This window comes from Sulfoacidibacillus thermotolerans (assembly GCF_003144315.1).
GTDB lineage: Bacteria > Bacillota > Bacilli > Alicyclobacillales > SLC66 > Sulfoacidibacillus > Sulfoacidibacillus thermotolerans.
This window is the reverse complement of record NZ_MPDK01000021.1, coordinates 1-44,465: the sequence shown is the minus strand read 5'-3', so window position 1 is coordinate 44,465 and position 44,465 is coordinate 1. Positions and strand designations below refer to the sequence as shown.

General features: G+C 46.3%; 39 protein-coding genes and 2 pseudogenes. 32 read left to right on the top strand and 9 right to left on the bottom strand.

The genetic code is table 11. The annotated features are described in order from the left end of the window. Nucleotides 1–124 precede the first annotated feature (124 nt). The 4 genes from BM613_RS15565 (at nt 125) to BM613_RS11065 (ending at nt 6,004) form a co-directional block, all read left to right on the top strand. Nucleotides 125–325: a hypothetical protein gene (locus tag BM613_RS15565; RefSeq protein WP_245926364.1), complete on the top strand. Its 201-nt coding sequence runs from the start codon at nt 125–127 to the stop codon at nt 323–325. Nucleotides 326–936: 611 nt separating this feature from the next. Further along, the gene (locus BM613_RS11075; RefSeq protein WP_109431247.1) at nt 937–5,124 is read left to right on the top strand and encodes an AAA domain-containing protein; all 4,188 of its coding nucleotides are present in this window, start codon (nt 937–939) and stop codon (nt 5,122–5,124) included. 200 nt (nt 5,125–5,324) lie between these two features. Next, complete coding sequence (locus BM613_RS11070) at nt 5,325–5,555, top strand: transposase (protein WP_181363077.1); 231 nt, start codon at nt 5,325–5,327, stop codon at nt 5,553–5,555. Nucleotides 5,556–5,704: 149 nt separating this feature from the next. Beyond that, nucleotides 5,705–6,004 carry an IS3 family transposase gene (locus BM613_RS11065; protein ID WP_181363076.1) on the top strand — a complete coding sequence of 100 codons (300 nt, stop codon included), beginning with the start codon at nt 5,705–5,707 and terminating at the stop codon, nt 6,002–6,004. A 451-nt stretch (nt 6,005–6,455) separates the two neighbouring features. On the opposite strand, the gene BM613_RS11060 is transcribed toward BM613_RS11065, so the two are convergent. From BM613_RS11060 to BM613_RS11050, 3 genes are all read right to left on the bottom strand, one after another. Further along, nucleotides 6,456–7,265, bottom strand: coding sequence for a glycoside hydrolase family 16 protein (locus BM613_RS11060; RefSeq protein WP_109431244.1), 810 nt, complete (start codon nt 7,263–7,265; stop codon nt 6,456–6,458). A 6-nt stretch (nt 7,266–7,271) separates the two neighbouring features. Beyond that, nucleotides 7,272–8,639 carry a glycosyltransferase family 2 protein gene (locus BM613_RS11055; protein WP_181363075.1) on the bottom strand — a complete coding sequence of 456 codons (1,368 nt, stop codon included), beginning with the start codon at nt 8,637–8,639 and terminating at the stop codon, nt 7,272–7,274. Between the two features lie 944 nt (nt 8,640–9,583). Continuing rightward, on the bottom strand, nt 9,584–10,300 hold the full coding sequence (locus BM613_RS11050) for a recombinase family protein (protein ID WP_109431242.1): 717 nt from the start codon (nt 10,298–10,300) through the stop codon (nt 9,584–9,586). Nucleotides 10,301–11,025: 725 nt separating this feature from the next. Here BM613_RS11050 and BM613_RS11035 point away from each other — a divergent pair. Continuing rightward, nucleotides 11,026–13,194 (top strand): annotated as a pseudogene (locus tag BM613_RS11035) (thioredoxin domain-containing protein). 61 nt (nt 13,195–13,255) lie between these two features. On the opposite strand, the gene BM613_RS11030 reads toward BM613_RS11035, so the two are convergent. Continuing rightward, on the bottom strand, nt 13,256–13,990 hold the full coding sequence (locus tag BM613_RS11030) for a DUF2103 domain-containing protein (protein WP_109431238.1): 735 nt from the start codon (nt 13,988–13,990) through the stop codon (nt 13,256–13,258). A 151-nt stretch (nt 13,991–14,141) separates the two neighbouring features. On the opposite strand from BM613_RS11030, the gene BM613_RS11025 reads away from it, so the two are divergent. The 5 genes from BM613_RS11025 to BM613_RS11005 all read left to right on the top strand — a co-directional run bounded on the left by BM613_RS11025 (nt 14,142) and on the right by BM613_RS11005 (nt 20,811). Beyond that, on the top strand, nt 14,142–14,636 hold the full coding sequence (locus BM613_RS11025; protein ID WP_109431237.1) for a hypothetical protein: 495 nt from the start codon (nt 14,142–14,144) through the stop codon (nt 14,634–14,636). A 35-nt stretch (nt 14,637–14,671) separates the two neighbouring features. Then, nucleotides 14,672–15,142 (top strand): hypothetical protein, encoded by a 471-nt coding sequence (locus tag BM613_RS11020; RefSeq protein WP_109431236.1) that lies wholly within the window; start codon nt 14,672–14,674, stop codon nt 15,140–15,142. A 73-nt stretch (nt 15,143–15,215) separates the two neighbouring features. After that, a complete protein-coding gene (locus tag BM613_RS11015) occupies nt 15,216–16,097 on the top strand; it encodes a LysR family transcriptional regulator (protein WP_181363074.1) in 882 nt (293 codons plus the stop codon). A gap of 116 nt (nt 16,098–16,213) precedes the next feature. Next, nucleotides 16,214–17,767, top strand: a complete 1,554-nt coding sequence (locus BM613_RS11010; protein ID WP_109431234.1) for a 4Fe-4S dicluster domain-containing protein — start codon at nt 16,214–16,216, stop codon at nt 17,765–17,767. An 11-nt stretch (nt 17,768–17,778) separates the two neighbouring features. Then, entirely contained in the window at nt 17,779–20,811 is a 3,033-nt protein-coding gene (locus tag BM613_RS11005) for a molybdopterin dinucleotide binding domain-containing protein (RefSeq protein ID WP_109431233.1), read from the top strand. Between the two features lie 284 nt (nt 20,812–21,095). Here BM613_RS11005 and BM613_RS11000 read toward each other — a convergent pair. From BM613_RS11000 to BM613_RS10990, 3 genes and pseudogenes are all read right to left on the bottom strand, one after another. Next, nucleotides 21,096–21,203, bottom strand: a pseudogene (locus tag BM613_RS11000) (MerR family DNA-binding transcriptional regulator); the annotation flags it as partial. A gap of 139 nt (nt 21,204–21,342) precedes the next feature. After that, a complete protein-coding gene (gene mdh / locus BM613_RS10995; RefSeq protein WP_109431232.1) occupies nt 21,343–22,266 on the bottom strand; it encodes a malate dehydrogenase in 924 nt (307 codons plus the stop codon). Between the two features lie 49 nt (nt 22,267–22,315). Then, on the bottom strand, nt 22,316–23,428 hold the full coding sequence (locus BM613_RS10990; protein WP_109431231.1) for a TDT family transporter: 1,113 nt from the start codon (nt 23,426–23,428) through the stop codon (nt 22,316–22,318). A gap of 131 nt (nt 23,429–23,559) precedes the next feature. Between BM613_RS10990 and BM613_RS10985 the strand changes: the two genes are divergently transcribed. Genes BM613_RS10985 through BM613_RS10965 form a run of 5 tightly spaced genes read left to right on the top strand, consistent with a single transcriptional unit; the run spans nt 23,560 to nt 29,718 of the window. Next, the gene (locus tag BM613_RS10985) at nt 23,560–24,468 is read left to right on the top strand and encodes a LysR family transcriptional regulator (RefSeq protein ID WP_109431230.1); all 909 of its coding nucleotides are present in this window, start codon (nt 23,560–23,562) and stop codon (nt 24,466–24,468) included. 49 nt (nt 24,469–24,517) lie between these two features. Beyond that, a complete protein-coding gene (locus BM613_RS10980) occupies nt 24,518–26,131 on the top strand; it encodes an acyl-CoA mutase large subunit family protein (protein ID WP_109431229.1) in 1,614 nt (537 codons plus the stop codon). Between the two features lie 25 nt (nt 26,132–26,156). After that, the gene (mce, locus tag BM613_RS10975; RefSeq protein ID WP_245926363.1) at nt 26,157–26,975 is read left to right on the top strand and encodes a methylmalonyl-CoA epimerase; all 819 of its coding nucleotides are present in this window, start codon (nt 26,157–26,159) and stop codon (nt 26,973–26,975) included. A 55-nt stretch (nt 26,976–27,030) separates the two neighbouring features. Further along, complete coding sequence (locus BM613_RS10970; protein WP_109431228.1) at nt 27,031–28,557, top strand: acyl-CoA carboxylase subunit beta; 1,527 nt, start codon at nt 27,031–27,033, stop codon at nt 28,555–28,557. 15 nt (nt 28,558–28,572) lie between these two features. Next, nucleotides 28,573–29,718: a M20/M25/M40 family metallo-hydrolase gene (locus tag BM613_RS10965; RefSeq protein WP_109431227.1), complete on the top strand. Its 1,146-nt coding sequence runs from the start codon at nt 28,573–28,575 to the stop codon at nt 29,716–29,718. A 110-nt stretch (nt 29,719–29,828) separates the two neighbouring features. Here the strand turns inward: BM613_RS10965 and BM613_RS15110 are convergent, their stop codons facing one another. Then, the gene (locus BM613_RS15110; RefSeq protein ID WP_181363073.1) at nt 29,829–30,005 is read right to left on the bottom strand and encodes a hypothetical protein; all 177 of its coding nucleotides are present in this window, start codon (nt 30,003–30,005) and stop codon (nt 29,829–29,831) included. Between the two features lie 73 nt (nt 30,006–30,078). Here BM613_RS15110 and BM613_RS10960 point away from each other — a divergent pair, with 73 nt between their 5' ends. The 10 genes from BM613_RS10960 (at nt 30,079) to BM613_RS10920 (ending at nt 39,033) form a co-directional block, all read left to right on the top strand. Further along, nucleotides 30,079–30,615, top strand: a complete 537-nt coding sequence (locus tag BM613_RS10960; protein ID WP_109431226.1) for an NUDIX hydrolase — start codon at nt 30,079–30,081, stop codon at nt 30,613–30,615. Beyond that, nucleotides 30,612–31,805 (top strand): endonuclease Q family protein, encoded by a 1,194-nt coding sequence (locus BM613_RS10955; RefSeq protein ID WP_109431225.1) that lies wholly within the window; start codon nt 30,612–30,614, stop codon nt 31,803–31,805. Before BM613_RS10960 ends, BM613_RS10955 begins: the two co-directional genes overlap by 4 nt. Before the next feature lie 65 nt (nt 31,806–31,870). Then, nucleotides 31,871–32,509: a stage II sporulation protein M gene (locus BM613_RS10950; protein ID WP_109431224.1), complete on the top strand. Its 639-nt coding sequence runs from the start codon at nt 31,871–31,873 to the stop codon at nt 32,507–32,509. 23 nt (nt 32,510–32,532) lie between these two features. Beyond that, complete coding sequence (locus tag BM613_RS10945) at nt 32,533–32,877, top strand: RNHCP domain-containing protein (protein ID WP_109431223.1); 345 nt, start codon at nt 32,533–32,535, stop codon at nt 32,875–32,877. Nucleotides 32,878–32,920: 43 nt separating this feature from the next. After that, on the top strand, nt 32,921–34,042 hold the full coding sequence (ald, locus tag BM613_RS10940; protein WP_109431222.1) for an alanine dehydrogenase: 1,122 nt from the start codon (nt 32,921–32,923) through the stop codon (nt 34,040–34,042). A gap of 58 nt (nt 34,043–34,100) precedes the next feature. Continuing rightward, complete coding sequence (locus BM613_RS15105; protein WP_181363072.1) at nt 34,101–34,262, top strand: hypothetical protein; 162 nt, start codon at nt 34,101–34,103, stop codon at nt 34,260–34,262. A 54-nt stretch (nt 34,263–34,316) separates the two neighbouring features. Next, complete coding sequence (xerD, locus tag BM613_RS10935) at nt 34,317–35,204, top strand: site-specific tyrosine recombinase XerD (protein ID WP_109431221.1); 888 nt, start codon at nt 34,317–34,319, stop codon at nt 35,202–35,204. 32 nt (nt 35,205–35,236) lie between these two features. Further along, nucleotides 35,237–36,406 carry a phosphopentomutase gene (locus BM613_RS10930; protein WP_109431220.1) on the top strand — a complete coding sequence of 390 codons (1,170 nt, stop codon included), beginning with the start codon at nt 35,237–35,239 and terminating at the stop codon, nt 36,404–36,406. Between the two features lie 2 nt (nt 36,407–36,408). After that, on the top strand, nt 36,409–37,764 hold the full coding sequence (locus tag BM613_RS10925) for a thymidine phosphorylase (protein ID WP_109431219.1): 1,356 nt from the start codon (nt 36,409–36,411) through the stop codon (nt 37,762–37,764). A 66-nt stretch (nt 37,765–37,830) separates the two neighbouring features. After that, complete coding sequence (locus tag BM613_RS10920) at nt 37,831–39,033, top strand: D-alanyl-D-alanine carboxypeptidase family protein (RefSeq protein WP_245926362.1); 1,203 nt, start codon at nt 37,831–37,833, stop codon at nt 39,031–39,033. Here BM613_RS10920 and BM613_RS10915 read toward each other — a convergent pair. Beyond that, on the bottom strand, nt 39,020–40,333 hold the full coding sequence (locus BM613_RS10915) for a tetratricopeptide repeat protein (RefSeq protein ID WP_181363071.1): 1,314 nt from the start codon (nt 40,331–40,333) through the stop codon (nt 39,020–39,022). The genes BM613_RS10920 and BM613_RS10915 overlap by 14 nt on opposite strands. A gap of 212 nt (nt 40,334–40,545) precedes the next feature. Here BM613_RS10915 and spoIIAA point away from each other — a divergent pair, with 212 nt between their 5' ends. The 7 genes from spoIIAA to BM613_RS10880 form a co-directional block, all read left to right on the top strand. Then, entirely contained in the window at nt 40,546–40,902 is a 357-nt protein-coding gene (spoIIAA, locus tag BM613_RS10910; RefSeq protein ID WP_109431217.1) for an anti-sigma F factor antagonist, read from the top strand. Between the two features lie 14 nt (nt 40,903–40,916). Next, nucleotides 40,917–41,351 carry an anti-sigma F factor gene (gene spoIIAB, locus BM613_RS10905; protein WP_109431250.1) on the top strand — a complete coding sequence of 145 codons (435 nt, stop codon included), beginning with the start codon at nt 40,917–40,919 and terminating at the stop codon, nt 41,349–41,351. 5 nt (nt 41,352–41,356) lie between these two features. Then, nucleotides 41,357–42,121: an RNA polymerase sporulation sigma factor SigF gene (sigF, locus tag BM613_RS10900; protein ID WP_109431216.1), complete on the top strand. Its 765-nt coding sequence runs from the start codon at nt 41,357–41,359 to the stop codon at nt 42,119–42,121. Nucleotides 42,122–42,221: 100 nt separating this feature from the next. Then, nucleotides 42,222–42,680, top strand: coding sequence for a stage V sporulation protein AC (gene spoVAC / locus BM613_RS10895; protein ID WP_109431215.1), 459 nt, complete (start codon nt 42,222–42,224; stop codon nt 42,678–42,680). Between the two features lie 38 nt (nt 42,681–42,718). Continuing rightward, the gene (gene spoVAD / locus BM613_RS10890) at nt 42,719–43,732 is read left to right on the top strand and encodes a stage V sporulation protein AD (protein ID WP_109431214.1); all 1,014 of its coding nucleotides are present in this window, start codon (nt 42,719–42,721) and stop codon (nt 43,730–43,732) included. Nucleotides 43,733–43,756: 24 nt separating this feature from the next. Continuing rightward, on the top strand, nt 43,757–44,107 hold the full coding sequence (gene spoVAE, locus BM613_RS10885; protein ID WP_109431249.1) for a stage V sporulation protein AE: 351 nt from the start codon (nt 43,757–43,759) through the stop codon (nt 44,105–44,107). Nucleotides 44,108–44,127: 20 nt separating this feature from the next. Next, nucleotides 44,128–44,465, top strand: a 338-nt coding sequence (locus tag BM613_RS10880; RefSeq protein ID WP_219930680.1) for a stage V sporulation protein AE, incomplete at its 3' end; no start/stop codon positions are given.

Genomic DNA, 44,465 nt, shown 5'->3' with positions numbered 1-44,465 from the left:
CTCTCACGCACTAAGTGGCTCACTTTTACCGTGATCGCTGTGGCTCAATTTATGCTTGACAAAAACAGTTGGCTCCGTGTGAGTTGAGTTCCCCCGTTCGAGGCATCAGGGAGGGCAGTTTTCCTTGACAATCAACATACCTTACTTCCAGTTGTTCAAGCAGATGCGCGCCGCTTTTTTAAGATGGCGTTCTCCTCTCGTAGTTCGCGAATCTCTCGCTCAAGGTCCCGCAGAGCCTTTGCGTCTGGCTAAGGTTCCCGCCGCCAACGAACGGAGTAGTTGGATCCTCTATGAACTTCGATATCCAGCCATACAACGTCTTTAAAGATACATCCAGTTCACGCGCGACCTGGCTTGCTGGCTTCACACTCTCCATAGCCAATTGAATTGCATGAAGTTTGAATTCCTTCCTAACACCAATGGCGGTGAACCAACTACTGACAAACACCGTGGGCGGCTACAGCATTGGTCATTTAACTAAAGTTGACCGCGTATATTTACGTGTTTGGCTAGATCAGAAATCTTATATCTGGAGTAGTAAATTAAGGATTTGGGGGAAAATGAGAAAAAGTCGAAAGCGGGTAAGTTCTTGTTTGGAATCGCTGGGGCTTGAATACACTGTAATTATGAACGTGATTTTATTTACCGTAAATCCAAAACACTCTCATCACTTCATTCTTGATGGAAAGCGCTATGATGACGTCCGCAAACATTGGAACAATCTCTTGAATCAGACTACACCTCCTCGATTGTTTTTTTGCCAAATGTTTCTCATGTCTCTTTGACTGAATTCTGGAACCTTTTCACAGGTTCTTCTGCTGGACCTTTACTGTGGTTCCCAATTGGTCGTCATGTCCCATTTTCGCCATACTCCTAATTAATTTAAAAATATACAAAATTTATGATAGTTTGTTTAGATCATAGAGGGGTGAGTTTGTGCAAGATCTTTTAGAACTGTATCGAGACCGGCTCACAGATTTAACAAAACGGAACACAAGCCTTCGCTTGTTAAAGCTGACTAATAAAAATCATGCTGACGTCTTCTCACTTGCAACTGAGGAGTCTAAAGATAATCCTATACGCGTCGCCGAAGAAGTGATTATGCAAAAATCACAAATCGTATTGATTTCAGCAGTTGGGCAGTCAAACGATGATTTCGTTGTGAACCAAAAATTCACAACGCTCAAACGCGAAATTGACTTAATTGAGCAGGAGACGGGGGCTAACACGTTCCATGTCGCCTATGCTTTTTTAGAAGGTACCGTCGGCGAAGATTTTTATCGAAGCCCTATCCTTCTGTATCCTGCACACATTGCGAAAAGGAAAGTTCAGGGTGTCCCGCATTGGGTTATTGAGCTGGATGCTGAAAATCCTCCATTCCTAAACCCTGTACTGGATTTGGCTTTGAATCGGTTCCTTGGGGTAAATCTGGGCGAAGCCGTTCAGTCTGTAGGTGAGGAAATACCGACAGCGGATGTTCTTGCTTGGGTTCAGTCGGTATTTTCTGCAGCAAAGCTGAAACTTTCCCCAAGTTCTTCTACACTGGCTCCGTTTAAATCCTTAAGTAGCAAAGATATTCCTACAGGTAAAGTGGCACTTCAACTTCAGCCCTATATGATCTTTGGAAAGTTCCGACAGTCTACAAGTAATTTGTTGGTTGATTATGAAGAACTTCTTAAAAATCCACCATCTGAAGGGTTGTTGTATCGACTCTTAAACGAAGAACCTGCAGAAGGTCAGCTTGCTGAAGTGAAGTCGGATATCCTCAATGAGCAGAAAGAGTATGGAACATATTTTGTTTTGGACACTGATGCGAGTCAGGAAGCTGCAGTTATTGCATCTCGTGAACGCGATGGCTTGATTGTGCACGGACCACCGGGAACTGGAAAGTCACAAGTTATTGTAAATTTGGTGGCTGATCATCTCGCTCGTGGGCAAAAGGTTCTTGTAGTGTGTCAAAAGCCCGTAGCGCTTGAAGTCGTCTACAATCGGTTGGCTTCCATTAACTTAAATCATCAAGTAACTCTCGTTCATGATGTACATAGAGATAAAGCTGCAGTGTATGGGAAAATTGGTTCGATCTTGCAACGAGAAATCTCAACCGGTATCACCGAACTAGAAAGACTGTCGAATGAAATGGATGTATTGGCTGACAAACTTAATTCGATCGCGAATTCTTTGCACGCCGATAGACCATTTGGGAAGACACTTCGGTATTTGTACGCAAACGCAAAGTGGGATCCAAACTTGATGATCGTGGTTTCGGATTTGGCCAATGGCATGACGTACGAAGAACTGCAAAAACGTCTTCTCGAAATCCGTTCAATACTGGCACTTATGCAAAAGTTCGACCACGCCAATTACGCTTGGGCGAGAAGAAAGTCGTTCGCAAAGTTTGGTAATCAACATCACATGGAGCTCGAAGAGGTAAGCAAAAGGCTCTGTGTAGCGGTTGAACGTGGCAACGAAATTCGGATACAATTCGAGTTGCCAAATACACCGCAGTACCTGGTTCAGAACCGAGAAACACTAATCGGGCTAAAACAAGCAGTTCAAATCTTAGGACGCAGTAACCTCTTCAAGCACGTTCATATGTTCTACTTCGATGAAGATAAGGAATTTGAGCACTCAGACCAAATTGCCCGCGTCAAACAAGTCTTTCAGATGATCACGCAACAGTTAAAACGTGCGCAAGAGCTCGGCGCGCCGATTACGCATATGTCAGAAACCGAAGCTAAGGATTGGGCAAAGAAGATTGATGATTTTCTTGCGCTTCAACAGAAGATCACTCGCTTTGTATCTTTCTCGTGGTACGTGCTAAAACGTGAAGTTCAAACGTACTGCACGAAAAGTGGTGTTCTTTTTGACAGTAAGTCGGTTTTGAAGTATCGCCAGTCGATCGAATCATATTTAATTTTCCAATCACTTCGTGAGCGCATCGCGAAATTACATTTTTACTCGGATGTACCGGTAGTGAATGACGTTGATACCTGGGAAGAGTGGAACCGTCAAAAGCAGCACGCAATGGAGTTCTTAGACAAATACGTTGAGGCGCAGGGCTGCTTTGACAAATGGTTACCTGATTTGGTTACAAAAGAGGATCTAGACAAGTTAGCGAATGGTCAATTTACGACGCTGGTCGAATCGCTCCTAGAAATAGTTGACCTTTCGGAACGAATCAGCCAGGATCTTCAGATCTTGAAACAGTACCTGTCCGACGATACAGTTTCAGAACTACGCGAAATGGTGGATCAGGGTATTTTTCATGTCTCTCGTTTTGCGGAACTTGCAGAGGGTGCGAGGAATTTTGACAGTCTACAGCGACTCGATCAGATGAAAGAAAACCTTGATGGAATAAACCAGAAGTTGATAGAACGTTGTCGGGAAAAGGCACCACTTGAATCTACGCCTAGCGCGTCTGAACTGTGGAACGAAATCATTGAAAACAGCTTCCTCCATACTTGGATTGACACCGTTGAAGCGACCGACAAACACATGTCAGATGTATCGACGGAACTATTTGAGCAATGGCGCAGTCGATACAGTTCGCTACTCAGGGAAAAACGCCGGTTGGTACCAGAGTGGATTGACCGTCAGCTGGCGTTAGAAGTTTCAAATGTGCGCGGACAGGTGAGAACCACGCTTAAACACGAAGCGAGTAAAAAACGCCAAATTAAGCCGCTTCGAAAGGTCTTAAGGGACTATACGTCAGACGTATTAAAGCTTGTGCCTTGCTGGCTATGTACACCCGAAGCTGTCAGTGCCATTTTTCCAGTGGAGAGCGGACTTTTTGATTTGGTCATTTTTGATGAAGCATCACAGTGTCCAGTTGAGAACGCTATTCCTGCGATTTATCGCGGAAAGCAAGTAGTTGTCGCTGGTGATGAAAAGCAGCTGCCACCCACAAATCTGTTTCGTATCTCTGACGATGATGAATCTGAGGACGAGGACGAAGAGTTTGTGCGAGATAATCACAGAAAGGCATCACATTTGCTGGACTGGAGTAAGTCGAATATGGCGGACCAATGGCTCACATGGCACTACCGCTCGGCAAATGATGCTCTGATTCATTTCTCTAATTACGCATTTTACGGCAAGCGGATGCAGACAGCTCCGATTGTTGGATTTGGCAAAGAAAAACCAATTGAGTTTATTCGCGTTAATGGTAAGTGGATCGGTCAGAGAAACCAGGAAGAAGCAGAACGTATCGCAGACCTTGTAGTCGATATTTTGCAACATGACGAATCTAATCCAACGCTAGGAATCATTACATTCAATAGTAACCAGGCGGAGCTCATTAATGATGTTTTAGATAACCGTGGACACGATGATCCAGCGCTTCATAATTTGATTGAGCAAGCACGGACACGCAAAGAAGGCGACCAGTTCGTCGGATTGTTCGTGAAAAACATTGAGAACGTACAGGGTGATGAACGTGATATTATCTTGTTCTCCGTGGCTTACGCGAAAGACCAAGACGGGAAGATGGTGAGTCAGTTCGGAACGTTGTCACAAGATATGGGGGAAAATCGATTAAACGTTGCAATTACACGTGCAAGACTGAAAGTGTATATTGTTTGTTCGTTTGAACCAAGTGAATGGACACGTGTCGAGACATATTCAAGGGGACCGAAGTTGCTTAAACGCTACCTTGAGTACGCTAAAGCAATATCCGATGGTGATGAGAGACGAGTGGATATGGTATTGGAAAAAATTCTGGACGCGACAGCTGTCCAATCAATCGAAAATGTCTCCATTTACGACAGCGCATTTGAAGAAGAAGTTGCTACGGCTCTTAGGAATTTGGGGTATACGGTACAGACCCAAGTTGGCTTTTCTGGGTATCGTATTGATTTGGCGATTGTCCACCCGGATGATCCCGAGTGTTTCATACTGGGTGTCGAATGTGACGGGGCGATGTATCACTCATCTCGCGTAGCTCGTGAACGCGATTTGTATCGGCAGCGGTTCCTAGAACAGCAGGGGTGGTCTATTTATCGAGTATGGAGCCGTAACTGGTGGAAAACGAGACAAGGGGAAATTGAGAAAATCCAACGTGAGGTAGAACGACTTCGAGGAGGCTCACGTGCACAGGTCAAGGAGTTTTTGAGAAACTCCATATAAATCAGAAAAATTCAGTATAATTACAAAGGGGCCATCCCTTAGTCATTCTCATAATCACTGATTCGGTTTCGGTATGTAAACACCTCAGCAGCAGACATTGATAAACACTTCACCGTCCAAAAGTCTAATTGTGATGTTAGGCTATAAAAGTAGACATGGCGAACTGAGAATGTAAAACAAAATCATTCGAGGGGATGATCGTGCCAAAACCCTTTGCTCGAGATTTCAAGTTAAACGCGGTCCAAATGGTGAAACAGCAAGGCAAGTCGGCGTCCCAAGTCGCGCGTGATTTAGGCATTTCGCCAAAGACGATGCATGGATGGGTTCAACATTACAAGGAAGATCCTGTCTCGCCATTTGTCGGAAGTGGGCATCTAAAACCTGATGCACAAGCGTTCCGTGAACTGGAGCGAGAAAACCATGATTTGTGAGAGGAGAATGCGATTTTAAAAAAGGCCATGCGCATCTTTATAAACGACCGGAGATAACGTATTGCTTTATCAAAGAAAACCGCTCCAAATTTCCGGTCGAGAAGATGTGCAACGTATTCAACGTGTCACGAAGCGGTTTCTATCCGTATTTGAAAAGATCCAAGAGCGAACGAATCAAGCGAAAAAAACGATTGACTCAACGTATTGTTCAAATCTTTGAATCGTCAAGAAAGTTTTATGGTAGCCCTAAAATCACGCGTCTTCTTAACCGTCAGGGTGAACGTGTTGCTCAGAAAACGGTCGCATCGATCATGCGAGAAAATCAACTGCGAAGCCGAATTGTACGCAAATACAAGGCGACGACAAATTCAAGCCATGATCATCCGGTACATGATAATCGGTTACATCAAACGTTTATTGCTGAGCGTCTCGGACAAGTGTACATGTAAGATATTACCTGCGTATCACCGCGTCACTATGAAATGATGTACGAAGCGCGGGCTCCCTAGTGAAGAACGTGGTGAGGATGCCAAGGTACGCTTTTTGCTCCTTGACATCTGAATCGGAAGATTTTTAAAAATGAATACTGTGTGAAACCACAGAAGGTGGGATCGACCTTAACCATCGATTTAAAATGAACGATTTTCTCTGTTTATCGTGTCTACTTTCTTGACTTAATATCAATTTCAACCTAATACCAGTATGGAGAGTAGGTGTCATTGAGAGAGGTTAACTGAATAGTGTAACTCAGAATTGCTCACAGTAAATTAATGGGAATTGTGGTCTGACTTCTCTGGAAACGTCATTATTGGTCTTAGCTCCGTGTAATGGGATGATGAGTTTTAGGTACACATAATCTTCAGACATTTTCTGCTGGCTGTGACCCACCTTGACCTAGTATCAAGTTGATTTCACCAACTTGTTTCCTACAATGGATGGACCTTTATCTGGATAAATAATGATGCGCCTAATTACAAACGCTTGAGGAAACTTTGTTTGATTGGTAGGGTTGTGAGGCCACGTTCCACCAATAGCCAGATTTATCGTAGCATACATCGGTTGATGGGGTATGTTTTTTGTAACCTTCAGAATGACATGTCCGTCAATTGACCACTCTAGTAGATGCGGTTGCCAGATCAGAGTATACGTGTGAAATTGATTTGGGTTTATTAGATAATAACGAGTGAATATGTCTCCCCCGGAGGTTTCATGATAGGCTGGAACAATCACGTTAGGATCACGACCAATGTTCTCCATGATATCTATTTCCGGAAGAATGCCACCGTTCGCGGGTCGAAGCCATAATGCAGGAAACATGCCTGTACCCGTGGGAAGCTTCATAATTGCAACAATATCACCATACTCAAATGGATGATCCTTTTCGTCAATCCTACCAGAGACAAAATTCTTCGCTCCCATTTTTTCCTTTGACGCTGTTATCGTTAGACCTTGCCCTTTGAATGTAACGGCCTCGGGCGTGTAGTATTCCAATTCGTCATTAAAAACATGTCCCGTATTCCATTCATTCCAAACATTGGGTGTTGTACTAGTACTATCTGTGCGAGATTTTCCGACGTTTATTTTTGTGTGTGGCTTTACAGATTGTGTCGAAGAATTTTCTAGAACAGATGTTTTAACTAGCATCATTGAAGCCAATAATCCGCTGCAAACGGTAACTAATAAGAGAGGCATCCAAGAAATGTGGCGCATGATTAACTACTCCCCTATGACTGCTTCGTTGTCCTTGTCCCGTGCTGTTGAATAGTATTTGCGACCGGTTCGCTGAACCTTGTTCCAAGAATTTCTATTGTAGAAATACCCCAACGTTCCAATGACGATAACATACAGGTTCCAAAGACGATACAGAATTTCTAATAGACACATAACAAATATTCGTGCTGCGTCTTTGGTGGAGTATCTTGCACCAAAGCGTCTGTTAATGTATAAAGCACTTATAGTTTGTAAAAGTCCGACTAGAACCCAAACTATAATGGTGAAATGCGTTAAATTGACTTTGTGTATCCAAAGAAGGGCCCACATAATAATCCCTAACGTAGAGAACGGACCAAACGTGTTGACAAATCCGCTGTCTAATAGAAGGACAAACGTTACCCAGGATGGGTGTAAAACTAGAGGTTTCCAGTGTAATTTGACGCAGTCCACGAGACTTTTTTGCCAACGAATCCGCTGGTTATATAAATCCTTCCAATTTTCAGGACATTCTGTGTAACAAATACTTTCGGGAAAGAACTCTATACGGTGTCCTCTGGGTACCCCCCATTCATGAAATTTGAGTGTGATGTCCATATCCTCTCCAATTGTCTTCGTATAACCTCCAACTTCTATCATCACATCTCGACGGAATAAACCAAATACTCCCGGAATGACCAAAATGCCATTGATGGATCCCATCACGGCCTTGTAGAGAAAGAAACCGCGCAAATATTCAAGCGTTTGAAGTTTCAAGATGAACGGGAGCTTAAAACTGTATTTCGTAAGGCATTGCGGAGATGATCCTTGCAAGACTCGTACAAATCCTCCACCTGCAATCACATTTTTATTACTCATACCTTTAGATGCTTGTGTAAGTGCGTCAGGCGCCAGCACAGAATCCGCATCTAGTGACACTACGATTTCCTTCTGTGCATAACAGATGGCGGTATTTAGACTATCGGCTTTTCCTCCATTTAACTTATCTATTACTGTTATATTGCTGAATACTTGGCTCTCGTATATGCCACGAATTTCGGCGTGGGGGAGCGACGCAGTTTCTACACGATCACAACGTATTAATTTAAGTAAGTTTTGTAACTGAATGAATGTGTCATCTTCAGAACCGTCATTGATAAATATAACTTCAAAATTGCTGTAGTTTAATTGTCGCAGTCCTTCGATAGTTGTCTCGACCGTCGTTTCTTCGTTAAAACACGGTATTAGTAGTGATATTCCAACATTTTTCGTCAAGTCTGATGATGGAGACTCCTGGCGTGGTCGTAAAGCAAAGATGGGTACCAAAAGATAGACTAATGAAATACCTACAGATAATCCAAAAATCATGTATTCACACAGTTCTATTTCCGTCATATAATTCTTCACCTTTACCCTTCCCATCATTGATATGGTGGGAAGGTGAAGAATAGCACTGTGTATAAAATTCTTTAGACGGACGAATGCAATAATGTGAAATGAGTGAAAAACACATTCAAGAGAATTAAACGACATAGTGAACCTGTAAAACTGGACACCGGTTAGGAGTCCAGTTAGGTTTCATTGTAGCTATGAAAAGCAACACGGAAGTGATTACTGGGCAAGAACAGATTGCGTCTATGCTCTACTCGTTGACAAATATTCATCTACAAGCAAACGACCACCAACATCGTATACGTGGCCGGTGCCCGGAACCCTTCCAATGAGGCTAGATTAAATCAAACGACACATGTACTGTCCGGCACGCCAGACACGCGAGGTGTGCATTAGATGACAAACAAAGTGACGCATGCACAAGGCACGACGTCACAAGAGACCATTATCTTGGACGTTCGACATTTGTACAAGCGATAGGTGTTGTGGAACGGAAGCATCAAGAATGTACGGGACATTTCAGGAAGAAGGTATGGCGCAGGCCACCTACATGTTTATCTGGTATGTGATGCAAATGCTCAAACGAGTGGGCTTGCAAAGTACTTGGAACGGTACAACATGAACGGTTACGAAATAAACAGAAGAGAAAATCTTACGCTGGCGGGTCTCGTGAAATGTGAGACCTGCTATTTTAATGCCAATCTAGCATTGACTCTACTTGAACATAAGGGGGCGAATACGGCAGAAGGAAGCTATCTCCAAACTGAATAATGATACGATTACACTGCGGTTTTATAAGGTTCTACTGTATACTCGCGCGTCCAGTCAGATCCACAAGAACGATATGTGGATCCGACTGGACGCGCGGACACTTAGCAACTGAGGTTACCGAAATTGGACACGAACATCAATGCCATCGGGGCCTCGCGTATAGTCAATGCGTTCAATCAGCAGTTTCGCGAGTCGATTTCTCTCCTTGACCTCGATACGTTTTTCCCACGCGGATTTGAACGCCTCGAACCTTTGCACCCGCAGTGCGCGCGTCGGTTGAGTTCTGCGCAGACCGCGCTGCAGGTTTCACCGCTTAAAATTTGATCTTTGATGAAACGATAGGTTTGGAGTTTTGCAGGGTCAACCTGCAGGCTGTGGACATCCGCGTTGTATACGTAGGGGAAGGGGGCCTGACCGTTTGTCCAGTGCCCCAACCGAGCGCCAATCTTCTTGCCCCGCTGGAACCGCTTCTTGATCATCCGGTACTCATACCTGGCGAACACGCCTTCGATGTCGGTCATGAGTTCCTGGTCCTCGTCGTTCAAGTCATAGACACGTATCGGCGTGACCACGACCGTGTGGGAGCGCTTGAGAATTTTCTCGATCCGTGCGCGGTCCTCCTTGTCGCTCCGGCTGAGGCGGTCATAGTCGATTACGACGACCGCATCGTAAAAGTCGTTTTCGACGTCGCTGAGCAGGCGTTTGAATTCGGGTCGGAATTCAATGCTGTCGGAACTGCCGATTTCCCGGTAGATCACATAGTGCCAAGTGTTTTGGCGAGCGAGATCGGTGAGGGCGGTTTCGTGTTTGAGCAAAACGTCTTCCTCGTCGTCCGAATCATCGCGACTCTTGCGCAGATAGATGGCCACTTCGTAGATTTTCTTTGGTTCCATGACGGTTTCCACTCGATGTGTGACATGAATATAGGAACGGCCTAGCGTCTGTTCAGCTTGGCTCTGGATGATGAACGAGTCAACGGCAACGAATGGAGAGACCGCGGGATAGTTGCTGACGCAGTGAGGGGGTATCCTCTTGAAACCGCCCGTGGGCGATAGGAGGGAGACCGTTCACCGGGTCAACTTGGTGGGATCAGCGAGTCTCTTGACGAGTGGATACAAGGCGCTCCGGAAGCTCTCCACGGCAGCAGCGGAGGGTTTGTTACTGGTCACTCTTAGGACGAGGTTCCGGTGCTGAAACACGATGGTCATCGCGGGCGCAGGGTCGATGGGGGAAGCTGGCGCGCAGACACGCCCGCCAATGGACGCGTCTATGAGTGAGGACATGGCGATACCTCCTGTATGTGATGTGACGGAGTAAGCGGGGAAGCTGAGCCTAAGCACGGGAGCCGTGCGGATGACGGGGCAAACTCAGAGTACACGTTGCACGAGCGGTTTGGGTGCCATGATCGTGATAAGACGGTGCCATGATCGTGGCGTGGGCGTGCGCCTATTGGAAGCACGAGAGCACGAGAGCGCAAGTGGGCGACATGCGCGACATGCGCGCGCGGATGCCGGGGGGTAGAATGATCCTGAGAAAATCCCGTTTGCTGTCTCGACAGAGTGCATCTCGATGCACTCGGGCAAACTGACTTTCATGAGAACGAATCCCAGGGAGGAAGATGACCATGTCCAACGACGCTGCGAGTCACAAACACACCAACCGCCTGATCCACGAGAAATCCCCCTACCTCTTGCAACACGCCCACAACCCAGTCGACTGGTACCCCTGGGGCCCGGAGGCATTCCAAAAAGCCGCTCGCGAAAGCAAAGCTGTATTCCTCTCCATCGGCTACTCGTAGCCCTGCGGGGCTACGAGTAGCTGTATACGCTGAAAGTGGAGTAGTTTATCGACCTGTCACTGGTGTCATGTCATGGAACAAGAATCATTTGAAGATGAAAAAGTCGCAGCGATCTTAAACGAACATTTTATCGCGATCAAGGTAGATCGAGAAGAGCGACCAGATATTGATCAAATTTATATGGGAGTATGTCAGGCCATGACAGGACAAGGCGGATGGCCGCTTACGATTGTTATGACGCCTGATAAGGAACCCTTTTTCGCGGGAACCTATTTTCCGCGTGAACGGCGCTATGGACGCGCTGGATTGCTTGATCTTTTGCCTCGATTGCATGACATTTGGACAAACGAACGCGAAAAAGCGTTGGAAATTGCATCTGATCTTGTAGAAAAGTTAAATTCCTCTGCAAGTACTGAAAAAGGTCAACCAATGCCTGAGCGAACTGTGATTGAACAGGCATATGCACAATTTGTGAGATCATTCGATGCCCAATATGGGGGATTTGGTCAGGCGCCAAAGTTTCCATCTGCGCACAATTTGCTCTTTTTATTACGCCATTATGCGATCACTCATGAAAAACAGGCGCTCGAAATGGTCACAACAACACTTGAAAACATGTATGCAGGTGGAATTTGGGATCATATTGGCTATGGATTTGCTCGTTATTCGACCGATGCAAAATGGCTGGTTCCACATTTTGAAAAAATGTTATATGACAATGCCATGCTTGCACACGCCTATTTAGAAGCATTTCAAGTGACCGGAAATGAACTGTTTGCCCAGATTGCTCGTCACATTTTTACCTTTGTCACACGTGAAATGACGAGTGCCGAAGGCGGATTTTACTCTGCAATCGATGCGGACTCAGAAGGAATTGAGGGAAAGTTTTACGTGTTTTCGCCTCGCGAACTGGAATCTCTTTTAGGGAAAGAACAAGCAGAGTCTTTCTGCCGCCATTTCGGGATTACAGTGCAAGGGAATTTTGAAGAAGGCAGTATTCCTAATCTACTCAATACGCCTAAAGAGGAATGGATGATCTCCTCTGCTTTCCGTGAATACGCTAGCTCATCTTTATCTCATGCACAGGAGTTAGAACGCAATCGGCAAAAAGTGTTCGCTTATCGTGAACAACGTGTACATCCACACAAAGACGATAAGGTACTCACCTCGTGGAACGCGCTGATGATCAGCGCATTTGCGAAAGGAGCAAGGATTTTAAAAGAAGCAACATGGTTAGATGTGGCTCTTCGTGCGCGTCAATTTATCGATGATGTGCTCATTCGTCCCGATGGGCGTTTAATGGCACGTTATCGTGATCATGAAACTAAACACCTGGCTTACTTAGAAGACTATGTGTATTTAGCATGGGCAGAACTCGAACTTTATGATGCGACGTATGACTTTGCACATGTACAGCGCAGCATGCATTGGATGCGCGAAGCCCGGCGCCTTTTCTACGATGAAATACAAGGTGGATTTTTCTTTTATGGAAGTGATGGGGAAAAACTTTTAACGAGGCCTAAAGAACTTTATGACGGGGCACTGCCTTCAGGCAACTCGATTGCTTTTTACGTTTTGCAAAAGCTTACGTTGATGACTGGCCAAAAAGAATGGGAAGATCTTGCTCTTGGACAGATCCACGCTTTCTATGATCAAGTGCAGGAATATCCAAGTGGATATGCACAGTTTTTAATGGGGTTACAGTTGAGCCTTTACAAAACACAAGAGATTGTGATTGCCGCACCCACACTTACGGATGCTCGACCGTTTCTTGACTTCCTAGCAGTACAATACTTGCCACAAAGTATAACTCTAGTGCGAACAACTGAAAATCGAATGCAACTAGCGAATAGTTGTCCTTATACGGCAGATCAAGAGCCGCAAAATGGTCAATCTACTGTCTATTTCTGTGAAGCGTTTGCCTGTCGTAAACCGATCATTCAACTTGAGGAGTTGCGCACAGTACTTGCGCAACAGACGAATTGTTAAAAATAAAACAAAGCGAGTGGGGAAGTTCTTTTCACGAGTCTTCCCGCTCGCTTTGCTATGCTTATTTAAAAAATTTGGGATCTAACTTTGATTTCTGAAAAAGTTCTGCAAAAGACTCCTCCTCATCTTGTGGTGCAAACAATGCGGCAAAATCTTCGTCCGCATCTCCTTTTGAGGAGGACGACGCTGGCGTTTGGCGACTTTTATTTGTGCTATTTTTAGGAACTTGCCCATTGTTTAAAGGAGGGGTTGAAGGGGGAGATTGCATATCAGATTTTAATTTGAGAAGAGCTGATAACGTCTCCTGATTAAGAATTTGTCGCAAAGTAGGAGGATCAGATGCAGCTTCCTTCACTAGGTTGCCAGATGGCTTAAGTGGTTTGCGGGTATTAGGCCGCGTGGTTGTTGCATCTTTTTCCTGATCTTGTGCAAGGGTGCGCATATCATCCTTATGTCCATGTTGTCGTTTTTTGCGCGGGTGATTATGGTGTACGTCGGATCGTTCCTGTGCGACGAAACCAGATTTAATTAGTTCATCTAACACTAATTCTGGATGCGCAGTGACAAGAAAGATTTCTTGCACTGCAGTTGTCGTTTTTGCTAGCAACTTGATTCCATTATCCGTGAAATATTGAAATGTCAATGATTCCTGATAACTTTTTGAAGGTGCGATCGTTCCAGTCAAAATCGCTTCAATCTCGTCTAACTGAGCCACTTTGCGTAATGTCTGTGCAAAATCGCCAATGATCGTATGCATGATTTTTAATTTCCCATCTCGATGACGCATGTCGGCCATGATAAAAGCCTCCTACACTTCTTCATTTCTCTCTATTATAGCCCACTTGCACAAGGATGAAAAATTGTCAGGAAATGCGCGTTATTTGACGCGATTCCTACATGATTTTGTTATACTCATGTCATAAGTAAAGAAAGAAGGTGTTTTATTTATGCCCTTCGTCCCACGGTTATCGAGTACGGAAAAGATTGTGAATTCAGAGGCGGCATTCATAGAATTCGATCTCCAAACCGACAGGGGATATGGTGAATGGCTTGCGTTTTTCATGCAGCGTGAGGAAGATATCAAAAGATTTCACGGCTATATGATTCAACCTGAGGTGAATGTTGCACAAGTTTCTACTACATCCGTTGAAATTCATCTATTTACACGTGGGATTTTTGTCTCTCCTCCCGGAGAAACGGAAGCGTATTTTTATGAATTGCCTCGATCCGAGTTAAAAATGGCCCGCGCTTATTTTCTTTGGGAGCCCAGTCAGAGTGAACGATTCGAGGGATATCAGCCGCGGTCAGACGAGTTGCTCGCACTCGATATTTGGGTACAAGAAACAGAACAAAAGCAGACAATCTATACATTTTTCTATGAGGCAACTTTACAAACAGAGACTGGCACTTACCACATTACTCGCTATTCCACCTATTCGTGATTAATAAACGACGATCAAGAAAGAAGGCATACACGATGCAGATCATCCCTTTGGCGCTTGGTCAAACAGACGGAGCCATTACGTTATGGGACGAAAATCCAGAACTTGCTCTTGTTTTTCCACGCCCCCTGCAATTTATCTCGGAACTTGCATTTGGTTTAGGTACACTCGATGAACAGCCTTGCCTCATTTTATATTTATTTGTTGCGGAACAGGCGATCGAAGTATATCTTCCAGAAAGTCTTCCCACCAACCCTGAACAAGAAGTGGATGTTTGGTATACACTGCTTACTTGGCGTCCGGATATGTTGAAAATTCGCTATGGCAATTCACCACTCGATCAGGAGCATGAGGTCACCTTACTATTTCCAAAAGAAGAGGAAGAGACATTAGCTGAAAAACTTACTTCATTCATTTTGCGCACCAAAGAAACTCTCGATGGAAATCAAACGCAAGGAGCAGTCATTGAACGCCTAGCGCACTTACTGCGCGAAGTTACAATGTGATGGACACGTAAAGTGCTAGCGACGCAGTGGGCTTGACTTGCTTCAAGAGAAGCTCGTGAAGGGGGCGACGCATGTGCATCTAGAAAGTCATGAAGTCTTCCGAGCCACTGTGCAATACGGGAGCATTACAAAAGCTGCTCAGATTCTACACATGACACAGTCTACGGCGAGTCGTCATTTACAAGCCTTAGAAGATGAATATGGGGGCCTTTTGCTGGAACGTGGTGCCAACGGGCTCACCTTAACTCCATTTGGCAAAGCACTTTATCCGTATACACTCGATTTACTATCCTGCCACAGCCGCGCAAAAGAAGAGCTCGCTGCACTGCGCTGTTCTGGCGGAACACTCGCAGTTGGCGCGACGATGTCCATTGGTGAATATTTATTACCTGCGATCCTTGGACAATTTATAAAAATAGAACCACATATCGACGTGAAAATGCGGGTTTCCAATACAAGCGAAGTCGTACTTGATTTGATCCGTCATCGCATCGACATCGGGCTTGTCGAAGGAATCATAACGACAGAAGAAATCGAAGTCATTCCATGGAAAACAGATGAGATTGTCCTTGTCTGCAATCCGACACACCCATTTGCGCAAAACAAGCCGATTCCTTTGCAAGCGCTAACTTCGCAAGTTTTATTGTGGCGTGAAGAAGGTTCGGGAACACGCCAAGTGACAGAACAGGCGTTTGAACGCATCGGGATCTTATCACTACTGGATCGAACCATGGAATTAGGGAGTACGCAGGCGATTAAGTCCGCAATTGAGGCTGGCTTTGGCGTTGCCTTTTTATCACGATTGACCATCGAACGAGAGTGTGCATTGCAGACTCTCGTTGAAATTCCTATTCAAGACTTTACAATCACTCGTCAGCTTTATCTCATTGAACGAAAAGAACGATTTCCCAAGGTAGCCGTCGAACGGTTTCGCAAAGCATTGAAAAACTTGTAATCTAGTGGTGTTGCATAGGGTGCTCACTGAATGCCCCTATGCAACATTTGCATTACCTTCCAGACCAGATCTAATGTTACGCTAGTTTCATCACGAACGCGTTAGGAGGTCTGGCCATGATTGAACTTGAAGTTCTCCCGCACATTGAGACGCCGCCTGTGCGTTGGGGGAAAGTGATCAATCAGGAAACCTGTATCGGTTGTCATGCCTGTACAGTTGCTTGTAAATCTGAGCATCTTGTGCCACTTGCAATCAATCGCACGTATGTCAAGCAAGTGGAGGTAGGAACCTATCCGCAAGTTAGTCGACAATTTCAAATTACTCGTTGCAACCAGTGTGATGAGGCTCCCTGTGTTCCCATTTGTCCAGTCACGGCGATGTTTAAGCGACCAGATGGGATCGTCGATTTTGACCGCGAAGTCTGTATCGGTTGCAAAGCTTGTATCGCTGCTTGTCCTTACGACGCGATCCAGATCAGTCCTGACTCACACAGTGCTGAAAAATGCAACTTTTGTGCACATCGTATCGATCAAGGACTTGAGCCGGCTTGCGTTGTTGTCTGTCCAGTAGAGGCCATTGTAGTCGGGAATCTCAATGACCACAACAGCGAGGTGTTCCAACTCATCGCGCGTAAAAAAGCCGATGTGCGGAAACCCGAAAAAGGGACAGAACCAAAAGTTTACTACATCGGTGCAAGCGATTACACTTTAAATCCTGCAAAAGCCACGTATGAAAAACACCATATGTACTCGAATCAAACTGAAGGTTACCCCGTACTTGATGAAAAGCATCATCCCAAAAAACATCGCGTAGCAAGTGCTCGACTCGCGTATGATGTTCCTCACAACTCTCCCTGGCATTGGGAAGTTTCATTATATACTTGGACGAAATCCATTTCCGCAGGTGTCTTTATTGTATTTTCTATGCTTTCCTTTTTCGGACAAATCCTCGATCCTTTTTGGAATATCACAAATGCGGTTGTGGGCGGTGTGTTTCTGGGGATTACAGGGGTTTTATTGATTAAAGATCTTGAACATCCAGCACGTTTTATCCGTATCTTCACGCGGCCGCAGTGGAAATCTTGGCTTGTTCGCGGTTCCTTTATCATCGCGATTTATAGTGTCGTACTCCTAGCGCAGTTTATTTTAGGCATTCTCGGCGTATCAGGAGGCATCACACTCTCGCTATTTGGCCTCATTTTCGGTGGATTGACAGCAATTTACACAGCATTTTTATTTGCTCAAGCGCGAGGTCGCGATTTGTGGCAAAATCCAACCTTACCTCTGCATCTTTTTTCGCAAGCGACACTCGCTGGGGCAGCAGCCTATTCATTACTTGGCCTTATTTTCCCGTTGTCGAGTGCAGCTCTCCACATTGTGCATATTACACTGCTGGTCGGATTGGCAACACACCTTGTGCTCATCGTCAGCGATTCTGTCATCCCACATTCTCTCCATGGGGCAAAACGAGCAGCTCATCAAATGGTATTTGGCAAATACAGCAGCTTTTATTGGACGGGATTGATCCTTGGAACGCTCATCCCGCTGCTCGTTGCAATCTTTACAAGCACAGTCGCGTTTATCGCGCTTAGCAGTGCGCTTGCTTTGATTGGATTGCTAGCCTATGAACATGCATACGTTCAGGCAGGACAATCCATCCCACTTAGTTAGGAGGAAATACGATGGCGACACGAGAAGAGCAGTTAAAGAGCATCGAGGGCTATGGCCATTTACAAACGCACCCAGATCCTGCGAAATGGGATGATTGGAAGGAATTAGATGCCAAAGCCTGGCCGAGAAAAAAATATCATCGCTATGAACTGATTCCAACTGTGTGCTTCAATTGTGAAGCAGCGTGCGGATTGCTTGCATACATCGACAAAGACACAGGTGAGATTCGAAAACTTGAAGGACACCCGCTACACCCAGGAAGTCGTGGGCGAAATTGTGCGAAAGGACCAGCCACGATCAATCAGGTGACAAATCCTGAGCGTATTCTCTATCCGTTAAAACGTGTAGGTGAACGCGGGGACGGAAAATGGGAACGCACGACTTGGGATGAGGCATTAAATGACATTGCTGCGCGCATTCGAAAGAGTCTACTTGCAGGGAAACAAGATGAAGTCGTGTATCACGTGGGTCGTCCTGGAGAAGATGAATATACAGAGCGTGTTCTCAAATGTTGGGGGATTGACGGCTTATCTTCTCATACGAATGTATGTTCTGCTGGAGGAAGAGCTGGCTATGCGTTTTGGATGGGTTATGATCGCCCATCTCCAGATTATGCAAACTCTCGATTTATCCTCATGATGAGTGCGCATTTAGAATCGGGGCACTATTTCAACCCGAACGCGCAGCGCATTATTGAGGCCCAACAAAAAGGGACGAAAATTGCGGTTATCGACACGCGGTTATCAAATACAGCTTCAAAAGCAGACTATTGGCTGTCCCCGTGGCCAGGGACCGAAACTTCTTTGTTGTTGGCAATCGCAAATGAAATCATTCAAACGGATCGCTATAACCGCGAATTTTTGCATGATTGGGTGAACTGGAAGGAATTCATGCAGGATCGCGAATATTTAGCGAGCTTACAGGATCGCGGATTTTTAGCAAAAGTTCCAAAAGGTCAAGGGTTTGATAATTTTATTAGTACACTCAAACAAATCTACAAAGAGTATACTCCCGAATGGGCGGAGGAAGAAAGTGGCGTTTCTGCAGAAATGATTCGCCAGATCGCCGACGAAATTGTTCGCGCAGGCACGGCATTTGCCTCCAATGTTTGGCGCAACGCAGCTGCTGGTCATCTCGGTGGCTGGATGATCACGCGTTCCCTACACTTTCTAAACGTACTAATGGGTGCAATTGGTGAACCAGGAAGCACATTGCCAAACTCGTGGGTGAAGTTTGTTCCAGCGCGCCATTCTGCTCCTGCGCCGCTGAGGGTGTGGAATGAAAATCATTGGCCGCGCGAATATCCACTCTCTTTCTTTGAAATGAGCTTTTGTCTGCCACATATTTTGAAGAAACGCAATAAACGCTTAGAGGTATATTTTACTCGCGTCATGAATCCAGTGTGGACCTTTCCTGATGGATTCAATTGGATCGAAATGTTCAAGGAACCTGACCGGGTAGGCTGTCACGTGACTTTATCCCCTGTGTGGTCAGAAACCTCGCAGTTCTCAGATTATGTATTGCCCATGGGCCTTGCGCCAGAGCGGCACGATTTGCACAGCTATGAGACACAAGCCTCTCAGTGGATTGGATTTCGTCAGCCGGTCTTACGAGTTTCAAAAGAACGGCACGGAGAAAAGATTCGTGATACACGAGATGCTAATCCTGGGGAAGTTTGGGAAGAAAATGAATTCTGGATCGAGTTGTCTTGGCGTATTGATCCCGATGGTTCTATGGGGATACGAAAATACTTTGAGTCTCCTTATCGTCCCGGGGAAAAAATCACAGTTTTAGAGTATTATCAGTGGATCTTTGAAAACGCAGTTCCCGGTCTTCCTGAAGCTGCCGCTGCTGAAGGGCTAACTCCACTTGCATATATGCAAAAGTACGGAGCCTTTGAAGTCACAAAAGATGTTTATGGACTAAATCGCAAACCAGTGGACATTGACATTTTGCAAAAGGCAACCATTGTCCCTGAAGGAGAACATGGCGAAAATGTAGCGACACATGAAGCGGGAGTCTGGGTAGACCAAGCGCCGCACACGGCCAATCATGTTCCAGTAGCGGGCCCTTTTAAAAATTCAAGTGGCAAAGTGCGGGCCGGTATTGTTGTCAATGATCGCGCAGTCAAAGGATTTCCAACACCTTCTGGAAAGTTAGAATTCTTTTCAACAACATTGCGCGATTGGGGATGGCCTGAGTACGCGATTCCTATCTACCCACGAAATGAAGTAGAACGTAAGCGGATGCCTCACATCGTCAGCCAAGTACATTTTAAGACGATTGACTTTGCTCACAATGAATATATTCTGCTACCTACGTTCCGACTGCCCATGCTGATTCATACGCGGACCAATGGTGCCAAATGGCTTCATGAAATTGCCCACGCGAATCCTATTTGGGTACATCCTGTTGACGCCGAACGATTGCAAGTAAAAACAGGAGACGAAGTGAAGATCAGTACGGAAATTGGCTCGATTGTAGATAAAGTATGGGTTACTGAAGGGATTCGCCCAGGCGTCATCGCTTGTTCTCATCATCTAGGACGTTGGCGCTTGCACGAAGCGACGGGCAGTGATCGCTGGAGTAGTTCACTTGTCACGATTCGACAAGTGACAAAAGGGAAATGGCAAATGAAACAAATTCATGGACCTGCTCCCTTTAAGAGTGCTGACAAAGACTCTGAGCGCATCTGGTGGTCAGACGGTGGTGTACATCAAAATGCCATCTTCCCGGTACAGCCAGACCCAATCAGTGGAATGAATTGCTGGCATCAGCGCGTGCACATTGAAAAGGTTCGGACAGGGACGCACTATGGAGAGATTGAAATTGATACAAAAAAAGCGTACGAAGTATTCGAGCGTTGGTTGCAGCTTACACGTCCAGCACCAGGACCCGGTGGACTCTATCGCCCGATCTGGATGCTGCGCGTGCTAAAACCGCACCCTGATGCCTACGTAGTACCTGAAGGGTCATCAGGTATGATTGATTCTACACCCATTGAAAAACGCACGGCTAAACGTGCAACTTCACCTTCAAGTTAGCTTCGCAGCGAAGGAAAGTATGGATCAAAAAATAAAAATGGCTTTGTCGGCGCGCGTGCTTTACATGGCATGAATGCACCGACAAGGCCATTTTTAGATCACTCAAGTTTCGTATTCCTCCGTATAGCTAGGCTCTCTTTGGCGTTGCATGCTTTAACATACAAATGGTGGTCATCATGTGCTTGATGGCGTTCCGTTGCCGACGAATCGAGGCTCGCTTGTGATTCGAATCAAGCGCAATCTTATGGCTTCTTCGCATTGTCAACTCGGCGATGGCCTCAAGGAGTAATATCATCCGGTTGCAAACGTCCTTCTTTTTCCCAACGACGGAGTGTCGTGATGGATACTCCAAGTACTTTTGAGGCTTCGCCTATCGTCACTAATCTGTCCATAACGAGAGTATACAGTTAGTTTTAAATACATTAAAGAAAAACTGTAAAACACGAGAAAAAGGGGGCGATCCCAGTAGAAAAACTACCTTTGGGACGGCCCCTTTGTGAATATAAGAACGAAGTCTGCAGAAATAAAATTTTACAGTTGGCTCAATACGCGGCGCACACCGTCAGCTGACTTATGTAATGCCGCTTTTTCTTCTGCAGTAAGTTCAATTTCATAGATTTTCTCGACCCCATTTTTACCAAGCATCACGGGTACACCAAGGAAAATATCACTGACTCCATATTCGCCTCGAGTATATGCAGAGCAGGGCATAATGCGCCGTTTATCTTTGATAATCGCCTCAACCATTTGTACAATTGATGCACCCGGAGCATAGTAGGCACTACCTGTTTTTAGGTAGTTGACAATCTCTGCGCCACCTTGCCGTGTACGCTGAACGATGCGATCGAGAGTTGCTTTATCTAATAAAGTCTCTACAGGAATGCCGCTGACAAATGAATAGCGCGTGAGCGGAACCATGTCATCGCCATGTCCACCAAGTACAAAGGCTGTCACATCTTCAAAAGATACGCCTAATTCAAGTGCAAGAAATGTTCGAAACCGTGCAGCATCCAGAACACCGCCAAGGCCGATGATTTTTTCTGGTGCAAAACCGCTTTCTTTATAAGCAACTTGCGCCATCACATCTGATGGATTCGTAACGAGCACCAGGTGGGCATTAGGAGAATATTTAGCGACTTCTTTTACGACTGAACGAATGACTTTTACGTTGGTATCTGTCAGGTCATCGCGGCTCATTCCAGGCTTTCTTGCAATGCCAGCTGTTATGACGACAACGTCAGAACCAGCGGTTTCTTCATACGAGTTTGCGCCCGTAATCAGACTGTCGTATCCTTCGATGGGAGCTGCTTCTTGTAAATCGAGCGCCTTGCCTTGCGGAACTCCTTCGACAATGTCAGTGATGACAATGTCGCCGAGTTCCTTCAGGGCTAGATAATGTGCGACTGTGGCGCCGACATTTCCAGAACCTACAACAGTAATTTTGGGACGATTCATAACTTACGTCACTCCTTTATTGTGATTGCACGACTACCCGTCCTTCATCTTAGGAGGTTTTCGCTTCGCGAACACCTCGATGGTGATGGTGTGGACGCCAAGCCAGCAACGTGCCATCCATGATCCCTTTTAGAGTACCTAAACTGACTATCACAAAGCAACCCGCTAACACAAGAAGTTGGACAAAAGCTGCGATAAAAAATAGTTTTAAATCGGTCAAATGATATAACGCATAAGTTCCTGCTGTAAAACTGCCAAGAGGGAACACATAACTCCACCATCCTAAAGAATAAGGAATTCCTTCGCCGCGTTTGGAAAGATGCATCAAAGAATAGAGTGTTGCGATAATCGACCACCAAACTCCCGTACCCCAGAGTGCTGTAGCGCCAATGAGTCCGATGGAGCGAAGTCCCGGAATAAATGAAGGCAAGAATGCATGTGCAGTCAACGGAATCGTTGCAAGTGTGCCCATTGCCATTCCAATTGGTCCGATTTCAATCCATACACTGGGTGCTAAGTGCCCTGGAACGACACGATGATACATGAGTCGCATGTAGAATAACGCACTGATCATGAGGAAGAGGAAAAATGTCATGCCAAAAAGCGTGAGATCAAATGCGGTCATTCCCATATCCAGTCCTTTATTCCCCCAGTAAGGGAGTATATTTGCACCATCTGCTGCCGCTACAATCGGTGGTACGACAGGAATTAACCAACTTCCTACAGCATCCTCTGGTGCGATTTCGTGTTGCGTAAACATGAGATAAGGGATCGCAATCACGGAAAATAAACTGACAAATACCCCGGCTAGCCATAACCCTTGACTGATGTGGATCGCCATTTCACGCGGGAAAATATGCGTACCTACTAAAAAGAAATCGTTGCCGATTACATTCACAGCCATAGCGAGAGCGCCGTAAAATAATGCGCGAGTCGGATCTAAAAAATCGTGCAGTGCATCTTGAGTATGCATGATCCATCGCGTGGTCCATAAAATAAGTGCGACGACAAGCAGCAAAGAACCTAGTAAGAAGGCAAGAATACCGATTTGATCGTGGTCAGGGAAAGCCATCGGGGAAGTGTATGTAAGTCCCCCCATGATGCCTACACCCATGACGACGGTGAACCAATTCGTGCCGATTTGTTTTGCAATCGACGTCATGTTATAACCTCCTGTGATATAGTAAGAAAGATGTTACTGCTACTATATCGAATAAATGAGCGCATCTGATCGCAACCTCAAAATAGCTGTCATAAATAATTTTTATATCAAACACGCTCTCGGAGGTTTTTATGAATCCCTTTGAACCGTGGAAAACGTTTCTCGCTGTTGCTGATGAGCAAAGTATTTCCAAAGCAGCCGTCAAGTTGCGTTTGTCCCAACCCGCTGTGAGCCAACAGATAAAGCAATTAGAAGTTCTTTATCGAACACCTTTATTTCTAAGACGTCATCGCGGAATTAGTTTGACCGAAGCAGGACGTCTTTTATACGAGCAAGCAACACGTATCGTCAGCCAAATTGAAGAGTCTTTTGATCTTGTGGCAGATGCGACTGATCGCTTAGCGGGGACACTGACTATTGGGGCTAGCATGACGATTGCGGAGTATGTTGTACCTACGGCACTACAGCGTTTTCGCTCCGTGCGACCTCACGTAAAAGTTAAATTGATCACAGGCAACACGGATGATATCGGCAGGGAAGTTGCTACAGGTGAGTTATCACTCGGACTTGTTGAGGCGCCACTTTACGATACGCGGTTGATCCAAGAACCATTTTTGACAGATGAACTAGGCGTTGTGATGCCGACCTGGCATTCTCTGGCCCATCACACAAAAATTTCTTTAACTGCATTACAAAACGATCGATTATTAATCCGCGAAAGCGGTTCAGGGACACGTTCGGTCTTTGAAACGGCGCTCCGATTAGAAGGATTGTCACTGCGTGATTTTTCTATCTATCTAGAAACCAATAATCCACAAGCGCTAAAGGCACTTGTTGAATCTGGCTATGGCATTTCTGTCATGTCCAAATGGGCTGTGCGTCATGAAGTTACCCTGCGTCAACTTGCTTTTGTCCCTATTGAATCAAAAGCCGCCAAGCGCAATTTTTTAGCCGTTTGGCACCAATCGCACAGCACAGATCCCCTAGTCACAGCTTTTGTTGAAGGACTTCGTGAACTCGATCACACAGAGTTGAGATGACTGATTATGCTATACTAAGTGCAGATGGAATCAATGAGGTGACCAGAGCATGGCTAATTCAAAAGAACACAAAGAGCGAAAAGAAGAGTTTACCACATCTTCTGGGATTCCAGTAAAAAGGGTTTATGACCCATCATTTGCTCCAACAGCTGATACATATAGAGAGAAACTTGGCGACCCAGGAATGTATCCGTTTACGCGCGGGGTACAACCCACGATGTATCGCGGACGACTTTGGACCATGCGCCAGTATGCAGGCTTTGGTGACGCCAAACAGACAAATGCGCGCTTTCGTTATCTACTCGCTCAGGGACAAACTGGGTTGTCCACGGCATTTGATTTGCCTACTCAAATCGGGTATGACTGTGATCATCCGTTTGCACGCGGTGAGGTTGGAAAAGTCGGGGTCTCTATTTCGTCGCTCGAAGATATGGAAACGCTATTTGATCAAATTCCCTTGGATCAAGTAAGTACTTCGATGACGATTAACGCACCCGCTGCTGTGCTTTTAGCGATGTACATCGTAGTCGGAGAGAAGCAAGGTGTTCCCATGGAGAAACTCTCAGGCACGATTCAAAACGACATTTTAAAAGAATATGTAGCACGCGGAACCTATATTTATCCACCAGAAGCATCTATGCGATTGATCACGGATATTTTTGCTTTTTGCGCAAAACATGTGCCGAATTTTAACACGATTAGTATTAGTGGCTATCATATGCGCGAAGCGGGGAGTACAGCCGTTCAAGAAATCGCCTTTACGCTCGCAAATGCTCGTGCGTATGTCGACGCTGCACTCTCGGCTGGGCTGAAAATCGATGATTTTGCGCCGCGCTTGTCGTTCTTTTTTAATGCACATAATCATTTCTTTGAAGAAATCGCTAAATTTCGCGCCGCTCGCCGTATATGGGCCAAAATCATGCGCGAAGACTATCATGCACAAAACCCTAAATCATGGCAATTGCGTTTTCATACTCAGACAGGCGGTTCGACACTAACTGCCCAACAACCGGACAACAACATCGTGCGCGTGACTGTGCAAGCGTTAGCCGCTGTCTTAGGTGGCACGCAAAGTTTGCACACAAATTCACGAGATGAGGCACTCGCGTTGCCGACAGAAGAATCTGCGCGCATTGCATTGCGGACTCAGCAAATTTTGGCTTATGAAAGTGGTGTGGCCGATACTGTCGATCCGTTAGGCGGTTCCTATTATGTGGAGGCTTTGACAGATGAAATTGAGCGCCAGGTTCTTGTCTATATGGATGGGATTCAAAAAATGGGCGGAGCTGTAGCGGCCGTTGAAAAAGGCTACATGCAGCGCGAAATTCAGGCGGCTGCCTATGAAACACAACTGAAAATTGAGCGTAAAGAAGATCTCGTAGTGGGAGTTAATGCATTTACTATTGAATCAGAAAAGGAACCAACGCTGCATAAAATTGATCCTCATTTAGAGGTGGAAGCGCAGGAACGCATTCGCGCTGTTCGCGCGAAACGCGATGCAAAATTTGTGCAACAAACACTAGATGAGTTACGACAAGCGGCAAATGGGACTGACAATCTTATGCCTCATATGATTCAGGCCGTGCGTGCCTATGCAACATTAGGAGAAATTTGTGATGTATTACGCGATGTCTTTGGCGAGTACACACCTGAGCACTTCTAAACGAATAAGGATGGGGGAAATCGTTGTGGAACGACCGATTCGCATCCTCGTGGCTAAACCTGGACTTGATGGTCATGATCGCGGTGCACTCATTGTCGCTCAGGGGCTGCGCGATGCGGGGATGGAAGTCATTTATACTGGGCTGCGCCAGACTGTAGAACAAATTGTGCAAACAGCCATACAAGAAGATGTCGATTGTATTGGCCTTTCGTCGTTGTCAGGTGCGCATATGGCTTTATTTCCAGCAGTAGTCAATGAGCTCAAACAACGAGGAATTCACGATGTTCTCGTCATTGGGGGAGGGGTCATCCCGCCTGATGACGTACGGCAATTAAAAGCGCTTGGTATTGCTGAAGTTTTTACACCTGGCAGCACGATCTCTGATATGGCAAACTATATTCGCGCGCATGTAAAACCTAAAACATGGGATGAACCCTTTGAAACTCCTTCGCAGATTGATCACATTGGTATTGCTGTACGCAATATGAAAGAAGCTTTGTCTTTGTATGAGAATCTGCTGGGATTTACAGTAATCCACGAAGAAACGATTGAAGATCAAAATGTGCACGCGATCTTTGTAGAAGTTGGTGACGTGCATATCGAACTGCTTGAATCGACTTCAGAAGATGGACCTATTGCGCGTTATCTCGCAGCAAAGGGACCTGGTATCCATCACATCGCATATCGCGTACAAAATGTCGAACATTGGATCGCGCGTGCGCGCCAAGCAGGCTATCAATTAATTGATGAGGCCCCACGAAGCGGCGGACAAAATAAACGCATTGCCTTTGTCCATCCAAAGAGTACACAAGGTGTCCTTACGGAATTTTGTGAATTAATTTAGAGAGTAAATTAGGAATCCAAGCAGTAAAGGGGTTGCACAGGTGGACGACAAATTAATGGAATTAGAAGATCGTCGCAGCAAAATCGAGCGTGGCGGAGGAGATCGTCGCATCCTAGCCCAACACGAAAAAGGGAAATACACCGCTCGCGAGCGAATCGACATGCTACTTGATCCTGGAACCTTTCGCGAAATAGGTGCTTTTATCGAACACCGCAGTTCCAACTTTGGCATGGATCAAATGGAAGCACCTGCTGAAGGAGTCGTCACAGGATGGGGAAAGATCGCTGGGCGCATCGTATATGTATTTGCGCAGGACTTTACCGTCTTTGGCGGAGCATTAGGAGAAATGCACGGTCAAAAAATAGCGCGTATCATGGATCTGGCAGCTAAAAACGGTGCTCCAGTGATCGGCTTAAACGATTCAGGGGGAGCACGTATTCAAGAAGGTGTTGTCTCTCTTGATGGGTATGGCCAAGTCTTCTATCGCAATGCGATATACAGTGGTGTCGTGCCGCAAATCTCAGTAATCATGGGGCCTTGTGCTGGTGGAGCCGTATATTCACCGGCTATTACCGACTTTATCTTTATGGTTGATGGAACAAGCCAAATGTTCATCACGGGTCCAAAAGTCATTGAAACGGTAACTGGAGAATCGATTAGTTCAGAAGATCTTGGAGGAGCAGTTGTGCACGCGAGTATTAGCGGCGTCGCTCATTTTGCCACGAAAACAGAAGAAGACGCATTTTCAGGTGTTCGTCGCCTCTTGTCCTTTCTGCCGCAAAATCACAAAGAAGCGCCTCCAGTGGGTGAAGTAGATCAGCGCCGCGAAGCTGACGAAGAACTTTTAACTCTGGTGCCCACAGACTCAACAAAACCATACAATGTGTTGCAAATCATTGAACGCGTCGTTGACTTTGGCGATTTTTTTGAAGTCGCTCCTCAATTTGCGAAAAACGCGGTGGTCGGTTTCGCGCGCATGGCTGGACATCCTGTCGGAATCGTTGCCAATCAACCTAAATTCCGAGCTGGTGGACTTGATATTGACTCATCTGATAAAATTGCTCGCTTTATCCGCTTTTGCGATTCCTTTAATATTCCTATTATTACCTTTGAAGATGTCACTGGATTTATCCCTGGAGTACAACAAGAACATCAAGGAATTATTCGCCATGGCGCCAAAATTTTATATGCGTATAGTGAAGCAACCGTGCCAAAGATTACAGTGATTTTGCGCAAAGCATACGGAGGTGCCTATGTTGCCTTAAATTCTAAAGCAATCGGCGCCGATCTCGTACTGGCTTGGCCTACTGCTGAAGTGGCAGTGATGGGCTCAGAAGGTGCAGCAAACATTATCTTTGCAAAAGAAATCGCACAAAGTCGCGATCCTGATGCGACGCGCGCAGAAAAAATTGCGGAATATAAACGCCGTTTTGCAAATCCTTATATTGCTGCAGCTGCAGGAATGGTTGACGATGTCATCGATCCTCGCGAAACGCGCCAAAAGTTACTTGACGCTCTTGAATCTCTTCGGCAAAAAGAAGAAGTGCGCCCGAGTAAAAAACACGGCAACATTCCATTGTAACGAGGTGAGAGTGGCATGAACACCACTGTGAATATCGATCAAGAACGTCTCATTGCGGACTTTATGACGCTTGTCTCCATTGGAAGTCATTCGCGTGAAGAGGCAAATGTTGCTGCGTATATCCGGGGGGCAGTCGAAGAACTGGGTTATTCTGTTGAAGAGGATCATGCTGGAGACATTGTAGGGGGGAACTCGGGGAATCTCATTATTCGAGTTCCTGGTAACCCTGAATGGGCAACTGTTTTGCTTATGGCTCACATGGATACAGTGGCACCTGGACACGGAGTGCGCCCTATACGCCAAGCAGATCGAATCACGAGCGATGGGAAGACAATTTTAGGAGCCGATGATAAAGTCGGGGTGGCTGGACTTTTACATCTGCTTACTGTACTTCATTCAACTGGGGAAGAGCACCCGCCTTTAGAGGTAGTGTTCACAGTTTGTGAGGAAGTTGGGTTACTCGGCGCAAAAGCGCTCAACCGTTCGCAATTAAAAGCGAGCTACGGATTCGTCTTTGACTCAGGCGGCTCGCTCGGTTCGATCGTTACGCAGGGTCCGGCGCAAGCCAAGATGCGTGCTGCTGTGCATGGAAAAGCAGCTCATGCTGGCATGGCGCCAGAAAAAGGCGTAAGTGCCATTGAAGTGGCAGGTCATGCGATTGCAAATATGCGCTTAGGGCGAATCGATGACCGTACGACTGCAAATATTGGCCAAATTAAAGGTGGTTTTGCCACCAATATCGTTTGTGATTTAGTTGAACTTTTTGCTGAAGCACGCAGCCTTGACGATGATCGTTTGCGCGCTCAACAAGAACATATGACACAAATGCTAAAAGACACTGCGAAGCGTTATGGAGTTCATGCAGATGTCGAATGGACGGCAAGTTATCCAGCTTTTGCACTACCAGCAGATTCATTCCTGCGAGACATCGCAACGGATGCACTTCAGCGCATGGGGTTGACTCCACAGTTTGTGCATTCGGGAGGTGGCAGTGATGCGAATGTGATTTCAAGTAAAGGAATTCCAGTCCTTAATGTCGCTGTGGGTTACCAACAGATTCATACCTTAGAAGAGTGGATTGCTCTTGATGATTTGATTGGGTCTGCTCGGCTCATGCTTGAAATGATTCGGGCTGCTTCCAATTATGAACGCCGCTCCTAAGTCTTCGCTTTTGTATTTCTCGTGTTGCAAGGCGCTGCGATCGAAAAGGTAGCTAGCCTGCTCGTGGTCGCAGCCGCTTCGCTACACGATGTGATCAAGCTACTCCTATTTTAGGATCCCGCATATTCACGAATGACAAAGGAGTGCACACGCCGAGAAATTACACGCTCTGCTAAGATCAGTGACAATCTTGCATCGGCGTGCAATTGGAGCAGATGAATGAAGTGGCGCACATCCTGTCCTCGCCCCGACACGACAAACTTATTCTTATAGTAAAATACCTTCACTGCGTCATCCCCCTTAAGCCACACCGCTGCTCGATATTTCTTATGTCACGCTTATGTCACGGAGGTTGCGATTATGAACGAAAAGTTCCATGAGCAAAAAAATTCTTCGCTGCAGATTTTTCAGGGAAAGATGATCCGCCTGCGCGTTGATACAGTACTTCTTCCAAACGGCCAAGAAACAACACGTGAGGTTGTAGAACATCCTGGGGCGGTCGCCATTTTAGCATTGCCCACTGAAGATGAAGTGTTGCTCGTTCGTCAGTTTCGCTATGCTACAGGTCAAGTTTCACTCGAACTGCCCGCAGGGAAACTTGAGCCGAATGAACAGACAGACGTTGCTGCACACCGTGAATTGCGAGAGGAAACCGGATATCGCGCTGCTTCTCTTGAGCTAATCTTACAATTTTATACAAGTCCTGGTTTTTCGGATGAACGTATGTATTTGTACTTGGCAAAAGATTTGACAGCGGGAGAACAGCAATTAGACGCGGATGAATTTCTTGATTGCATTCGTATCACGCGAAAAGAAGTGCGCACACGGATCGAACAGGGATTGATTACCGACGCGAAAACACTCGTTGGCCTCCTGTGGTGGCTGCAAGAGCGATGACACAACAAAAGACCGCACAGAGCCGCTATTATATCGATGGGCACGTGCATATCGGCCGTTCTAAGAGTGGCGCTGCGATCAAAATTGCGGCCGCTCCATCACTCACGATCGACGGAATCCTTGCCACTGCGAGCGTACAAAAAGGCATACAGATCCTAGGCGTGATCGACGCGGTCACTCCACCCATATTCCATGAGCTTGAAGATCTTGTGACTTTGGGAACGCTCGTTCCTTTGCGAGATGGTGGATTGCGCTACAAAGATGAGCTCACACTACTGCTTGGCGGGGAAATTGAAGTTCGTGGCCCTTATGGTGGTGCTGCACATTTTGGTGCCTTTGTCCCTGATCTAAAAGCGTTGCGCGAATTTGCGCAGTGGCTGGAAAAGGAACAAACGAATCCTAACTTGTCTTCGCAACGGATAAAAAATGCGGATGCGAATGCACTAGGTCAAATCATTCAAGAATTAAACGGGCTTCTGATCGTCAATCATGCATTTACTCCTCATAAAGGACTATACGGACGTTGTGTCCGCCATTTAGGCGAGATGATTGACCCAGCGTTCGTATCTGCGATTGAACTTGGACTCTCAGCGGATACTGCGATGGCAGATCGGTTATCGGAACTTGCCCATTTTACTTTTGTAACAAACAGTGATGCCCATTCTTTACCACGTATTGCTCGTGAATACCAGATTGCAGCTTTAACCGCTCCGACGTTTAGGGCTTATCAGTCTGCCTTGTTGCGTCAAGGCGAAAATCGCTTACTTGCAAATATCGGGATGTTCCCTAACCTTGGGAAATACCACCGCTCAGCCTGTGCATCTTGTCATGCGATGCTCCCATTCGGTGACGGTTCTTGTCCAGCCTGTGGCGCGAAACGAGCAGTAACTGGTGTCGCCGAACGTCTACAGCTGATTGCTGACTACGAGCAACCACACTCACCGGAACATCGGCCTCCTTACATTCACCAAGTTCCTTTACATTTCATCCCTGGTCTAGGGCCTAAGCTCATGCAAAAATTATGTGCGGAGTTTGGTACAGAGATGAACATTATCAACGAAGTTCCCATCCCGCAGCTTGCAGAAGTGATTGGTGAACCTTTAGCGCAAATGATTGGACAAGCGCGTCTTGGCCAACTCATTTTAGAACCAGGATATGGTGGACAATATGGGAGGGTGCAAAAAACCTAGGCACTCAGCCATTCGCGTCCTAATTAAACGACTCTTGTCATACTGTATGACAGGAGGGGAGCCGAGTGTTTCGCACTGCGCGCACATTTAAACCACATATCACATTGCAACCTCTGATTAATAAGGGATTGCGTGTGGGCACATTTCTTACAGTTTTATACATCGTTGGGGTGGCGATTGGATTGGTGATTTACTTTTCCTTTCCTGCCTCTTTGCAATCTTCCTTTCTCGTACAGATTCACACGGCCATCTCCTCTCTTTCACCTTCTACCTCCCCTGTTCACGGAGCATTTACAGAAACGACGCTAGAATTCATTTTATTATTTGTCATCTGGATTTTTGCTCAGACGCCGATTGGCACTCCCTTTATCGTGAGTTTGCTTTTTTTACGCGCTGTAAGTACAGGGTTGACTTTTTTAGCACTTGTTGCAGCGTTTGGATGGCGCGGACTTTATTTTGATTTGCTTGCGATTGCGCCATCGAATATACTCACAGGAGGCGGTTTTATTTTTGCTGCTACAGTCAGCGTGTTATTGATCCGTCATAGGCACAGTGGCGGAAAATCAAGTCTTCGCTATTCTGTATGGGTAGCCTACCACAGCGCTGTACTGCTTGCGGCAGGACTACTTTTCTGTTCTGGGAAGCTAGAAACAGCTGCCACGACACACGCTTTCGCGTGGCTCCACTTCTCCCAAGGACGATAAATTGAGAAGAGTTGGGGTGGACAGTGAAGCAGAAACGCTTTACCGTGATCAATGAATCCTTTGTGTGCGAAGTGTGCCATACTGAAGTTCTGCCTCTGCAAAAGGGTTGTCGCAACCATTGTCCACATTGTTTACACAGTCTTCACGTGGACAAGTTCCCAGGGGATCGGGCAGCGGACTGTGGAGGCCTCATGATTCCTTTGCGCATAGTTATGCATAGTAAGAAGGGATACATGGTAGAACATCAGTGTAAGGTTTGTGGGTACCGCTCTGTCAACAAGTTAGCACTCGACGACCCAAGGCAGCCGGATGAAATGGAAGTTGTACTTGATCTCATCCGCAAAAGTGCACGGTTTTTCGACGAGTGATCACGCTTTTGCCAGGCGGAATTTCAAAAGGAGGGTTTCTTTCGTGTTTATCGGTGTACCTAAAGAAATTAAAGATAATGAAGATCGCGTCGCCATGACGCCTGCAGGAGTGCGTTCACTGATTTCTGCAGGCCATCGCGTAATTGTAGAAACAGGAGCGGGAGTCGGTAGCGGTTTTCTCGATGAGGACTATCGCAAGGCAGGTGCAGAAATCGGTACAACTGCTGCGGAAGTTTGGAAACAAGTTGAGATGATCATGAAAGTGAAAGAACCTTTGCCAAGCGAATATCAATATTTTCGTGAGAATTTAATTTTATTTACATATCTTCACCTTGCACCCGAATATGAACTCACCAAAGCGCTCATGGAAAGTGGCGTTGTTGCCATTGCATATGAAACCATCCAATTGCCTGATCGCTCCTTGCCTTTGCTTATGCCGATGAGTGAAGTGGCTGGTCGCATGTCGATTCAAATCGGCGCCCATTTCCTTGAACATCCAGCAGGAGGCAAAGGGATTGTACTCGGTGGAGTACCTGGTGTTATGCCTGGACAAGTCGTCATTGTAGGCGGCGGGATTGTCGGTACAAACGCTGCAAAAATGGCGCTTGGAACGGGAGCTGATGTGACGATTCTCGATGTCAATGCAGATCGCTTGCGCCAACTTGATGATCTCTTTGGTGGGCGTGTTCGCACGCTGATGTCTAATGAGTACAATCTTGAAATGGCTGTTGCATCTGCAGATTTGCTCGTAGGTGCTGTACTCATTCCGGGATCACGTGCCCCTAAGTTAGTCACTGAACAGATGGTAGAAAAGATGTCACGTGGTTCTGTCATCGTCGATGTGGCCATCGATCAAGGGGGGTCTATTGAGACGATTGATCGCGTAACTACGCATAGTAATCCAACTTATGAAAAATTTGGCGTAATCCACTATGCGGTTGCGAACATGCCAGGAGCCGTACCGCGTACGTCTACGCTTGCCTTAACAAACGTCACTCTACCGTATGCACTGCAAATTGCCAATAAAGGGTATGTACAAGCTGTCTCTGATAATCAAGCGCTCGCAAAAGGGGTTAATGTATTAAACGGACGCGTCACGTATGAGGCGGTTGCTACTGGTTTAAATCTTGAGTACACGCCACTCACAAGTGTCCTTGTGGGGTAAAAGTGCGCATGTTTCCGTCCTCCTTCGCATACATGATTGCATGCGAAGGAGGGTTTTTATGAAACTGATTGCTAATGGAATTGTGTTTTTAACGATGACATATGCAATGTATCTGCTGCTGGCGCATGTGAATGAGAACTTGTTGTTTGACCTTTCCGGATCTGCTGGGATCTCTCCTCTCTGGCGACATATCGCAGCCTATCTCTTGGCGGGGCCATAACGCGTTTACGAGGAAAAGAACCACTTGTCGAAGTATGCGCAGGAGGTTTTAACATTGGACGCCATGATTGACCTCTTTATTCAATATGCGATCGTAGAACGTGGGTTATCGACCAACACAGTACACGCCTACCAAACGGATCTTGTGGCATTTACCCGGTTTCTTACAGAACGCAACATAGCTAATCTTGATGATGTCGATCGCACTGTGCTTTTACATTATTTTCAGCAAATGCGTGCCAATCAGCGCGCCGCAGCTACGATCGCGCGAAATGTGTCAAGTTTGCGGGCGTGGTTTGAGTTTTTAGCGCGCGAACACTATATCACACGGGATCCAGCACATGATTTAGAAACCCCTAAACAGGCTAAACGCCTGCCTCATAGCCTCACAAAACAAGAAGTAGAAGACTTACTTGCCGCACCGGACGTCCATTCACATTTGGGTTTACGTGATAAAGCGATGCTCGAACTGTTATATGCAACAGGAATGCGTGTCTCGGAACTCATCTCTCTTCAGGTCACAGATGTGAATTTATCCGCCTCCTTCATTCAGTGTCTAGGGAAGGGAGCCAAAGAACGAATCATTCCTATGGGAAATCTAGCGCGAGCGGCTGTTGAATCCTATACCTTGACAGCTCGTGCACGTTTACTTCGCGACTTACGCGAACCGAAACTTTTTGTGAATCACCTCGGCGATCCCTTAACCCGTCAAGGTTTTTGGAAAATTATAAAAAAGTACGCAAAAATGGCTGGGATTCAATCCGACATCACACCGCATGTTTTACGCCACTCCTTTGCAACCCACCTTTTAGAGAATGGAGCAGACCTGCGCGCTGTTCAAGAGATGTTAGGTCACGCTGACATTTCGACGACCCAAATTTATACACATGTAACGCGCAGTCGCCTGCAAGAAGTTTACAATAAAAGTCATCCGCGTGCGTAATCGCATCAAATTTTGCAATTGAGGTGAAAACTATGCAACGACGAGCGATCGTCATCGTTCTTGACTCTGTAGGAATCGGACATGCTCCCGATGCCAGTGAATATGGCGATGAAGGAGCCAATACTCTCGCAAATGTGGCAAAAGTGCTCGGCGGGTTACACGTCCCCAACTTGGGACGTCTAGGGCTTGGCAAAATTAGCCCAGTGGAAGGTGTCGCCACAACAAACGTGCGTGGCGCATACGGGATGATGGTTCCTCAATCCGCGGGGAAAGATACGACAAACGGTCACATGGAATTTGTTGGCGTGACGTTGCGAACGCCCTTGCCAACCTATCCACACGGATTTCCTAAAGAAATTATGGAGCCGTTTGAGCGCGCAATTCACCGCAAAACCTTGGGTAACCGTCCAGCAAGCGGCACAGTGATTCTCGATGAATTAGGCCAAGAACATATGAATACTGGATTCCCCATTGTATATACCTCAGGTGACAGTGTGTTCCAAATTGCAGCGCATGAAGAAGTAATCCCGGTCGCAGAATTATATGAGATCTGTCAAATTGCTCGAACCCTCCTCGTAGGAGAACACGCTGTGGGAAGAGTCATTGCGCGACCCTTTATAGGGACGCCAGGTCACTTTACACGCACAGCAAATCGGCGCGACTTTTCCCTCGATTTTGGACCTACGTTGCTTACACAGTTAACGCAACACGGAATTCCGGTAATTGGAATTGGGAAAATAGCAGACATTTATGGTGGTCATGGCATCACACGTAGCATTCATACAAATGGCAATGAAGACGGAATGAATCAAACCCTCCTAACGCTTGACCAAACGAAGGAAACAGCGCTCATTTTTACAAATCTAGTCGATTTCGATATGCTTTATGGCCATCGCAATGATCCAATTGGCTTTGGGCGAGCGATTGAAGCATTTGATCGCCGTTTGCCAGAACTCTTTGAACGTTTAGAGGAAAATGACTTACTGCTCATCACAGCCGATCATGGTTGTGATCCGACGACGCCTTCGACTGACCACAGTCGCGAATGTGTCCCGATTCTCGCCTATTCGAAAGAGATGCACGAAGAAATACCATTAGGAGTTCGCTCGACTTTCGCAGATTTAGGCGCTACACTCGCTGATTTTTTTGACGTGCAGTGGGATGTTGGCTCGAGTTTTTATTCTGCACTCTGGAGGAGATAAGCGTGCATCCAGTGGACTATATTGCGCGTAAGCGCGATGGTCATGAATTGACGAAAGAAGAATTGACCGCATGGATTCACAGCTATGTGAAAGGTGCAATTCCAGACTATCAAATGGCAGCGTGGCTTATGGCTGTCTATCTGCAGGGCATGAGCAAAGGCGAAACCAGTGCGCTAACAGAAGCGATGGTAAGCAGCGGAGAAACACTTGATCTATCAGAATTTGGGACACTTACAGGAGATAAACACAGCACAGGTGGGGTAGGGGACAAAACCTCATTTGTTGTAGGCCCTTTAGCAGCAGCTTGTGGTGTCAAAGTTGCAAAAATGTCGGGTCGTGGGTTATCTCATACAGGTGGAACGATTGACAAGTTAGAATCGATTGCACAAATACGTACTTCTCTATCAGTCACTGACTTTATGGCGCAAGTCAAGCAGATCGGACTTGTGATTTGTGGACAAACAGCTGATCTTGCACCAGCAGACAAGCTCTTATATGCTTTGCGCGACGTGACAGCAACCGTAGATTCGCTGCCTCTCATTGCGTCCTCGATTATGAGTAAAAAGATTGCTGCTGGAGCTCAACATATTGTGTTGGATGTAAAAGTAGGAGAAGGCGCTTTTATGAAGACAATCGAACAGGGGATTGAGCTTGCTGCAACTATGGTCGGCATTGGCGCAGACTTAGGGCGCAATGTGGTGGCATATATCACGGATATGAATGCGCCACTAGGACGTTCAATCGGTAATGCGCTTGAAGTTTATGAGGCAGTGCAAACTTTAAAGGGCAACGGGCCCAAAGACCTGACAGACATATGTGTTGTACTCGCAGCAGAAATGGTACATCTTGCAAAAAAGATTTCATTTGAACAAGCAAAAACAGATGTGATAGCAGCTCTAACATCCGGGCAAGGACTCGAGAAATTTAAGCAAATGGTTGAAGCACAGGGAGGATTGTGGGACCAAGCACAAAATATCCCTGTGCTACCACAAGCACCTGTAACTTGGCAAGTGTATGCGATGCAAGAAGGCTATATTGAAACAATACACGCCTTACAGTTGGGTCAAATTGCGATGGAATTGGGTGCAGGGCGAGAGCGCAAAGAGGATGCGATCGATCCCGCCGTTGGCATCGTGCTGCACAAACAACCAGGTGATTTCTGTACTCTAGAGGCTCCGCTTGCCACACTCTATACGCGCACTGAAGCTCAGGCCAGGAGAGCACAAGAAAAACTATTGAAAGCTGTCAAATGGAGTGCGCTACAGCCGGAAGCGGTGCCGCATTACTATGCAAAAGTCACGCTTGACGGGATTTTGCGCATCGCAGAACAAACGCTACTTCCTCGTGAGTTCGCATAGGGAGATGCGCAATCGTAAAGAATATACCTCATCATGCTCTGTCTACGCGATGAGGAGGCGTTATCGTTGTGGAAGTTTAAGCGACAAAATGCATTTCCCAAATTACGTCACGCGCTGTTCGCTGTTCTGTTTAGCGTAACACTCCTTTTCCCCACTATGCCTACACGTGCAGCGACTGATGTCGCCCTGGCCGCACAGGCGAAAGCGGCCATTTTAATGGATGCCAATACAGGGACCATTTTATTTGCAAAAAATGAACACCAACGTTTGCCGATTGCAAGTGTCACAAAAGTGATGACGATGCTTCTCGCTTTTGAAGCGATTGATCGTGGTCAAGTACACTTTACAGATCAGATTCGGACCTCTGAATATGCTGCCAGTATGGGAGGATCACAAATCTTTTTGAAACCTGGTGAGCAGATGACCCTGCGCGATCTTCTTAAGGGCATCGCAATTAGTTCTGCCAACGACGCGGCAGTTGCCGTGGCTGAGCATTTAGCTGGGTCAGAAGCGAACTTTGTCCGCCTCATGAATTCACGAGCACAGGCTTTGCATTTAAAAAATACGCATTTTGCGAATACGAACGGATTGCCGATTGCAGATCATTATTCGTCTGCGTATGATTTAGCGGTGATCTCGCGTGAACTTATGAAACATGAGCAGGTTCCACAGTTTACAGGCGTGTACAGTGATCATTTACGGAAACATACAGATCGACCCTTTTGGTTGGTAAATACGAACAAACTCGTTCGCTTCTACCAGGGTATGGATGGCATTAAAACGGGATATACCTCGGAAGCTAAATACTGTTTGGCTGCGTCAGCGAAGCGCAATCATTTTCGTGTCATTGCTGTTGTACTTGGTGAACCGACGGCTCCTGTGCGCAATGCAGAAGTGACAGAAATGATGAACTATGCTTTTAGCCACTATGACATTAAATCCGTCTATGCAAAAGGTCAGGTGGTCACACTAGCTCCAGTTTTACGCGGACAGACACAAGCAGTTGGCGTTACTCCGATACGTCCAGTCGGCATTTTAGTCAGTAAAATGGACCATTCGATCACAGGGAAAGTAACAATCGATCTTTTGCCACTCATTGCGCCTATCAAAAAAGGACAAGTCGCTGGCTACGCAAAAATTGTAACCAACGACAAAGTGGTTGCTGCAATTCCGCTTATCACGTTATCTTCAATTGAAAAGGTTTCCTTTTTTGAAATGTTAGGGCGATCGTTGCATTCGCTCTTTGTACTTGGCACTAAGCGATTGTAGACATGATTAAGCGAGTCTGTTCTGTTTTAGCCGTGAGGGCGAGCGCGCGTTCACGGCTTTTTAATGCTTTTTTGGGTTCGCCAAGTTCCATGTAGATCTGTTCAAGTGCCTGTAGAATTTGAATGGATGTCACATGCCGTTCCTGATTCTCTAAAATGGTCAGCGCCTCATCATACGCTTTTACCGCTTTTGCAAAGGAACCGGTAGCAGCAGCGATTTTTCCTTGTAAGAGCAAGCTTTGTGCATAATCGATCGTATTTGGTGCGAGAAGTGCGACTGCGCGCTCCAAACTGCGGCTTGCATCGTCATATTGTTGTAAGGCGCATTCACAATCACCGCGTTCTAACCAGACTTGCGCGAGACCTTCGCGAATTCCCCAATCGTAATAATGTGCGAGAACGGGGATCAAAAATGCAAGCGCTGCTTCACAATCTCCCAGTTCACGAAGAATCATTGCATAATTTAGACTTGCATCAAGCGCTTCAATCGTCAAATTGAGACTCTCATATTGTGAAATCGCCGCTTTCGCATAGTAAAGTGCAGAGTCCCGCTGAGTCAAACCTGCATATAAGACAGACAACATCGTGTACGTTTCAGCCAGTTGTTCCGCATGCTCATCAGCCTGAAGATCAGACAATGATGACTCCGCAAAATGCAGTGCCTGTTTGATATTTCCTGCACGATAAAGGAGAATGCTGATATTTTTGCGCAGATTATATACTTCGAGAAAAGTAGCATTCGGTTGCATTTGTAAAAAATGCAACGCCTTTTTATAAGAATAAAGGGCGAGCGGTAACTTTCCAAGCTGCATGTACAAATCACCTTGCCGCGTCATGCAGTCGGCAAGCGTAACCGCATCACTTTGCAATAGCGCTTCATGTTCAACAGTTGCATATAGATCGAGGGCTTCATCAAATTGTCCGATCAATTGTTTTGCATAAGCCATTTCTAAATATAATTCAGCATCTGAAATGTAACGGCTTTGGCTTGATGCGAGTTGTTGCAATAGGGCAAGGGCAATTTCACCTTTTTTCACATGCAAATAATCTCGCGCCTCTTTTAAAATCTGCAACTGTAAATTGCGTGACTCTACATCGGTAATGAGTTCATGCGGTTGTATTCCTAACTGCTCGGCAAGTAACTGAATCACCCGAAAAGAAGGTGCGACGCGATCCGATTCAATCTGACTGATGAGCCCCGCTGTAATTTCCCCGCGGGTCAATTCACCCTGTGTGAGCCCACGTTCAATGCGCAACGCGCGAATCTTTGCTCCTAGTGTTTGGGGTACTCCAGATTTCACACACATTCCCCTTTCATTCAGTTTTAATATAGCATAGATTTCAGAGGCCAAAGTGGCAAGACAAAAGATCATGCATTCTAAATTTTTTGTCGAAAAGGGGGATATTTTAACTAGTTTTGTCAATCAGCAGGAACCTGCCAGTTAAAGAGCGAACTGATACACAGATTGACTGATTGTTTCATGTTGCAGTGGCTAGGAAGGAGCTTGCAAAGATGAAGGTGCAAATTGAGACCATGAATCGAGGGGCGATGATGGTCGCCACACTCCATGGAGAGCTGGATCATCACGCTGCTGAAAATGTTAGAGGGACGCTCGATCGAGAGATTGAGGCGACCAAGGTAGACTGTCTCATTCTTGATTTGCGCGGTGTCACATTTATGGATAGCTCAGGGCTAGGTGTTATTCTTGGTCGCTACAAAAAAATGCAAGCGATTTCAGGAGAGCTGGTGGTAACTTCTCTTTCAAAGCCAGTAGAACGCCTATTTGAAATGTCAGGGCTTCACAAAATTATGAAGATCTATAAAGATCGCGAGACTGCGATTAAAGCCTTAAAGGAGGTCACAAAGTGAAAACAGCAAATTCGATGTCGATGACGTTTTCTGCCCTCTCAGAAAATGAAGCGTTTGCGCGCGTGGCCGTAGCTGCCTTCGTAGCTCAACTCAATCCTACACTGGAAGAATTAACGGAAATTAAAACGGTTGTCTCTGAAGCGGTTACAAATTGTATTATCCACGGATACGGAGAAATAGAAGGAGATATTTATTTGCAATGCAAGATATTGGGTGATAGTATAGAACTTGTCGTGGAAGATCATGGGATAGGGATTGATGATCTAGATCTGGTACGACAACCGCTCTATACATCTCGACCTGAGTTAGAGCGTTCCGGAATGGGCTTTACTATCATGGAGTCTTTTGTCGATGAATTTGCGGTAGAGTCAGTGGTAGGCAAGGGGACAAAACTGCGCTTTAAAAAACGCATTCGCACACCCCAAAGCGCTACCCATCATGAGGTGTAGGATCGATGAAGCACGGAGTGGCTCGCGATTATCCCAAATTGTCGGACGATCGCGTGCGCGAACTGATCCAAGATAGCCAACATGGAGATGTCGCCGCGCGCGATGAGCTGGTCGTTAGCAACCAACGCCTTGTCTGGGCGGTTGTGCAGCGCTTTTTAGGGCGCGGATACGAACCTGACGATCTCTTTCAGATTGGTTGTATTGGCCTCATGAAGGCCGTCGACAAATTTGACCTGCAATACGATGTAAAGTTCTCTACATATGCAGTACCTATGATTATTGGTGAAATTCAACGCTTTTTACGTGATGACAACACCGTGAAAGTCAGTCGATCGCTAAAAGAATTAGCGCGCCATATTCGACGCAAGCGCGATGATTTAGCGAAGGAATTGGGACGACAACCACAAATTAACGAAGTGGCAGAGGCGCTTGGCATTGAGCCTGCTGAAGTTGTCCTCGCACAAGAAGCAATGCGCGTACCAGCTTCAATTCATGAGACGGTTTTTGAAAACGATGGGGATCCGATTTATCTCATGGATCAAATTGCGGATGCAGAACAGGATAAATGGTTTGACAAACTTGCTTTACACGACGCTTTATCACGTCTTCCAGAACGTGAACGGCTCATCGTTTACATGCGTTTCTTTAAAGATAAAACGCAATCAGAAGTTGCAGATATGCTGCAAATCTCACAAGTACAAGTTTCTCGCCTGGAAAAGCGCATCTTACACACCATTCGTGAAACTTTGTTGTCAGATAAGTCATTGTAGGCCGCTTGCGGGATCTCCGGGTCATATTTTTACCCCATTGGGAAACCATAAGGGTGTCGATACGAAGGTACGACGCCATGAGGTTAGGAGATGGGGTCTTTTGAGTGCTCAACTCGGAACTCGCCAAAAACAGTATCAACAATTTTTAAAAGGGCGACAGCCAGCACGTCCTGTTTTAAAAAATTCACTTCGCGCCTTTCTTGCGGGAGGAGCTATTTGTCTACTTGGGCAAGGAATTCAAGAACTGTTTGTACACTATTTTCATATGAGCGAAAAAATGGCTGGGAATCCTACAGTTGCCGTACTCATCATGATCTCGGCAATATTTACTGGACTGGGTTTCTACGACATGTTTAGTCAATGGGCTGGGGCTGGATCCGCCGTACCTGTAACAGGTTTTGCAAATGCGGTGACATCAGCTGCGCTTGAACACAAAACTGAGGGCTATGTTGTGGGGATCGGCTCTAATATGTTCAAAGTTGCTGGCCCTGTCATCGTGTTTGGCGTTGTCGCCGCATTTTTTGTTGGACTCGCTCGCTATCTGATTTTACATCTTTAAACCGTATATGCCGAGTTCAACGCAAGGGAGGCGAGGATGTGCTGATTGGTCAGCAGACATGGGAGTTTACTTCGCGTCCCCGCGTACTTGGGACCGGGACGGCTGTTGGTGAAAAAGAGGGGGCAGGTCCGCTTGGAACGGAATTTGACTTAGTTTTCACCGATCCTTATCTCGGACAAGAATCCTGGGAGAAAGCCGAACGAAAACTCCTCGAGCAAGCCCAAGAAATGGCAGTTCAAAAAGCTGGATTATCCATGGAAAGCGTGGATGTTTCAATTTCTGGAGATTTATTGCCCCATATTATCTCTGCAAATTTTGCCGCACGAACAAATGGAAAACCTTTACTAGGAATCTACAGCGCGTGTGCAACAAGTATGGAAGCTGTTGCGCTCAGTGCGCTACTGGTCGATGCACGGGCTGCTAAATATGCCTTAGCAAGCACAAGTAGCCACAATAGTACTGCTGAGCGCGTATTTCGTTATCCTACGGAATATGGCGGTCAAAAGCCGCCTACTGCTCACTGTACAGTCACCGGTGCAGGAGCTGCAGTAATTGGTCATGGCATAAACGGTCCTATCGTTCGCTATGCAACGATTGGGAAAGTGCTTGATCTTGGGGTAAAAAGCCCTTGGGAAATGGGGGCAGCGATGGCCCCCGCAGCGACAGATACGATTGTGGCGCATTTTCGCGACACGGGGCTTACTGTAAATGACTATGATTTTATCGCCACAGGGGATTTAGCCCGAGTCGGCCACCCGATTGCGAGAGAATTATTAAAACACCAGGGGATTGAACTGGATGAGCGTTTTTCCGATTGTGGCATCCTTATGTATCATGAAGACCAACCGGAAGTTTTTAGTGGGGGCAGTGGTCCTGCCTGCTGTGCATGTGTGACATTTGGCCATTTGTTGCGCCGTATACAGAGAGGGGAATGGAAGCGCATCTTGGTTGTGGCAACAGGGGCGTTACTTTCTACTGTGAGTGCACAACAAAGTGAAACCATTCCGTGTATCGCGCACGCAGTTACATTTGAAGCAGAAAATCTTTCGTGAGGTGATGAACCCTTGCCACATCCGATCCTTTTTCTCACTGCATTTGTGGTAGGAGGTCTCATTTGCGTAATCGGTCAACTTCTCCTTGACCTTACGACACTCACTCCTGCCCATGTTATGACGATACTTGTTGTTGGTGGTGCTGTACTCGATGGATTAGGGTGGTACGACCCACTGATCAAATTTGCCGGAGCTGGAGCTACGGTGCCTATTACTTCATTTGGCAATGCACTGGTTCATGGCGCAATGGCAGAAGCCCAACAATATGGAATTATTGGGCTTATTACAGGGATCTTTGAAGTGACAAGTGCAGGAATTTCTGCGGCGATTATCTTTGGATTTCTGACCGCACTGTTTGCACGCGCGCGCGGCTAAAGCAAAGGAGGTCAGCGCTCATGCAAGGAAAGCGCCCACGGGTAATCCTTGTAACAGATGGCGACGAGATCGCGCAAAGAGCGCTAGAAAAGGCTGCAAAAATCATTCGAGCACGCGTGATTTCTCGCTCCGCCGGAAATCCAACCCCCTTAGCTGGAACAGAAATTGTCGAACTCATCCTTTTAGCAGCGCACGATCCTGTCATTGTCATGTTGGATGATAATGGTACATGGGGACAGGGGCCAGGAGAGCAAGCACTGCGTATTTTAGTTGAAGATCAACGCATTCGCGTCATCGGCGTGCTTGCCGTTGCGAGTAATACACGCTATGTGCGCGGCGTTGCAGTCGGTTTTTCCCT

Excerpts from the sequence above, each read along its gene's own strand:
- BM613_RS11060 (WP_109431244.1), bottom strand. The coding sequence starts at position 7,265 with ATGCGCCACATTTCTTGGATGCCTCTCTTATTAGTTACCGTTTGCAGC.
- BM613_RS11055 (WP_181363075.1), bottom strand. The coding sequence starts at position 8,639 with ATGACGGAAATAGAACTGTGTGAATACATGATTTTTGGATTATCTGTA.
- BM613_RS11050 (WP_109431242.1), bottom strand. The coding sequence starts at position 10,300 with ATGGAACCAAAGAAAATCTACGAAGTGGCCATCTATCTGCGCAAGAGT.
- BM613_RS11030 (WP_109431238.1), bottom strand. The coding sequence starts at position 13,990 with ATGGCCGACATGCGTCATCGAGATGGGAAATTAAAAATCATGCATACG.
- BM613_RS11025 (WP_109431237.1), top strand. The coding sequence starts at position 14,142 with ATGCCCTTCGTCCCACGGTTATCGAGTACGGAAAAGATTGTGAATTCA.
- BM613_RS11020 (WP_109431236.1), top strand. The coding sequence starts at position 14,672 with ATGCAGATCATCCCTTTGGCGCTTGGTCAAACAGACGGAGCCATTACG.
- BM613_RS11010 (WP_109431234.1), top strand. The coding sequence starts at position 16,214 with ATGATTGAACTTGAAGTTCTCCCGCACATTGAGACGCCGCCTGTGCGT.
- BM613_RS11005 (WP_109431233.1), top strand. The coding sequence starts at position 17,779 with ATGGCGACACGAGAAGAGCAGTTAAAGAGCATCGAGGGCTATGGCCAT.
- mdh (WP_109431232.1), bottom strand. The coding sequence starts at position 22,266 with ATGAATCGTCCCAAAATTACTGTTGTAGGTTCTGGAAATGTCGGCGCC.
- BM613_RS10990 (WP_109431231.1), bottom strand. The coding sequence starts at position 23,428 with ATGACGTCGATTGCAAAACAAATCGGCACGAATTGGTTCACCGTCGTC.
- BM613_RS10985 (WP_109431230.1), top strand. The coding sequence starts at position 23,560 with ATGAATCCCTTTGAACCGTGGAAAACGTTTCTCGCTGTTGCTGATGAG.
- BM613_RS10980 (WP_109431229.1), top strand. The coding sequence starts at position 24,518 with ATGGCTAATTCAAAAGAACACAAAGAGCGAAAAGAAGAGTTTACCACA.
- BM613_RS10970 (WP_109431228.1), top strand. The coding sequence starts at position 27,031 with ATGGAATTAGAAGATCGTCGCAGCAAAATCGAGCGTGGCGGAGGAGAT.
- BM613_RS10965 (WP_109431227.1), top strand. The coding sequence starts at position 28,573 with ATGAACACCACTGTGAATATCGATCAAGAACGTCTCATTGCGGACTTT.
- BM613_RS10960 (WP_109431226.1), top strand. The coding sequence starts at position 30,079 with ATGAACGAAAAGTTCCATGAGCAAAAAAATTCTTCGCTGCAGATTTTT.
- BM613_RS10955 (WP_109431225.1), top strand. The coding sequence starts at position 30,612 with ATGACACAACAAAAGACCGCACAGAGCCGCTATTATATCGATGGGCAC.
- BM613_RS15105 (WP_181363072.1), top strand. The coding sequence starts at position 34,101 with ATGAAACTGATTGCTAATGGAATTGTGTTTTTAACGATGACATATGCA.
- BM613_RS10930 (WP_109431220.1), top strand. The coding sequence starts at position 35,237 with ATGCAACGACGAGCGATCGTCATCGTTCTTGACTCTGTAGGAATCGGA.
- spoIIAA (WP_109431217.1), top strand. The coding sequence starts at position 40,546 with ATGAAGGTGCAAATTGAGACCATGAATCGAGGGGCGATGATGGTCGCC.
- spoIIAB (WP_109431250.1), top strand. The coding sequence starts at position 40,917 with ATGTCGATGACGTTTTCTGCCCTCTCAGAAAATGAAGCGTTTGCGCGC.
- sigF (WP_109431216.1), top strand. The coding sequence starts at position 41,357 with ATGAAGCACGGAGTGGCTCGCGATTATCCCAAATTGTCGGACGATCGC.